The sequence below is a fragment of the Stenotrophomonas sp. WZN-1 genome (assembly GCF_002192255.1).
GTDB lineage: Bacteria > Pseudomonadota > Gammaproteobacteria > Xanthomonadales > Xanthomonadaceae > Stenotrophomonas.
In genome coordinates, this window is record NZ_CP021768.1 from 1,848,555 (window position 1) to 1,905,383 (window position 56,829).

The window sequence follows — 56,829 nt, forward strand, 5'->3', positions numbered from 1 at the left end:
GCCTGCGCCACGATCTGGTCGATGGCGATGGCCACACCGTGGCGCTGGTCGACGAGGAAGGCCGCCTGCGTGCCGACTACAAGGAGATGGCGGCGGACGTGCAGGGCAAGGTGGTGGCGCTGTGGCCGCAGGTCACCAACGAGAACCTGTACGAGATCAGCGACCTGGCCGGCTACAAGGCCGACTTCCTGCGCCTGTTCGGTTTCGGCGTGGAGGGTGTCGACTACGAGGCCGACGTCAATCCCGACGTGAAGATCGACAACCTGGTCGATCTGACCTGATCAAGCAGAAGGCCGGCGAAAGCCGGCCTTCTCTTTTGGTAGTGCCGGCCAGCGGCCGGCACTACCTTCGGTTACCCGAACTCGAAGCCCATCTCCGCCAGCGCGGGGCCGACGAAGTCGCCCTGCACGTAATCCACGCCAGCACTGAACAGCAGCGTCATCGAATTGGCATCGCTGACGAACTCGGCAATGGTGCGGATGCCGGCTTCCTGCGCACGCGCGGTGATCTGGCTGATGCGGTCGATGTTCTCGCGGGTGGCCGCCAGGTCACTGGTGAAGCCGCGGTCCAGCTTGAGGAACTGCGGCTGGAAGTGGGCCAGCAACTGGAACGAATCCAGCCCCGAGCCGAACTGCTCCAGGCCGATCCGGCAACCCAGCGGTGCCACTTCGGCAAGGAACTGCTGGGCGCTGCGCAGGTGGGTGAATACCTTCGATTCCGGCGCATGCAGCCACAGCCGCTCGCCAGGCACACCCTGTGCCTGCAGCTCGCGGCGAAGGGTGGCGATCATCTGCGGGTCGTCGAACGACTCCGGGGTCACCTTCACCAGCATCTGGGTGGCATGCCCTTCGCGGGCGCGCTGGCCAAGCACGGCGATCGCCTGCGAGACCACCCAGCGGTTGATGTCGGCCAGCAGGCCGTGCTCCTCGGCGATGCCCAGGAACGCGGTCGGGCTCAGCAGCTCGCCATTGTTCTCCAGACGCAGATAGGCCTCGTACAGCTCCAGTGGCTCGCCCTGCAGGTTCAGCACCGGCTGGTAGTGCAGCTGGAAGCCGTCGCCTGCAAGCGCTTCGCGGATGCGCGCAACCCAGCGCTGCACACGTTCTTCCTCGACGCGGTCGGCGGCAGCCGGGTCGAAGATGCGGCAGGTGTTGCCCAGTTCGGCGGCGGCCTGGGTGCATTCGCTGGCGCGCGCCAGCACTTGGCCGATGCTGGCGATCTTCTCGCCCACCTGCACGCCACCGATGCTGACGGTCACCGTGGCCGAGCGTGCGCCGATGCTGAAGACGTGTGCGGCGTAGGCTTCGCGGATGCGCTCGGCCAGCGCCACGGTCTGCGCGTAGGGCCCGGCCTGCAGCACGGCGAAATTGTGTTCGCCGAAGCGGGCCAGTTGCGCGTCCTCGCCGACCACCTCGGCCAGCAGGGCGGCGAGGGCGCCGATCAGGGTGTCGGCCGACGCCAGGCCGATGTCCGGCAGCAGGCGCGCGTAGTGGTCCGGTTCGATCAGCAGCAGGCCGAACTGGCCCTCGCTGCGCCCGGCCTGGGCCACCGCGCTTTCCAGCTGCAGCATGAAGGTCGGGCGATTGAGCAGGCCGGTGACCTGGTCGCGCTGGCGCAGGTCCTCGACCTCGCGCGCCAGCTCCGGGTCGAACTCCATGCGGCGACGGAGCACCACCTGCAGGCAGGACTCGCCTTCGTAGGTCGCCACAGCAAACTCCATGGTCGCCGGGAACGCACTGCCGTCCTCGTGGCGCGCGTCGAGCTGGTACTGCGGCGGCGGCGCCTCGCCACGGCTGAGGCCCTTCAGCAGCTGCTTGAAGCCCTCCACGTGCTGGGCCGCCACCATGTCCAGCAGCGAAATGCCTTCGATGTCGTCGAAATGCTCGTAGCCGAACATCTCCAGGTAGGCGTCGTTGGCGCGGATGTGCATGCCTTCATGCACGTAGGCGATGGGGTCGCGCGAGGAGGCGATCAGCGCGTCGCAGCGGCGCTCGGTCTCGCGCATCTGCGCCTCGATCCGGCGCAGGCCGCGACGCGCCTGCAGGTCCACCCACTGGTCGCGGACCACGGCGAGCAGGTGCTCGGGGCGCTGGCGCAGGGCGAGGGCGCGGATGCCATGGCTGCTGGCCTGCACCAGTTCGTCCTCGTCGATGCGCTCGGCCAGCAGCACCAGCGGGATGTCCTTGCCGCTGGCGGCAATGTGCTGGGCCGCCAGCTGCAGCGGGATGCCCTGCGAAGGCGAGGCCAGCACCAGGTCGATGGCCTGGCTGGTCAGCACCTGGGCCAGCTCGGCCGCGTCCTGCGGGCGCCACGGGCGCACCGCGATGCCGCTGTTGCGCAGGGTGCTGACGATGGCTTCGGCATTCTCGCCGCTGTCATCGACGATCAGCAGGCGGATGGTGATGTCGTTCGCGTTCTGCATGCACTGCTCCCCAATCTGCGAATCTAGATACACGATGCGCGACGAACCGTCCATGCGCGCACCCCTTGCGCGCGTCGAACGGCGAAGTGGTTCACACCACGCCGCCCGCTGCGTGGCCGCTGGCCCAGGCCCATTGGAAGTTGTAGCCGCCCAGCCAGCCGGTCACGTCCAGCACCTCGCCAACGAAGTGCAGGCCGGGCACGCGCTTGGACTCCATCGTCGAGGATGACACTTCGGCGGTGTCCACGCCGCCCAGGGTGACCTCGGCGGTGCGGTAGCCTTCGGTGCCGCTGGCCACCAGCGGGAATGCGCCCAGCAGCTGCGCGGCCTGGCGCAGCACCGGCTCGTCCAGCTGGCGCACCGGGCGGTCGGGCAGCCAGTGCTCGCACAGGCGCTGCGCCAGCCGCTTCGGCAGTACCTCGCCCAGCACCGTGCGCAGCTCGGCGGCGGGGCGGTCGCGCTTCATCTGGCGCAGCCACTCGCCCGCATCCTGGCCCGGCAGCAGGTCCAGCTCCAGCGCATCGCCGGGCTGCCAGAACGAAGAGATCTGCAGGATGGCCGGGCCGCTCACGCCACGGTGGGTCAGCAGCATGAAGTTCTGGAAACTCTTTCCGTTGCAGCGCGCCTCGATCGGCAGTGCGACGCCGCTGAGGTCGGCCAGCCGCTCCTGGTGCTTGCCGCTGAGGGTCAGCGGCACCAGGCCGGGGCGGGTCGGCAGCACCTGGTGGCCGAACTGGCGGGCCACTTCATAGCCAAAGCCGCTGGCACCCATGCTGGGAATCGACAGGCCACCGCTGGCAACCACCAGCGAGGCGCAATGGAACAGGCCCTGCGTGGTGTGCACGCGGAAACCATCGCTGCCGTGCTCGATGCGCTGCACGCTGCAGCCGGTACGGATCTGCACGCCCGCCGCCTGGCATTCGTCCACCAGCATCTTCACGATCTGCTTGGACGAGACATCGCAGAACAGCTGCCCCAGTTCCTTTTCGTGATAGGCGATGCCGTGCTTGTGCACCAGCTCGATGAAATGCCAGGGCGTGTAGCGGGCCAGCGCCGACTTGCAGAAGTGCGGGTTGGCCGACAGGAAGTTGGCCGGGGCGGTGCCGGTGTTGGTGAAGTTGCAGCGGCCACCGCCGGACATCAGGATCTTCTTGCCGACCTTGTTGGCATGGTCGATCACCTGCACCTGGCGGCCGCGCTGGCCGGCAGTGATCGCGGTCATCAGCCCGGCTGCGCCGGCACCGATGACCACCACATCGCAACGGATCGTGCTCATGCCTTGGCGCGCTTGCGCCAGTTCGGGATCACATCGAGCTGGATCTGGTCGTTGAGCAGCTGCACTTCGCCGTCCTGGATCAGCACGCTCCAGCGCATGGCACGCTGGACCTGCTGGCCCCAGCGCTCGACGAATTCGCCGTCCAGATCGACCACCGAGAGATTGTCGAACCGTGCCAGGCCCTTGCCCTGCTTGCCCCACCAGATGTCCGAGGCGTTGCCGCCGTAGTTGACCACCTGCACCTGACGGCTGCGGTTGCTGGCCTTGCGGATGCGCGATTCGTCCGGATGGCCCAGGTCGATCCACTGCAGGATGTCGCCGGTGTAGTCGTGCTCCCACAGATCGGGCTCGTCGTCGGTGCTCAGGCCGCGACCGAACTCCAGGCGGTCGCCGGCGTTCAGCGCGAAGGCGAGCAGGCGCACCATCAGGCGCTCGTCGGTCTCGGACGGATGCTGGGCCAGGGTCAGGTTGTGGGTCGCGTAGTAGCCGCGATCCATGTCGCTGATCTGCAGTTCGGCCTTGCGGATGGTGGCGGTAAGAGCCATGGGGGATCCGTGGACTAAAGACGACAATGATAGAGGTTTGCTCCGGGGGTGTCCGTGGCTGGGCTGTCTGCATGCCGTCAACGATGGCACTCTTGCAGTCTTTCCCGTGGCCGGAGTGGACGCCATGAGCTTGCCCAGCCGGTTGCAGCTGCCGCCCGGCCCCTGGGCCACCCTGCTGGACGGCCTGTGTGCACGTTTCCCGCGCATCGCGCGCGCGCAATGGCAGGATCGCTTCGCGCGCGGCCGTGTGCTGGATGCACAGGGCAGGGCGCTCGCACCTGGCATGCCCTGGCAGGTCGGGCGGGAGATCCAGTATTTCCGCGAGGTGGCCGACGAGCCGGTGATTCCCTTCACCGAAACCCTCGTCCATCTGGATGCGCACCTGCTGGTGACCGACAAGCCGCATTTCCTGCCGGTGACACCCGCGGGTGGGCATGTGCGCGAGACGCTGCTGGCGCGGCTGGTCGCCCGCACCGGCAATGCCGATCTGGTGCCGCTGCACCGGCTGGATCGGCTGACGGCCGGGTTGGTGCTGTTCTCGACCCAGCGTGCGTCGCGTGATGCATACCAGCGCCTGTTCCGTGAGCGGCGCATCGAAAAGACCTATGAAGCCCTGGCACCGGCGCTGCCGGGGCGGGAGTTCCCGTTGCAGCGGGACAGCCGTCTGGTGACGGGCGAGCCGTTCTTCCGGATGGCCGAGGTGCCCGGTGAGCCCAATGCGCGCAGCCGGATCGAGCTGATCGAGGCCGAAGGACCGATCTGGCGCTACCGGCTGCTGCCGGAAACCGGCCGCAAGCATCAGTTGCGCGTGCACATGGCCATGCTGGGGGCGCCGATCGTGGGTGACGACCTGTACCCGCAGCTTCGGCAGCGTCCGCCGAACGTGGCCGAGGCGCCGCTGCAGCTGCTGGCGCGGGCCCTGGCCTTCGACGACCCGTTGAGCGGCGCACGACGGATGTTCAGCAGCGGCCGCAGCCTCAGCCCGCCGGCTTAGGGCGGCCAGGTGCTCAGCGGGCCGGGCGTCGCGCCAGCCAGCGGTCCAGCTCGGCGGCGAACAGCTGCCGGTCACGAGGGCCCAACGGCGGCGGTCCGCCGGTCTGGACCCCGGCGCCGCGCAGCTCCTCCATGAAATTGCGCATCGACAGTCGCTCGGCCATGTTGTTCGGCGTGTACAACTGGCCGCGCGGGTTCAGCGCGACGGCTTTCTTCTCCAGCACCAGCGCGGCCAGCGGGATGTCCTGGGTGACCACCAGGTCGCCCGCAGCGACCCGCTCGACGATGGCGCTGTCGGCTACGTCCAGCCCCTGCGGCACCTGGATCGAGCGTAGCCAGCGCGAGGGCGGGGTGCGGATCCACTGGTTGGCGACCAGGGTCAGTTCGATCCCGACCCGTTCAGCTGCGCGGAACAGGATGTCGCGAATGACGGTGGGACAGGCGTCGGCATCCACCCATATGCGGGGGGAGGCGTGTTCAGCGGGGGTTTCAGCTTCAGTCATTTACCCAGTGTAGGGTAGGAAAAACCTGAATGGGGACTCGGAGTTAGCCGCGAAAGGCTGCCAACCCTTGTCACGCCTAGCGGGTGACGTGTTCCCATGAACGTCGGGACTATCGCTTTTTGCAGAAAACACGCGTATCGTGCGACCCACTGTGTTTGCTAGGGTCACCGTGAATCGTGGCCTGGTGCAGTTGATCTCACGATCCGCTCATCGATCCGCTTTACCAACGCCTGCAACTCAGTCTCGGCCCCGATACCCGGTGGCTGCGATTTTTTTCAACATGTGTTTCAGGAGTTAGTAAAATGTCTGAACGTCAGACCGGCACCGTCAAGTGGTTCAACGACGCCAAGGGCTTCGGCTTCATCACCCCGGAAAGCGGCCCGGACCTGTTCGTGCACTTCCGCGCGATCCAGGGCACCGGCTTCAAGACCCTGCAGGAAGGCCAGAAGGTTACCTTCATCGCCGTCCAGGGTCAGAAGGGTATGCAGGCTGACCAGGTGCAGGCGGTCTAATCCGTCTGCTACCGTTGGGTAGCCAGAACGCCGGAAGCGAGAGCTTCCGGCGTTTTTTATTGCCCGCCGTTTTTTTGTAGAGTCGAGCCATGCTCGACTGTTCTCAAAGCCAGTCGAGCATGGCTCGACTCTACAAAGGGCATGCACTGCGCGCGGTACGATGCGCATCTCCCCAAGGGATCACCCCCCATGCGCATCGTCCACCACCTGGAAAACTCCCGTTCGCTGCGCGTGCTGTGGATGCTGGAGGAGCTGGCGTTGGACTACGAACTGCGCCGCTATCCGCGCGATCCGAAGACGCTGCTGGCGCCGCCGGAACTGCGCAACGTGCATCCGCTCGGCAAGTCGCCGGTACTGCAGGATGGTGAGCTGGTACTGGCCGAGTCCGGCGCGATCCTCGACTACCTCGCGGACCGTTACGACACGCAACGCCAGCTGTCGCCGTCACCGATGCCGGCCGACGGGGCCGAGCGCATCGCCTACCGCTACTGGCTGCACTACGCCGAAGGCTCGGCGATGCCGCCGCTGCTGCTGACCCTGGTGATGGGTCGCATCCGCAACGCGCCGATGCCCTTCTTTGCCCGCCCGATCGCGCGCAGCATCGCCGACAAGGCCGAGCGCGGCTTCATCGGTCCACAGCGGCGCCTGCATCTGGACTGGATGGAGCGCCGCTTGTCCGAAAGCCCGTGGTTTGCCGGCGAGCGCTTCAGTGCGGCCGACATCCAGATGAGCTTCCCGATCCAGGCCGCTGCCGCGCGTGGCGGTGGTCTCGACGACAAGCCGGCGCTGCGCGGCTTCCTCAAGCGCATCGGTGAACGCCCGGCCTACCAGCGTGCCGAGGCCCACGGCGGCCACCTGCAGGCGCTCAGCGGCAATTGAGGCGGGCGGTCGTCGCCCCCATCTTCAGCACCATGGATACCGACAGCCCCCGTTTCGACAACCGCCTGCTGCATACCCTGCCGGGCGACCCCGAATCCGGCCCGCGCCGGCGCGACGTGCTGGGCGCAGCCTGGTCGCCAGTGATGCCGACCCCGGTGACGGCGCCTACACTGTTGGCCTGGGCGCCGGACGTCGCCGCGATGCTTGGCTTCGATACCGCTGAGGTCGAGAGCGAAGGCTTCGCGCAGGTGTTTGGCGGCAATGCACTGTACGCCGGCATGCAGCCTTGGGCGGCCAACTACGGTGGTCATCAGTTTGGTCACTGGGCTGGCCAGCTCGGCGATGGCCGTGCGATCTCGCTGGGTGAACTGGTCGCGCCGGATGGCCGCCACTGGGAGCTGCAGCTGAAGGGGGCCGGCCCCACGCCTTATTCGCGCGGCGCCGATGGGCGCGCAGTGCTGCGCTCGTCCATCCGCGAATTCCTGTGCAGCGAAGCGATGCACCAACTGGGCGTGCCGACCACGCGCGCGTTGTCGCTGGTCGGCACCGGCGAGGACGTGGTGCGTGACATGTTCTACGACGGCCATCCGCGCGCCGAGCCTGGCGCCATCGTATGCCGGGTCTCGCCGTCGTTCCTGCGCTTTGGTTCCTTCGAACTGCCGGCCTCGCGTGGCGAGACCGCCCTGCTGCAACAGCTGGTGGACACCTGCATCGCCCGTGATTTCCCCGAACTGGAGGGGCAGGGGGAGGTGCTGTACGGCGACTGGTTCGCGCAGATCGCAGTGCGCACCGCCGAGATGATCGCGCACTGGATGCGCGTCGGCTTCGTGCACGGCGTGATGAACACCGACAACCTGTCCGTGCTCGGCCTGACGCTGGATTACGGTCCCTATGGCTGGGTCGAGGACTTCGATCCGGACTGGACACCGAACACCACCGACGCACAGGGTCGTCGCTACCGCTTCGGCACCCAGCCGCAGGTGGCTTACTGGAACCTGAGCCGATTGGCGCAGGCGTTGTCGCCGTTGTTTGCTGATGTGGCACCGCTGCAGGCGGGCCTGGCGGCCTACCAGTCCACCTTCGTGGCCTGCACGCGCCGTGATGCCGCAGCCAAGCTGGGCCTGGCCGCGGCCGACGATGACGACCTGCAGCTCTACCAGCGCTGGCAGCAGCTGATGCAGGACGGTGCCATGGACATGACCCTGGCCTGGCGCGCGCTGATGCGCCTCGATCAGGCGGCACCGGATGCGGCGCTGCTGGACGCGGTGTACTACGACGAGGCGCGGCGACAGGCAGTGCAGGCACCGTTGCAGCAGTGGCTGCAGGACTACTCGGCGCGCCTGCGCAGCGATCCGTTGTCGGCTGGCGAACGCCTGGCGAAGATGACAGCGGCCAATCCGCTGTACGTGCTGCGCAACTGGCTTGCCCAGGAGGCGATCGACCGCGCAGAGCAGGGCGACCTCGGCGGTGTGCATGCGCTGCAGGACGTGCTGCGCGATCCATACACCGAGCGCCCGGGGCTTGAACACTTCGCCGGCAAGCGCCCGGCGTGGGCCGACAACCGCGCCGGCTGCTCGATGCTGTCCTGCAGTTCCTGAGGGTGGGTGTTGGCAGGGCTGCGCCCTGCACCCGCAGAGGCCAGGTCAACGGCCAGAGCAAAAGCTGGATTCCCTGGCTTGGCGGGGCGGTGTCGGAGTGCGGGGACGCCGCAAGTACGTCCCTGTGGCTTGGCAGCCGCATCCATGCGGCTGACACCCCGCACTCCGACACCGCCCCACCTCCGACAGATTCCCGCTGCTGCGGGTGGGTGTCGACCTTGGTCGACACGGTAGATCCACGCCATGCGTGGATGCTCTTCGTTCAATCTTCGAAATACTCGATTTCGATTGAGATTCATCCACGCATGGCGTGGATTCGCGACAGATCGCAGGAATCTGTCGAAGGCGGGGTGGGTCCGGTTGCGGGAGTGTCCGCGGCATGGATGCCGCGGCCAAGCCCCCATGGACGGGTTTACGGCGTCTCCCGCAACCGGACCCACCTCGCCATCCCACGGAATGCCGCTCTTGCCGTTGCCTTGGCTTGAAGCCTCTGCAGGTGCCGGGCGCAGCCCGGCCGACACCCCCATCAGGCAGGCGGCGCCCGGAACAGGTACCCTATGCCGCCATCAGATAGCCAATGTGACATGACCGACGCCATCGTCGCTCCGCAGTGGGCCTCCCGCCTGCGCGACATCGCCGACTTCCCCAAGCCCGGCATCCTGTTCAAGGACATCATGCCGCTGCTCGCCCACGGCGAGGACTTCCGCGGCGCGATCACCGCGATGGCCGACCGCTGGCGCGACCAGAAGCTGGACGCAGTGGTCGGCATCGAATCGCGTGGGTTCATCCTCGGTGCCGCGATGGCACTGGAGCTGGGCGTCGGCTTCGTACCGGTGCGCAAGCCGGGCAAGCTGCCGGGCCAGGTGCTGCGCGAGGAATACACGCTGGAATACCGCAGCGACTGCATCGAAGTGCACGCCGATGCGCTGCCGGCGGGCGCCCGCGTCGCGATCATCGATGACGTGCTGGCCACCGGCGGCACGCTGGTCGCTGCGATGTCGCTGGTGCGCCGCCTGGGCGTCGACGTGGTCGGTGCCGGCGTGCTGGTCGAGCTCGACGGCCTCGGCGGCCGCGCCCGCTGGGAAGCGGAGCTGCCACTGCACACCGAACTGGTGTTCTGATCGAAGGGCGGGTGCCAACCAAGGTTGGCATCTACCAGAGCGAATGGCCGGGAGCCGGTAGTTGCCAACCTGGGTTGGCATCGCCTTTCGCAACCGACGCCATGGACGGGCCAACCAAGGTTGGTCACTACCAGGTCAGATCGTTGCCAACCGTGGTTGGCAACGCTGCTTCAATCACATCATCCGTACGCGGAAACGACGGCCCTTGATCTTGCCGGCTTCCAGCCTGGCTACGGCCTTGTTGGCCTGCTCACGCGCGATCGCCACATAGGAGCGGGTCGGGAAGATCGCGATCTTGCCGATGTACTTGCTCGACAGCCCGGCGTCGCCGGTCAGTGCGCCGAGGATGTCGCCCGGGCGCAGCTTGTCGGTCTTGCCGCCGTCGATCCGCAGGGTGCGCATCGCCGCCTGCGGCAGCTCGGCCGGGCGCGAGGTCGCCAGCGGCGTCTTCTGCCAGTCCAGTGGCTGCCCCATCTGCGCTTCAATGGCTTCGGCGCGGGTCTTCTCGCGGCCGGCCACCAGGCTGATCGCCAGGCCACTGGCACCGGCACGACCGGTACGGCCGACGCGGTGCTGGTAGCTCTCCACGTCGGTCGGCAGTTCGTAGTTGATCACCGCCGCCAGTTCTTCCACGTCCAGGCCGCGTGCGGCCACGTCGCTGGCCACCAGCACGTTGCAGCTGCGGTTGGCCAGCAGCAACAGCACTTCCTCGCGGTCGCGCTGTTCCATGTCACCGTGCAGGGCCAGTGCGGAGAAGCCGAACTGCTGCAGCGAGTTGGCCACTTCGTCCACGTCCTTGCGGGTGTTGCAGAACACCACCGCCGATTCCGGCGTGTACTTCAGCAGCAGGCCGGCAAGCGCCTTCTGGCGATGCGCCGGCTCCACCTCGCAGAACATGTGGCGGATGGCCGGGGCCTGGTCGGCGCCTTCCACGGTCACTTCCACTGCGTCGCGCAGCAGGTCACGCGCCATGGCGCGGATGCTGTCGGGGAAGGTGGCGGAGAACAGCAGGCTCTGCCGGTCCCTGTGGGTGCGGCCGGCGATCTCGCGGATCGGCTCTTCGAAGCCCATGTCGAGCATGCGGTCGGCCTCATCCAGCACCAGCGCGCGCACCGCGCCCAGGTTCAGCGCACGCTTGCGTGCCAGCTCCTGCACGCGGCCGGGCGTGCCGACCACCACATGCGGATCGTGGCCTTCCAGCGATGCCAGCTGCGGTCCCAGCGGCACGCCGCCAACCAGCAGCAGCAGCTTCAGGTTGGGAATGCCAGTGGCCAGCTTGCGGATCTGCTTGCCGACCTGGTCGGCCAGTTCGCGGGTCGGGCACAGCACCAGCGCCTGCACGCGGATCAGGCTGGGGTCGATGGCCTGCAGCAGGCCCAGGCCGAAGGCGGCGGTCTTGCCGCTGCCGGTCGGTGCCTGTGCGATCACATCGCGGCCATCGAGGATGGCCGGCAGGCTCTGCGCCTGCACGGGGGTAAGGGTGGTGTAGCCGAGGGCATCCAGGCCGGGCTGCAGGGCCGGGCTCAGCGGCAGGGTCGAGAAGTCAGTCATGGCGCATTGTACCCGTCCGCGCGGCCGCTCCTTGCCCCGGGACCGGCATGCTCCTGCTCAGCCCAGCACCGCCAGCACGCCCTGGTGGATCGCCAGCCCACCGAACAGCAGCCAGGCAAACAGGATCAGCGCCAGCAGCAGTGGCTTCAGCCCGGCCTGGCGCAGCGCCGAGACGTGGGTGGTCAGGCCCAGCGCGGCCATCGCCATCGCCAGCAGCACGGTATCCAGCTGCACCAGTCCGGCCTGCAGGCCGGCTGGCAGCAGATGCAGCGAGTTGAACCCGGCCACCGCCACGAAACCGAACGCAAACCAAGGCACCACGATGCGCGCCTTGCTGCCGTCGGCGCTGGCCCTGCCGCCACGCGCCAGCCACAGCGACAGCGCAACCAGGAACGGCGCCAGCAGCATCACCCGCACCATCTTGGTGATCACTGCCGTATCAGCCGCCGCTTCGTTGACCGCGCGGCCGGCCGCCACCACCTGTGCCACTTCATGCACCGTCGCACCGGTGAACAGGCCGTACTGCTGCGCGTCCATCGCCAGCCAGCCGTGCGACTGCACCAGCGCATACAGGGCGGGATACAGGAACATCGCCAACGTGCCGAACACCACCACCGTCGACACCGCCACCGTGACCTGCGCAGCACGGCCGCGCACCACTGGTTCGGCGGCCATCACCGCCGCCGCGCCGCAGATCGCACTGCCCGCGCCGATCAGCATGGCCGCTTCGCGCTCCATCTTGAACACGCGCACGCCCAGCCAGCAGGCCAGCCCGAAGGTGCTGGCGACCACCAGCACGTCCATCAGTACGCCGGTGACGCCGACATGGCCGATGTCCTGGAAGGTCAGGCGCAGGCCATACAGCACGATGCCGGCGCGCAGCAGCCAGTGCTTGGAGAAGCCAACACCGGCCGCGCTGCTTGGTGCCAGCCGTGGGTAGAACGTATTGCCGACCACGATGCCGGCGACGATAGCCACGGTCAGCGCGCTCAGGCCGTGCGCCTGAAGCCAGGGCAGCTCGGCCAGGTACAGCGACGCCGCCGCGATCAGGCCCACCAGGAGAAGGCCGGGCAGGCGCGGCTGCCAGCGTTGGCGCAGGGCGGGCAGGGACCAGGGGGAGAGAGCGGGGGCGTTCATGGCAGGGCAGGACTGGAGTGATTCGGCAAGCGTGCGCCTCTGTCGCTGACCTGTAAAACGAATAATATGGGTGAAACCTACCTATCAAGCGAGTAAATGCCATGCGCCTGACCTTGCGCCAGCTGCAGGTCTTCGTCGCCATCGCCGACCACGGAAGCACCACTGCCGCCGGCCAGGCCATCGCCCTCTCGCAGTCGGCCAGCAGCGCCGCCCTGCAGGAGCTGGAGGCGCACTTCGGCACCCCGCTGTTCGACCGCATCGGCCGTCGCCTGGCCCTGAACGGGCACGGCCGCGCGCTGCTGGAGCCGGCGCGCACGTTGCTGGTCAACGCCGCCGACCTGGAGCGGCAGCTGGCCGCTGGCGGCGACCCGTCGCAGGGTGCACCGCTGCGGCTGGTGCTGGCGGCCAGTACCACCATCGGCAACTACCTGTTGCCACCGCGCATCGCCGATCTGCTGCGGCAGGCGCCGCAGGCCGAAGTCGACCTGCGCATCGACAACAGTGCCGGCGTGGTTGCCGCGGTGCAGCGCCTGGACGTCGACGCCGGCCTGATCGAAGGCCCGTGCCACGAGCGTGGCCTGCAGGTCACCGCCTGGCAGCAGGACCCGCTGGTGATCGTGGCTGCCGCCGATGCGCCCGCGCGCTGGTCGCTGGACGAACTACGCCGCGCTCGCTGGCTGCTGCGCGAACCGGGCTCCGGCACCCGCGAAGCGGTCGAACAGGCGCTGTTGCCGCATCTGCGCGGCTTCGCCCAGACCCTGCAGCTGGGCAATACCGAAGCGATCAAGCAGGCCGCAATCGCCGGTCTCGGCCTGGCCTGTCTTTCGCGCCACGCACTGGAAGAGCCGCTGGCCCTGGGACGCCTGCGCGTGCTGGAGACCCCGCTGCCCGCCCTGCAGCGCACCCTGTGGCTGGTGCGCCACCCCGGCAAGCAATGGCTGCCGGGGTTGCAGGCGTTGTTGGGGGAGGTGGGGTAAGCGATCAGATTCCCCGTCGATTCCATCCATCGACAGTCCTTGCAGCGCTCCTCCACGCATGGCGTGGATCTACTGCGTCGACCAAGGTCGACACCCACCAGAGCAGAATCCCGCCCCGCCATCCCTCAGAAAACCGGCTTTGGTTATTGCTTCGGCCGTTGCCGTTGCCTCCGCGGGTGCCGGGTGCAACCCGGCCGACGCCCCCAACCCGTACAATATCCGGATGCCTCTGATTACTCTGCAGAACGTCGACTTCAGCGTCGGCGGCCCGTTGTTGCTGGAAAAGGCCGAACTGTCGATCGAGCCGGGCGAACGCATCGCCCTGATCGGCCGCAACGGCGCCGGCAAATCCACCCTGCTCAAGCTGTTGTCCGGCGACCACAAGCCCGATGACGGTGAAGTCCGCGTGCAGCAGGGCGTGCGCGTCACCCGCCTGGAGCAGGAAGTGCCGCATGGCGCCGCCGGCTCGGTGTTCGACGTCGTCGCCGATGGCCTTGGCGAGCTGGGCCAGTGGCTGGCCGAGTTCCATCACCTCAGCCATGCCGAGGTCTTCGATGGCGAAGCCCTCGGCAACGTGCAGGCCAAGATCGACGCCGCCAACGGCTGGGGCCTGGACCAGCGCGTCAGCGAAACCCTGACCAAGCTCGACCTCGACGGCGAGGCCGAATTCGGCCGCCTGTCCGGCGGCATGAAGCGCCGTGTGCTGCTGGCCCGTGCGCTGGTGTCCAGTCCCGACGTGCTGCTGCTGGACGAACCGACCAACCACCTGGACATCGAAGCCATCGACTGGCTGGAAGCGTTCCTGAAGGGCTGGAGCGGCAGCGTGGTGTTCGTCACCCATGACCGCCGCTTCCTTCGTGCGCTGGCCACCCGCATCGTCGAGATCGACCGCGGCCAGGTCACCAGCTGGCCGGGCGACTGGGCCAACTACGAGCGCCGCCGCGAGGAACGCCTCAATGCGCAGGCGCAGGAAAATGCCCGCTTCGACAAGCTGCTGGCGCAGGAAGAAGTCTGGATCCGCCAGGGCATCAAGGCGCGCCGTACCCGCGACGAAGGTCGCGTGCGCCGCCTCAAGGCGATGCGCACCGAACGTTCGCAGCGCCGCGACCTCAGCGGCAACGTCAAGATGGAAGCCGCGCAGGGCGTCAGCTCCGGCAAGAAGGTCATCGACGTCAAGGACATTTCGTTCGCCTTCGGCGAGCGCACCATGGTCCGCGATTTCACCACCACCATCCTGCGTGGCGACCGCATCGGCCTGATCGGTCCCAACGGCAGCGGCAAGACCACGCTGCTGAAGCTGCTGCTGGGCGAACTGCAGCCGGCCAAGGGTGAGGTCAATGCGGGCACCAACCTGCAGATCGCGTATTTCGACCAGTACCGTGCGGTACTGCGCGAAGACTGGAGCGCGATCGAGAACGTCGCCGAAGGCCGTGATTTCCTCGAGTTCAACGGCAAGCGCAAGCACGTGCATGCCTATCTGCAGGATTTCATGTTCACCCCCGAGCGCGCGCGTGCGCCGATCACCCGCCTGTCCGGTGGCGAGCGCAACCGCCTGCTGCTGGCGAAGCTGTTCGCGCAGCCGTCCAACCTGCTGGTGATGGACGAACCGACCAACGACCTGGACGTGGAAACCCTGGAGTTGCTGGAAGAGCTGCTGGGCGAGTACACCGGCACGCTGCTGCTGGTCAGCCACGACCGTGACTTCATCGACAACGTGGTGACGTCCACGCTGGTGATGGAAGGCGACGGCGTGATCGGTGAGTACGTCGGTGGCTACAGCGACTGGCAGCGCTATGCGGCCAGCGTGGCTGCGCCTGCCGCGGCCCCGGCAGCCAAGCCGGCGGCCGCTGCACCGGCTGCGGCTGCGACTCCCGCAGCCCCCAAGCGCAAGCTGGCCTACAGGGAAGCGCGCGAGCTGGAGCAGCTGCCGAAAACCATCGAGAAGCTCGAGGGCGACGTCGAAGGGCTGACCGCGGCGATGAACGACCCGTCGTTCTATACCCGCAGCAGTGCCGAAGTGACCGCGCATACCCAGCAGCTGGCCAAAGTGCAGGCCGAGCTGGATGCGGCTTACGCGCGCTGGGAAGAGCTTGAAGGCTGATCATTGATCTGCGCCCGCCGGGCACGGCCCGGCGCTACCGGGGCGCAGGATGCTGGTAGCGCGGGGCCATGCCCCGCGAGCGCGCAGCGCGGCGCTCCTGCATTCCGCCGGGCATGGCCAGGAGCTACCGCAAAGCAGCCGGGCATGGGCCCGGGGCTACTTCACCCCGTGCAGGTCCCGCAGCTGGCTCGGCCGGCTGCCGAAGTACGCCGCCAGATCGGCAATGTCCTGATCACTCAGGTCCTTTGCCTGCGGCGTCATCAGCGCGTGCTGGCGGTCACCGGCGCGGTAGGCCTGCAGCGCATGCGCCAGATAATCGCCGTACTGCCCACCCAGTTTCGGATAGGTCGGGTCGATCGGCGCATTGCCGTCGGCCCCGTGGCAGTCGATGCAGCTCTGGTTGGTGGCCTTGCCCTTCACCTTGGCGCGGGCTTCACCGGCGGCCTCGCGGCCTGCCGGCAGGCCAGCGGAGGACGAAGAACCGTGTTCGCCGCTGGCATGGCCCGGGTCGGCGGCGGATTTCTCGCTGTTTTCCACCTGCGACTGTGAACAGGCCGCCAGCAGCAGGGCAACGGACAGGGCGATGGCGTGACGCATCGGATGCGCGGCTTTCGACATGGGCGGGCCTTACTTGACGGTGGACAGGTAAACAGAGAGATCGGCGATCTCCTGTTCGCTGAAACTCATCGACTGCGCCTGCATCGTCGGATGCCGGCGCTTGCCCTGGCGGTACTCGGTCAGGGCCTGGGCCAGGTATTGCTGGGTCTGGCCGCCGATCTTCGGCACCCGGTAACTGGGGTAGGCGTTCTTGTAGCCGGTGATCCCGTGGCAGCCCTGGCAGGTGTAGGCCAGCACGCGGCCATTGTCGAAGTTGCCGGTGGGTGCGGCGGGCGCCGGCGCAGCGGCGGGAGCCGGGGCCGGGGCGGGTGTGGCAGGAGCAGGAGCGGGCTGTGCGGCGGCCCCAAGGGGCAGGAGGACGGCCAGAGCGAGACAAGCGGCGAGCGGCTGCGGGCGCATGGTGTCGTTTCCGGGGATTCGGGTCTGGTCGTTCCGGCGTGGGGTACGGAACGCCCCGAGTATAGCCCCAGGTTTCATCTAGCTGAAATGGGGGCGGGCCGACCAGCGGCGTGAAGACACCATGACCTTTGGGATATGGTGTTGCCGTGAAGTGGTGCATTACTTTGCTACCACACCTGTCCACGCATCCTCCAGGGACCTGACGATGTCGCACCCAACCTTCCTGTCCGGCCGTCGCAGCGGAATCTGCGCTGCCGCACTGCTGATCTCCACCTCCCTGCTGCTGGGCGGTTGCGCCGCAGGGCCCAATTCCGAAGCGAAGGCTGCCGAGACCAAGGAGGAGAAGAAGGTCGACGCCGTCCCCGTCGAAGTCGCGGTGGCCAGCCATCGCGCTGTCGCGGCGAGCTACACCGGTACCGCCGCGCTGGAGCCACGCGCCGAGTCGCAGGTGGTCGCCAAGACCTCCGGCGTAGCCCTGGCGGTGCTGGTCGAGGAAGGGCAGCGGGTCACCGCCGGCCAACCGCTGGTGCGGCTGGACCCGGATCGCGCACGCCTGGCCGTTGCGCAGAGCGAAGCGCAGATGCGCAAGCTGGAAAACAACTACCAGCGCGCACAGAAGCTGGTCGGCCAGCAGATGGTCAGCGCCGCCGATGTCGACCAGCTGCGCTACGACCTGGAAAACGTCCGCGCGCAGTACCGCCTGGCCACGCTGGAGCTGTCCTACACCACGGTGGTGGCACCGATCTCCGGCGTGATCGCCTCGCGCTCGATCAAGACCGGCAACTTCGTGCAGATCAACACGCCGATCTTCCGCATCGTCGACAACTCGCGGCTGGAAGCCACCCTCAACGTGCCCGAGCGCGAGCTGGCCACCCTGCGCGCCGGCCAGCCGGTGACGCTGGCGGCGGACGCGCTGCCGGGGCAGAGCTTCACCGGCACCGTCGATCGCATCGCGCCGGTGGTGGATTCGGGCAGCGGCACGTTTCGCGTGGTCAGCGCCTTCGACGGCGCCGCACACGCGCTGCAGCCCGGCATGTTCGGTCGCATCCGCATCGACTACGACCAGCGTGCCGATGCGCTGGTCGTACCGCGCCTGGCGTTGCTCGACGACGGTGAGCCGGCGGTGTTCCGCGTGCGCGAAGGCAAGGTCGCACGCGTTCCGGTCAAGCTGGGTTACGCCGAGGGCCCGTGGGTGGAGATCCGTGATGGCCTGGCGGCCGGTGATCAGGTGGTCACCGCCGGCAAGGTCGCCCTGCGCGACGGCACCACGGTGCAGGTGATTGCCGACCCGAAGGCGAAGACGGTCGCAGCGGCCGCCAAGCCGGCAGACAAGGCCGGGAGCAAGCAATGACCGCCCCGGGCCACGACCACGGTGCCTCGCCGGCGAGCGACGGCGCCGCCGCCGGCATGCGCGGCGGCCTGGTGGAATTCGCCACCCGCCGCCGCGTGACCATCGCCATGTGCACGGTCACGCTGCTGCTGTTCGGCCTGATCGCGCTCGGCAACCTCAAGGTCAACCTGCTGCCCGACCTGAGCTACCCGACGCTGACCGTGCGCACCGAATACACCGGTGCGGCGCCGACCGAAATCGAAACCCTGATCACCCAGCCGGTCGAAGAGGCGGTCGGCGTGGTCAAGAACCTGCGCAAGCTGAAGTCGGTCTCGCGCACCGGCCAGAGCGATGTGGTGCTGGAGTTCGCCTGGGGCACCAACATGGACCAGGCCAGCCTGGAAGTACGCGACAAGATGGAAGCGCTGAACCTGCCACTGGAGGCCAAGGCCCCGGTGCTGCTGCGCTTCAATCCATCCACCGAGCCGATCATGCGCCTGGTGCTGTCGAACAAGACAGCGCCGACCAGCGATGCCGATGCGGTCCGCGAGCTGACCGGCCTGCGCCGCTATGCCGATGAAGACCTCAAGAAGAAGCTGGAGCCGGTCACCGGCGTGGCAGCCGTCAAGGTGGGCGGTGGCCTGGAGGACGAGATCCAGGTCGACATCGACCAGCAGAAGCTGGCCCAGCTGAACCTGCCGATCGACACCGTCATCAAGCGCCTGAAGGACGAGAACATCAACATTTCCGGCGGTCGCCTGGAAGAGGGCTCGCAGCGCTTCCTGGTGCGTACCGTCAACCAGTTCGCCGACCTGGAGGAAATCCGCAACCTGCTGGTCACCACCCAGGCGTCGAACGGCAGCGCGGCCGACTCGGCGTTGCAGCAGATGTTCAACATCGCCGCGTCGACCGGTTCGGCGGCCGCCATCGCCGCGGCGTCGGCGGCACAGAGCGCATCGTCCGGTGGTGGCTCCAGCGTGGTTGCCAACGGCGTGCCGGTGCGCCTGAAGGACGTGGCCACCGTGCGCCAGGGCTACAAGGAGCGTGAAGCGATCATCCGCCTGGGCGGCAAGGAATCGGTCGAGCTGGCCATCTACAAGGAAGGCGACGCCAACACCGTGTCCACCGCCGGAGCGCTGCGCAAGCGCCTGGAGCAGATCAAGGGCACGTTCCCGTCCGATGTCGAGCTGACCACCATCGAGGACCAGTCGCGCTTCATCGAGCACGCCATCGCCGACGTCAAGAAGGATGCCGTGATCGGCGGCCTGCTGGCGATCCTGATCATCTTCCTGTTCCTGCGCGATGGCTGGAGCACGTTCGTGATCAGCCTGTCGCTGCCGGTCTCGATCATCGCCACGTTCTTCTTCATGGGCCAGCTCGGCCTGAGCTTGAACGTGATGTCGCTGGGTGGCCTGGCATTGGCCACCGGCCTGGTCGTGGATGACTCGATCGTGGTGCTGGAGAGCATCGCCAAGGCCCGCGAGCGTGGCCTGGGCATCCTGCAGGCGGCCATTGCCGGCACCCGCGAAGTGAGCATGGCCGTGGTCGCCTCGACCCTGACCACCATCGCGGTGTTCCTGCCGCTGGTGTTCGTCGACGGCATTGCCGGGCAGTTGTTCCGCGACCAGGCGCTGACCGTGGCAATCGCCATCGCGATCTCGCTGCTGGTGTCGATGACCCTGATCCCGATGTTGAGCTCGCTGAAGGGGCGGCCGCCGCTGGCGTTCCCGGAAGAGGCGCCGAACGCAGCGTGGCAGCCGCAGAAGCGCTGGCAGAAGCCGGTTGCACTGGGTCGCCGTGGTGTGGTCGCCAGCGTGCGCTGGAGCTTCTACGCGCTGGCCTGGCTGGTGGTGCGCCTATGGCGCGGCGTGGTGGCGCTGGTCGGCCCGGTGATGCGCAAGGCCAGTGACCTGGCGATGAAGCCCTATGCCGGTGCCGAGCGTGGCTACCTGCGGCTGCTGCCGAGTGCACTGGCGCATCCGGGTAAGGTACTGGGCGTTGCGGCGATCATCTTCGTGGCGACCATGGCGCTGGTGCCGATGCTCGGCGCGGACCTGATTCCGCAGCTGGCGCAGGACCGTTTCGAAATGACGGTGAAGCTGCCGGCCGGCACGCCACTCAAGCAGACCGATGCGCTGGTGCGCGAGCTGCAGCTGGCACACGGCAAGGGCGAAGGCGTGGCCTCGCTGTATGGCGTCAGTGGCAGCGGCACCCGCCTGGATGCCAGCCCGACCGAAAGCGGCGAGAACATCGGCAAGCTGACCGTGGTGATGGAAGGCGGTGGCGACGCGCGCACTGAAGCGGCGATCACCGAGCGCCTGCGCGGCACCATGAGCCAGCACCCGGGTGCCCAGGTCGACTTCGCACGGCCGGCGTTGTTCAGCTTCTCCACACCGCTGGAAATCGAACTGCGCGGGCAGGACATGGCGACCCTGGAAGTTGCGGGCCAGCGCCTGGCGGCCCTGCTGCGCGGCAATGCCCACTACGCCGACGTGAAGTCGACGGTGGAAGAAGGCTTCCCGGAAATCCAGATCCGCTTCGACCAGGAGCGCGCCGGTGCGCTGGGCCTGACCACCCGCCAGATCGCTGACGTGGTGGTGAAGAAGGTGCGCGGCGACGTCGCCACCCGCTACAGCTTCCGTGATCGCAAGATCGACGTGCTGGTGCGTGCCCAGGAAGGTGATCGCGCCAGCGTGGAGAGCATCCGCCGGCTGATCGTCAATCCGGGCAGCACCCGCCCGGTCACCCTGGACGCGGTGGCCGACGTGGTCGCCACTACTGGCCCCAGCGAGATCCATCGCGCCGACCAGACCCGCGTCGCCGTCGTGTCAGCCAACCTCCGCGACATCGACCTTGGCGCAGCCATGCGCGAAGTGCAGCAGATGGTGGCCGAGCAGCCGCTGGGTGCGGGCGTCGGCCTGCACATCGGCGGCCAGGGCGAAGAGCTGGCGCAGGCGGCGAAGTCGCTGATCTTCGCCTTCGGGTTGGCGATCTTCCTGGTCTACCTGGTGATGGCCTCGCAGTTCGAGTCGCTGCTGCACCCGTTCGTGATCCTGTTCACCATCCCGCTGGCGCTGGTCGGCGCGATCCTGGCGCTGATGCTGACCGGCAAGCCCATCTCGGTGGTGGTGTTCATCGGCCTGATCCTGCTGGTCGGCCTGGTCACCAAGAACGCGATCATCCTGATCGACAAGGTCAACCAGCTGCGCGAGGCCGGCGTGGCCAAGCATGAGGCGCTGGTGGAAGGCGCGCGCTCGCGCCTGCGGCCGATCATCATGACCACTCTGTGCACGCTGTTCGGCTTCCTGCCGCTTGCGGTGGCGATGGGTGAGGGTGCTGAGGTGCGCGCGCCGATGGCGATCACCGTGATCGGCGGCCTGCTGGTGTCGACCCTGTTGACGCTGCTGGTGATTCCGGTGGTGTACGACCTGATGGATCGTCGCGGCGACGCTTACTACCGTGAGCGCGGCCGCAAGCACGCCGGTGAAATCGAGCCGGGCGCAGCAGGCAGCGCGGTGGGGACGGAGGAGCCGGCATGAGTGTTGCCGAGTTCTCCATCCGCCGCCCGGTCACCACCATCATGTGCTTTGTGTCGCTGGTGGTGATCGGCCTGATCGCTTCGTTCCGGCTGCCGCTGGAGGCGCTGCCGGACATCTCCGCGCCGTTCCTGTTCGTGCAGATTCCGTACACCGGCTCGACCCCGGAAGAAGTGGAACGCACCATCATCCGCCCGGTCGAGGAATCGCTGGCGACGATGACCGGCATCAAGCGCATGCGCTCGTCGGCCACCTCCGAGGCGGCGCTGATCTACATCGAGTTCAGCGACTGGGACCGCGACATTGCGATTGCCGCGTCCGATGCGCGCGAGCGTATCGACGCGATCCGCAGCGACCTGCCCGACGACCTGCAACGCTACAACGTGTTCAAGTGGTCCAGCAGTGACCAGCCCGTGCTGAAGGTTCGCCTGGCCAGCACCACCGACCTGACCACCGCCTATGACATGCTCGACCGTGAGTTCAAGCGGCGCATCGAGCGCATCCCGGGTGTGGCAAGGGTCGACATCACCGGTGCGCCGCCGAACGAGGTCGAGATCGCCATCGATCCGAACCGGCTCAACGCGCATGGGTTGAGCATCAACGAGCTGAGCGAGCGCCTGCGCACGCTGAATTTCTCGATCTCGGCCGGGCAGATCGACGACAACGGCCAGCGCGTGCGCGTGCAGCCGGTGGGCGAGATCACCGACCTGCAGGAGATGCGCGACCTGGTGATCAACGCCAAGGGCCTGCGCCTGGGCGATATCGCCGATGTCCGCCTGAAGCCGGCGCGGATGAACTACGGGCGCCGCCTGGACGGCAACCCGGCGGTGGGCCTGGATATCTTCAAGGAGCGCAGTGCCAATCTGGTGGACGTTTCGCGTGCGGCGCTGGCCGAGGTCGAATCGATCCGCGCGCAGCCATCGATGCGCGACGTGCAGATCAAGGTGATCGACAACCAGGGCAAGGCGGTGACGTCCTCACTTCTGGAGCTGGCCGAGGCCGGTGCGGTTGGCCTGATCCTGTCGGTGACGGTGCTGTTCTTCTTCCTGCGCCATTGGCCGTCGACGCTGATGGTGACGCTGGCCATTCCGATCTGCTTCACCATCACCCTCGGCTTCATGTACTTCGTTGGGGTGACACTGAACATCCTGACCATGATGGGCCTGCTGCTGGCGGTGGGCATGCTGGTCGACAATGCCGTGGTGGTGGTGGAAAGCATCTACCAGGAGCGCGAGCGCATGCCGGGGCAGCCACGGCTGGCCTCGATCATCGGCACCCGCAACGTGGCCATTGCGCTCAGCGCCGGTACGCTGTGCCACTGCATCGTGTTCGTGCCGAACCTGTTTGGCGAGACCAACAACATCAGCATCTTCATGGCGCAGATCGCGATCACCATCTCGGTCTCGCTGCTGGCCTCGTGGCTGGTCGCGGTCAGCCTGATCCCGATGCTGTCCGCACGCATGGCCACGCCCAAGCTGGTGCACTCGCAGACAGGCCTGATTGCGCGCCTGCAGCGCCGCTATGCGCAGCTGCTGGACTGGTCGCTGCATCACCGCGGATGGAGCCTGCTCGGCATCCTGCTGGTGGTGCTGGTCAGCCTGGTACCGATGAAGCTGACCAAGATCGACATGTTCGGTGGTGAGGGCGGCAAGGACATCTTCATCGGCTACATGTGGAAGGGCGCCTACACCTACCGGCAGATGTCCGAGGAAGTGGCGCGGGTGGAGAACTGGATCGACCAGAACCGCGAACGCCTGCACGTGAAGCAGGTGTACTCCTGGTACAGCGAGCAGGAAGGCAGCTCCACGGTGGTCACCCTGGACGAAAAATACGCCAAGGACATCAAGGCGCTGCAGGAAGAGCTGCGCAAGGGCCTGCCGAAGTCGGCCCGCACCGACTACTTCGTCGGCAACCAGGGCGGCGATGGCGGTGGCGGCAGCAACCAGGGTGTGCAGGTGCAGCTGGTGGGAGATTCCAGCTCGATGCTGCAGGAGATCGGCCAGGAAGTGGTGCCGTTGCTGGCGCAGCGTGCCGAACTGCGTGACGTGCGCATCGACAACGGAGAGAAGGGCGGCGAGCTGAAGGTGCGTGTTGACCGCGAGCGTGCCGCAGCGTTCGGTTTCAATGCCGAGCAGGTGGCCAGTTTCGTCGGGCTGGCGCTGCGCGGTGCACCGATGCGCGAGTTCCGCCGCGGTGACAATGAAGTGCCGGTATGGGTGCGCTTCGCTGGCGCCGAGCAGAGCAGCCCGGAAGACCTCGCCGGTTTCAGCGTGCGCACCGGCGATGGCCGCAGCGTACCGCTGCTGAGCCTGGTCAGCGTGGACGTCGGTTCGTCGGCCACCCAGATCGGCCGCACCAACCGCCAGACCACCTTGACCATCAAGGCCAACCTGGCCGAGAAGGTCACCGCACCGGACGGGCGCAAGGCGATTGAAGCCGTGCTCAAGCCGATGAACTTCCCGGCCGGCTATGGTTTCACCTTCGACGGTGGCGACTACGGCAACGATGATGAGGCCATGCAGCAGATGGTGTTCAACCTGCTGATCGCGCTGGTGATGATCTACGTGGTGATGGCGGCGGTGTTCGAGTCGCTGCTGTTCCCGGCGGCGATCATGAGCGGCGTGCTGTTCTCGATCTTCGGCGTGTTCTGGCTGTTCTGGATCACCGGCACCTCGTTCGGGATCATGTCCTTCATTGGCATCCTGGTGCTGATGGGCGTGGTGGTGAACAACGGCATCGTGATGATCGAGCACATCAACAACCTGCGGCGCAGTGGCATGGGCCGCACCCAGGCGCTGGTGGAAGGCTCACGCGAACGCCTGCGCCCGATCATGATGACCATGGGCACGGCGATCCTGGCGATGGTGCCGATCTCGCTGACCGACACGCAGATGTTCGGCAATGGCCCGGAGTATTCGCCGATGGCGCGCGCAATCGCGGGTGGCCTGGCGTTCTCGACGGTGGTCAGCCTGCTGTTCCTGCCGACGATCTACGCGGTGCTCGATGACCTGCGCACCGCCGTAACTCGGCTGATCCGCCGTGCGCGCGGCCTGGAGATGGTAGAGCCGGGCGCTGCCCGGCTGTAATGCGCGACAACGTGTTGTGGTGTGGGGGAGGCCGGTCGTAGTGGGGCGGCCTCCCCCTTTTTTTCGGGCATCGCCCGGCACCACCCATCACCGCATCTCGGTAGCGCCGGGCCATGCCCGGCGGGGTGTTGCAATCAACCGGCCACCTTGCCCCACACCTTGAAGGTGGTCAGCCACAGGCCGAGCATGCTACCGATGTTGGTCAGCATGAAGGTCAGCACCACGCGGGTGACCCGGTTGCGGTACCAGCCCTTCAGGCTCTGCGCATCATCGCGAAGCTTCAGGAAGTCCTCATACGCTGGCTTGCGCAGCCGCGCTTCCACCAGCGCCGAGAATGCGCCGGTCGGGATGCTCAGGCGGAACGGTTTGAACGGGGCCACAGCGATCGCGGTGAGGATGCTCAGCGGGTGGCCGCCGGCCAGCAGGCAGCCCAGGCCCGCCAGGCCGCCGGTGTACATCGCCCAGGTCGCCAGCAGCTCGGTGCCCACGCCCAGGCCGCCGCGGTAGAAGCCCACGCCGATGCCGGTCGCCACGATCGCCAGGATGCCGAGCGTGAACCACGGAATGTTGCGCTTCTTCGGCACCGCCTCCAGCTCGGCACGCAGCGGTGCCGGCGCCTCGGTGTCGGTTTCCAGGTAGCGGGCCAGCCCGGCCAGGTGGCCGGCGCCGACCACCGCCAGCACTTCGCGCTGCTGCAGGTCGTGTTCTTCGCGCAGGCGGGTGGCCATGTAACGGTCACGCTCGCCGATGATGGTCTCGTACAGCGCCGGGCTCTCGCTGGCGAACTCGCCGAAGCTCGATTCCAGCATGTCGCCCTGCTTGAGCTTCTCGATCTCGTTCTCGCCCACTTCCTCGGACGAGAACAGGCCGGCGCCAAGCCCGGCGACCAGCTTCAGCTTGCCGAAGAACCCCAGCCGCTGCGAGGCGCGGCGGAAGGTCAGGCCGACCTCGCGGTCGATCAGGTGCACGGGCAGGTTGCGTTCGCGTGCCAGTTCCACCGCACGCTTCAGTTCGGCACCCGGCTCGATGTCGAGCTGTTCGGCCAGGCGGCGCTGGTAGGCGGACAGAGCGAGGTTGGCAGCGAACAGGGCGACGCGGCCCTTGCGGATCACCTCGACCAGGTCGAGCTTGGCCAGCGTATCCGGGTCGCTCAGTGCCTGCAGGCGCTGCGGGTCCAGTTCGACGGCCACCGCATCGAAGCGGCCGCTGTCGATGGCCTTTTCCACTGCCTCGACGCTCGCGCGTGAGACGTGGGCGGTGCCCAGCAGGGTATAACGCACGCCGTCGCGTTCGACGACGCGCACCGGCTGGCCGGCGAACAGGTCGTCGCCGGTCTCGGGAAGGGTTTCAGTCATGGATTCATTCATTGGAAGGTGCGGTGTCGGCGCCATCGCCGAGCGCGCGCTGCATCTGCACGGTATCCAGCCAGCGGCCGTGCTTGCGGCCAAGGCCACGGAACACGCCCACCAGCTCGAAGCCGAAGCGTTCGTGCAGCTTGATTGACGCGGTGTTGGTCGGTTCACCGATCACCGCCACCATCTGCCGGTAGCCACGCACCACGCAGGCGTCGATGAGAGCCTGCAGCAGGCCGGTGCCGACGCCCTGGCCCTGGAAGCGGGCATCGACGTAGACCGAGTTTTCCACGGTCCACTGGTAGGCGACGCGGGTGCGGTAAGTATTGGCGTAGGCATAGCCGGCGACCTGGCCGTCGATCTCGGCGACCAGGTAGGGGAAGCCGCGATCGATGATGTCGCGCATGCGGCGCAGCATCTCGGTCGCATCCGGGATGTCGTACTCGTAGGTGTTGACGAAGTCGGTCACTTCCACCGCATAGATCGCGGTGATCGCGTCGATGTCGGCCGGGCCGGCATCACGGATGAGGACGGCCATGCGCGGGCTCCGGCTCAGTCGATGTAGCGCTTGAGCAGGTCGCCGTAGGCATCGATGCGGCGATCACGCAGGAACGGCCAGATGCGGCGCACGTGCTCGCTGCGCTGCAGGTCGACGTCGCACAGCAGCACGGTGGCGTCGGTGCCGGCCTCGGCCAGGAATTCGCCCTGCGGGCCCAGCACGTGGCTGTTGCCCCAGAACTGGATGCCCGAAGCACCCAGCGGCGAGGCTTCGTGGCCGACGCGGTTGCAGCTCAGCACCGGCAGGCCATTGGCCACGGCGTGGCCGCGGTGGCTCAGCACCCAGGCGTCGCGCTGGCGGGTCTTCTCGTCCTGCACATCGTCCGGGTCCCAGCCGATCGCGGTCGGGTACAGCAGCAGCTCGGCGCCGGCCAGCGCCATCAGGCGGGCCGCTTCCGGATACCACTGGTCCCAGCACACCAGCACGCCGAGGCGACCCACCGAGGTATCGATCGGCTTGAAGCCGATGTCACCCGGGGTGAAGTAGAACTTCTCGTAGAAGCCCGGGTCGTCCGGGATGTGCATCTTGCGGTACTTGCCGAGCAGCGTGCCGTCTTTCTCGAACACCACCGCGGTGTTGTGGTACAGGCCGGCAGCGCGGCGCTCGAACAGCGAGCCGACCAGCACCACGCCATGCTTCTTCGCCAGCGCGCCCAGGCGCTCGGTGCTCGGGCCTGGAATCGGCTCGGCCAGGTCGAACTCATCGACCGACTCGTGCTGGCAGAAATACGGGCCGTTATGCAGTTCCTGCAGCAGCACCAGCTTGGCACCCTGCGCAGCCGCCTCGGCCACGCGTGCTTCAATCACCGCCAGGTTGGCGGCGGCATCACCGTGGTTGCGCTCCTGGATCAGGGCGACGGTAAGGGGGCTGCGCGAGTTCATGCGGGGCGTTCCTGCGGGGGAAAACCTGCATGTTAGCGCGGATGGACGGCGGCGGCGTGTCGCGCGCTGAATGGGTGCACGCAACCGGTAGCGCCGGGGCCATGCCCGGCGGATTTTCCAGATGCCGCTGCGCTCGCCGGGCATGGCCCGGCGCTACCGCGCGATTTACGCCTTCAACAGCCCTGCCGGCAGCTGCATGGTGATGCAGTGCAGGCTGCCGTTCTGCCAGATCAGCGAGCGGCAGGGCACCTGCACGATCTCGCGGCCTGGGTGCGCCTGGGCCAGTACATCGCGGGCCAGGTCGTCGGCCGGATCGCCATAGGCCGGCATCAGCACGGCGCCATTGACGATCAGGTAGTTGGCGTACGACGCAGCCAGGCGGCGGCCTTCGTCGATCACTGGCTGTGCCCACGGCAGCGGGAACAGGCGGTACGGCTGGCCATCCTTGGTGCGCAGCGCGGCCAGCTCATTGCCCATCGCCTGCAGTTCGGCATAGTGCGAGTCGCTCTCGTCGTCGCAGGCCTGGTAGACGATGCTGTCGGCCGAAGCGAAGCGGGCGAGGGTATCGATGTGGGCGTCGGTGTCGTCGCCTTCCAGGTAGCCGTGGTCCAGCCACAGCACGCGGTCCTGCTGCAGCCAGTCGGCCAGGTCGGCGCTCAGGCTGGCGCGGTCGCGGTCCGGGTGGCGCTCGTGCAGGCACTTCCAGGTGGTCAGCAGGGTGCCTTCGCCATCGGTCTCGATGCCACCGCCTTCCAGCGCGAACGGAATGCTGCGCACCGGTGCGTCGTTGAACACGCCGGCCTGGTCGAGCACGCCCACCAGCTGGTCATCCAGCGTGGCGTCGAACTTGCCACCCCAGCCGGTGAAGCGGAAATCCAGCAGCTGGAAACCGCCGTCGGCACGGCGCAGGGTGATCGGGCCGGAGTCGCGCAGCCAGGTATCGTCGTAGGCCGCCGTGGTGAAGTGGACCTTGTCCATGTCGATGCGGTTGGAGCGCAGCCGCATCTCGGCATAGGTCTCCACATCGTCGTCGGCCACGCAGATCAGCACCGGCTGGAAGCGGGTGATGGCCGCGACCAGGGCGATGTAGGTCTCTTCCACCTGGCCCAGGCGGTCGGCCCAGTCGGTGTCGGCGGTGGGCCAGGCAATCAGGACGCCGCTCTGGGCTTCCCACTCGGCAGGAAAACGAAGGGTCTGGTTCATGGTCTCGCTACACAGGCCCGCCGACGGCGGGTAATGGGATCAACGGATCGGCGGTTTCGGGCCGATTTCGTTCGGGTCCGCCTGGTTGGCCACCACGTTGATCACCTTCTGCTTCTCGAAGTAGACGGTGAACTGCGGGTACACCCAGCGGTTGATGGTCGGCCACTGCCGCTTCTGCCCGCCACGCGGCTGCAGCTGCTCGTTGGGCGCGCCGAACTGCGCCTGCACCTGCTGCATGGTCTGGCCACGCACGGGCACGGCGCCGGCCGGCTTCTCGCGGGCACGATCAACAAGCAGGGTATCGGCCAGCGCCGGTGTGGCGGAGGCCAGGGTGGCCATCACGGCCAGGGCGGACAGGTAACGCTTCATCTCGATCTACTCCCCAGTGGTCAAGAAAGGCGATTACAGCAAAAACGGCAGGAAAAAGCCGCATAAACAAAAAACCGCCCGAAGGCGGTTTCTTGCATCGGGTCGGCCCCGCGTAGGGCCAGCCGCAGCCGGAAGGCTGTGAGGCTTAGCGCTGACGCGCCTTGAAACGCGGGTTCGACTTGCAGATGACGAAGATCTTGCCACGACGACGCACGACCTTGCAGTCACGGTGACGGGCCTTCGCCGACTTCAGGGAGGACAGGACTTTCATGGCATACCTCGGCGTAAACAGTAGTTGTTCGGGTGGAGCGTGGCCGCGATATGCGAAAGACAATCGGCAGTTGACGCTCGTTCAAGCCCGCCATTCTACCGGGCTTTTCCTCGTGGTTTCAAGTGGTTGCACAAAAGATCCCGCTGGGGGCGTCTGGCAGGGGCTAGAATGGCCTCTTCACACGCTCTGGGACCCCCATGAATCCACTCGCTCCCGTCCTGACCATCGACGGCCCATCCGGGGCCGGCAAGGGTACCATCAGCCGCATCATCGCGCGCAGGATGGGCTGGCATTACCTGGATTCGGGCGCGCTGTACCGGGCGGTGGGCGTGGCCGCAAGCTGGGCTGACATCGATACCTCCGACGCCTCGGCGCTGGTCCGTTGCACCTTCGACACCCACGTTCAGTTTGTCGAGCAGGGCGATGCCATGCGGGTCATGGTCAACGGCACCGATGCCACCGACGAGCTGCGCCTGGAGACCACCGGTGCGCTGGCCTCGGCCATTGCCGCCATTCCGGAGGTCCGGGCTGCCCTGAAGGAGCGCCAGCGCGCATTCAGGGAGCTGCCGGGGCTGGTTGCTGATGGCCGCGACATGGGTACGGTGATCTTCCCGAACGCCTCCTACAAGGTCTTCCTGACCGCCAGTGCCGAGGAGCGCGCCGAGCGCCGGCATAAGCAGTTGAAAGACAAGGGGGTTTCTGTTAACTTTGATGACCTCCTGCGCGAGATCATGGCCCGCGACGCCCGTGATGCTCAGCGTACCGTGGCGCCCCTGAAGCCGGCAGACGATGCTGTCCTCATCGACACCACAGGCATCGGCATCGATGATGTCGTTGCCCGAGTGATGGATCTGCTTCCGGTTCCGGCTGCCTGATCCGTTCGCGCAGGAGCACTGCCAGCAGCATCGGCGGTGGTCGCGCATAGCAGTGCTGTACCAGCTCCGTCGCGCAATGATGCGTGGCGGTTTTCCTACTACACACGACCTGCGTTTCCGGGGTCGACCAACAGGCGGGCGGTCGCCATTCCCCTGAAGGGGACGCCACCGACCCATGTGTCCAACAGAGTAAATCTAATGACCGAATCATTTGCCGAACTGTTTGAAGCCAGCCAGGCCAACCTGGCCAAGCTGAAGCCGGGCGCCATCGTCAGCGGTACCGTTGTTGAAGTCCGCGGCGACGTCGTGGTGATCAACGCTGGCCTGAAGTCCGAAGGCATCGTGCCGATCGAACAGTTCCGTAACGACGCTGGCGAAATCGACGTCGCCGAAGGCGACATCGTCAAGGTCGCCCTCGACTCGATCGAGAACGGCTTCGGCGAAACCGTCCTGTCGCGCGAGAAGGCCAAGCGCGCGATGGTGTGGGACGAGCTGGAAGAAGCGTTGGAAAAGAACGAAACCATCACCGGCCGCATCAGCGGCAAGGTCAAGGGTGGTTTCACCGTGGACATCAAGGATGTCCGCGCCTTCCTGCCGGGTTCCCTGGTCGATGTGCGCCCGGTGCGCGATCCGGCCTACCTGGAAGGCAAGGAGCTCGAGTTCAAGCTCATCAAGCTGGACCGCAAGCGTAACAACGTCGTGGTCTCGCGCCGCGCTGTCGTCGAAAGCGAGCACTCGGAAGAGCGCGAGCAGCTGATGGACAAGCTGCAGGAAGGCGCGATCCTGAAGGGTGTCGTCAAGAACCTGACCGATTACGGCGCATTCGTGGACCTGGGCGGTATCGACGGCCTGCTGCACATCACCGACATGGCGTGGAAGCGCGTGCGTCACCCGTCGGAAGTCGTGAACGTCGGCGACGAGCTGGACGTCCGCGTGCTGAAGTTCGACCGCGAGCGCAACCGCGTTTCGCTGGGCCTGAAGCAGCTGGGCGAGGATCCGTGGGACAACATCGGCCGTCGTTACCCGGCCAACAGCCGCGTCTTCGGCAAGGTCTCCAACGTCACCGATTACGGCGCGTTCGTTGAGATCGAGCCGGGCGTCGAAGGCCTGGTGCACGTCTCCGAGATGGATTGGACCAACAAGAACGTCAACCCGTCCAAGGTTGTCCAGGTTGGTGATGAAGTCGAAGTGATGGTGCTGGACGTTGATGAAGAGCGTCGCCGTATCTCGCTGGGCATGAAGCAGGTTGCCGCCAATCCGTGGGAAACCTTCGCTGCCACCCACAAGAAGGGTGACAAGGTGTCGGGCCAGATCAAGTCGATCACCGACTTCGGCATCTTCATCGGCCTGGACGGCGGCATCGACGGCCTGGTCCACCTGTCCGACATCAGCTGGAACACCACCGGCGAAGACGTCGTTCGCAACTTCAAGAAGGGCGATACCCTGGACGCCGTGGTCCTGGCTGTCGATCCGGAGCGCGAGCGCATCTCCCTGGGCGTGAAGCAGCTGGAGCAGGATCCGTTCGGCCAGTACATGGCTGCCAATCCGAAGGGCTCCAAGGTCGAAGGCGTGGTGAAGGAAGTCGACGCCAAGGGCGCGATCATCGAGCTGGCTGACGGCATCGAAGGTTACGTTTCGGCCCGCGACATCGCCAACGAGCGCGTTGACGACGCCACCCAGCACCTGAAGGTCGGCGACAAGGTCGAAGCCAAGTTCGTGGGCATGGACCGCAAGGGCCGTACCCTGCAGCTGTCGATCAAGGCCAAGGATGACGCGGAAATGCGCGAAGTGCTGGAGGAATACCAGTCCTCTTCGGCTTCCAGCGGCACCACCCAGCTGGGCGCGCTGCTGCGTGCACAGCTGAACGGCAACAAGTCCGAGTAATCGGCCTTACGCTGTTCGTTGTTTCCTGGACGGCCCGGGCATTGCCCGGGCCGTTTCAGGCTGAGATGCCCCTGATGTGAGCCGGTAATGACCAAATCCGAACTGATCGAAATCCTTGCGCGCCGCCAGGCGCACCTGAAGGCCGATGATGTCGATCTGGCGGTGAAGTCGTTGCTGGAAATGATGGGCGGATCGCTGTCCGCCGGGGATCGCATCGAAATCCGTGGTTTTGGCAGCTTCTCGCTGCACTATCGTCCGCCGCGCCTGGGCCGCAACCCGAAGACCGGCGAATCGGTTGCCCTGCCGGGCAAGCATGTCCCCCATTTCAAGCCGGGCAAGGAACTGCGCGAGCGGGTCAGCAGTGTGCTGCCGCTGGACGCCGATCCGGCCTGAGCCTGCCGTCGCGCCACCGCGTGCGAATCCAGCCGCGAGTCGGATAAGCTACGGACTCCTGCCACTGGAGCTGTCGCATGAAGGTTTTTCGTCTGCTGGTCCTGCTGGCGGTACTCATTCTTGGGTTGATCATCGGTGCCATGAACATGGACGAGATGACCATCAACCTTGTTTTCACCCAACTGAAGACCTCGGTCGGCGTGGCAATCATTGCCGCATTGCTGATCGGTGTCATCGTCGGTGCTGGCCTGGTGCTGGTGAGCGTGGTCATTCCGCTCTACGGCCAGCTGCGCCGCGCCAACAAGTCCGCTGTCGCTTCACCGGCACCGGTTGCTTCCCCGCAATCTTTTGATGGACGTTGATCGAAGATGGATTTCGTCACCGAGTGGTTCTGGTTCTTCCTGTTCGTTCCGCTGGCCGCCCTGGCCGGGTGGGTGATCGGACGGCGTGGTGGTCAACGCCACGGTGACAGCCAGGTCAGCCGCCTGTCGAGCACCTATTTCCGTGGCCTGAACTACCTGCTCAACGAGCAGCCGGACAAGGCCATCGAGCTGTTCCTGCACATCGCCGAGCTGGACAAGGAAACCTTCGAGACCCAGGTCGCGCTGGGCCACCTGTTCCGCCGCCGTGGCGAAGTCGACCGCGCCATCCGCCTGCATCAGGGGCTGGTCAATCGCCATGACCTGAGTGACGCGCAGCGCGTGCAGGCCTTGCTGGCGCTGGGCGAGGACTACATGAAGTCCGGCCTGCTGGACCGTGCCGAGACCGTGTTCACCGAGCTGGCACAGCTGGATCAGCGTGCACCGCAGGCACTCAAGCACCTGATCGGCATCTACCAGGCCGAGCGCGACTGGGAAAAGGCGATCGACAACGCCACCCGTTTCGAGGACGTCACCGGCGAGCCGATGGGCAAGCTGATCGGGCAGTTCGAGTGCGAACTGGCTGAGCGGTTCCGTGGAGCCGGCAAGCTGGAAGAGGCGAGGGCGGCCATCGCCCGCGCCTATCAGGCCGATGCGATGTCGGTGCGCGCTGGCATCATCGAAGGCCGGCTGGAAACCGATGCGGGCAATCCGGAAGCCGCCGTCCGTGCCTTCGAGCGTGCTGCACGCAACGACCCCGAATACCTGCCCGAACTGCTGCCCGCGTTGATGCAGAACTATCGCAAGGTCGGCGATCTGGCGGGCGCGCGCGCGTTCCTGTCGGAGATGACCGAGCATTACCGTGGCATCGCCCCGGTATTGGCGCTGACCCGGCTGATGGAAGAGCAGGAGGGCGTGGCTCCAGCCCGTGCCTACCTCGGTCGCCAGCTCAAGGATCGCCCGTCGGTACGTGGCGAATCCGCGCTGATCGACCTGACCCTCGCCGAGGGAGCCGATTCCACCGCCACCCTGCATGACCTCAAGCACATCACCGACCAGTTGCTGGTGCGCAACCCGGCTTATCGCTGCACGCGCTGCGGCTTCGGCGCGCGTACCCACCACTGGCAGTGCCCGAGCTGCAAGGAGTGGGGAACGGTCAAGCCGCTGCTGAACTACGCGGTGCTCTGATCCATGCCCTGGCTTGTGATGGGCGCGCTGCTGGGGCTCGCCCTGCTGAGTGCGGTGCTGACCTGGGCTGCACGCGGCTACGCGCTGCGCCAGCAGTTGATGGACCAGCCCGGCGAACGCCGCAGCCATAGCGTCGCTACCCCGCGCGGTGGCGGCATCGCCATCGTCATCAGCCTGCTGGTGACTGCAGCCGTGGCCATCTGGGCCTGGCCCGAAAGCACGCCGACAGTGCTGGTGGCCAGCCTTGGGCTGGTGCTGGTGGCCGGTATCGGCTGGTGGGATGACCACAGGCCCCTGCCGGCGATGCGTCGCCTGCTGGTGCATTTCATTGCCGCGGCGCTGCTGGCCGGCCTGGTCAAGGTGAATGGTGGCAGCTGGCTGTTGGCGGTGCTGGTGCTGCTGTTCACCGCCTCGCTGATCAACATCTGGAACTTCATGGACGGCATCAATGGCATTGCCGCCAGCCAGGCCGTCGTGGCGATGCTGGGCTTGGCGCCGGTACTGCCGTGGCCGTATTCGCTGGCTGCCGTGGCCCTGGGCCTGGCCTGCCTTGGATTCCTGCCGTTCAACTTCCCCCGGGCCCGGATTTTCATGGGCGATGTCGGAAGCGGCGCGCTGGGGTATGCGGTCGCCGCCGTGCTGGCGCTCGCCAGCGTGCGGACCGATATCAACTGGATCCTGCTGCTGGTGCCGGTTTCGCCGTTCCTCGTGGACGCGGGCTTCACACTGCTGGCGCGCATCATTTCCGGACAACGCTGGATGGAACCCCATACCCAGCACGTCTACCAGCGCGCGGTGCAGGCAGGAGCCAGTCACCCCCAGGTGACAGGGATGTACTTTGCTTTGGGCCTGTTCAGTATTACAGTGTTCAATGTCTGCTCCAATTTGCAGCCGAGGTGGGAGGCTGCCGTGGCGATCACGTGGTTCATCGCGTTGAGCGTCCTCTGGCTCCTCCTGCGCAATGGAATGCGCCACCGAAAAGGAACTACCTGACTTATGGCTTCACCCTGGCGGGACAGAATCCTCGGCCTGATGCCGCGTTCGGCCATCGTCTGCCACGACCTCTTCATGGTCTGGGCATGCTGGCAGTTGCTCCATGCAGGGCGTTACTCGATCCTGCCCAACGCCCCGGCGCTGCCGCTGTGGAACGTCGATACCACCCTGGTCCTGCTGCTGCAGGGCCTGGTGTTCTGGCGCGTGGGCCTGTACCGCGGCCTGTGGCGCTTCGCCAGCGTCAGCGACCTGTTGAACATCTTCAAGGCCAGCTTCATCGGCATGGTGGCCATCGTCCTGGTGCTGATGTGGAAGCGCTTCGACGGCGTACCGATGTCGGTGCTGGTGATCTATCCGTTCGCATTGTCGGCATTGCTGGGCGCGCCGCGACTGCTGTACCGCGCCTGGAAGGACTACCAGGCACTGCAGTCCGATTCCAGCGCCCGCCGCGTGCTGATCCTCGGCGCCGGCCAGGCTGCCGAAACCCTGGTGCGCGACCTGCGCCGTTCCGGCAACTTCGAGCCGGTCGGCCTGCTCGACGATGCACCGCACCTGCGTGGTGCCAAGCTGCAGGGCCTGCCGATCCTCGGCACCCTGGATGACGCGCCGACCGTGGTCCGCGAGACCGCTGCCAAGCTGCTGGTCATTGCCATGCCGTCGCTGGATGCCGCAGGCATGCAGCGCGTCGTCGCGATCTGTGAAAGCACCGGCGTGCCGTTCCGTACCGTGCCCAAGCTCAGTGACATCCTGCAGGGCCAGTCGCTGCCGGGCCAGTTGAAGGAAGTGGCGATCGAGGACCTGCTGGGCCGCAAGCCGATCATGCCGGACTGGAACCTGATCCGCGGCTGGCTGGGCGGGCGCACCGTGATGGTCACCGGCGCCGGTGGTTCGATCGGCTCGGAGCTGTGTCGCCAGTGCGCGCGGCATGGCGCCGGTCGCATCATCCTGCTGGAGATCAGTGAACTGCTGTTGCTGACCATCGAAGGCGAGCTGCGCCGCAGCTTCCCCGATGTCGAGATTGAAGCGGTGCTCGGCGATTGTGGTGACCCGGCGGTGATCCGCCACGCGCTGTCGCTGCATCCGGTCGATACCGCTTTCCACGCCGCTGCCTACAAGCATGTACCAGTGCTGGAGCGCCAGCTGCGCGAAGCGGTGCGCAACAACATCCTGGCGACCGAAAACGTGGCCCGCGCCTGCCTGGAGGCGCGCGTGGAGCATTTCGTGTTCATCTCCACCGACAAGGCGGTCGATCCGGTCAATGCGCTGGGCGCCAGCAAGCGCTACGCCGAGATGATCTGCCAGAGCCTGGACCAGAAGTCCACGCATACCCGTTTTGTCACGGTACGCTTCGGCAACGTGCTGGCGTCGGCCGGCAGCGTGGTGCCGCTGTTCCGCGAGCAGATCCTGCGTGGCGGGCCGGTCACTGTCACCGACCCGGAAGTCAGCCGTTACTTCATGACCATCCCCGAGGCCTGCCAGCTGATCCTGCAGGCGGCCGCCTCGGCGTCGCACGGTGCGATCTACACCCTCGACATGGGGGAGCCGGTGCCAATCCGCGTGTTGGCCGAACAGATGATCCGCCTGACCGGCAAGCAGCCGTACAAGGACATCCAGATCATCTATACCGGCCTGCGTCCGGGCGAGAAGCTGCACGAGACGCTGTTCTATTCGGACGAAGACTACAGCTCGACCGCGCACCCGAAGATTCTCGAGGCCGGCGTGCGTGCGTTCTCGCGGGATCTGGTGCTGGGCAACGTCCCACGCCTGCGTGAGGCGATTGCCAGCTACGACACCGCCAGCATCCAGGAAATCCTGTTTGCGACGATGCCGGAATTCTCGCCAATCGAACAGGATGCTTACATTTCATCCGCTAAAGTCGTGCCTTTTCCGGCACGTGAGGCCAACAGGCACCAATGAGCAAGCGAATCCGCAAAGCAGTTTTCCCGGTGGCAGGGCTGGGGACGCGTTTCTTGCCAGCAACCAAGACTGTGCCGAAGGAGATGCTGCCGATCATTGATCGGCCGCTGATCCAGTACGCCGTGGATGAGGCGATCGAGGCCGGCTGCGATACGCTGGTGTTCATTACCAACCGTTACAAGCACGCGGTCGCTGACTATTTCGACAAGGCCTACGAGCTGGAGCAGAAGCTCGAGCGCGCTGGCAAGCAGGAGCAGTTGGAGCTGATCCGCCACGTGCTGCCCAATGGCGTGCGCGCGATCTTCGTGACCCAGGCCGAGGCACTGGGCCTGGGGCATGCCGTGCTGTGTGCCAAGGCAGTGATCGGCGACGAGCCGTTCGCCGTGCTGCTGCCAGACGACCTGATCTGGAATCGGGGTGCGGGCGCGCTGAAGCAGATGGCCGACCTCAACGAAGCCAGTGGCGCAAGCGTGATCGCCGTTGAAGACGTGCCGCACGACAAGACTGCCAGCTACGGCATCGTTGCCACTGATGCGTTCGACGGCCGCAAGGGTCGCATTTCGCAGATCGTCGAGAAGCCGAAGCCGGAGGACGCGCCGAGCGACCTGGCGGTGGTCGGCCGCTATGTGTTGAGCCCGAAGATCTTCGAGCTGCTGGAGCAGACCGGTAGTGGTGCTGGTGGCGAGATCCAGCTGACCGATGCGATCGCGCAGCTGCTGAAGATCGAAGAGGTCGATGCCTACCGCTTCGAGGGCACCCGCTTCGACTGCGGCACGCATCTGGGGCTGGTGGAGGCGACGATCCGCTTCGCGCTGGACAACCCGAAGCTGGCTGGCCCGGCGCGGGAGAAGCTGGCGGCGATGTTGGCGGAATAAGGTTTATCAAGCGCACCGTCAGCGCCTTCCTGCCAAAGTGGGGGAGGCGCGGGCAGTCCGCTGCAGGACACGCCGTAAACCCATCCCTGGGGGCTCGATGGCGCCATCCATGGCGCCAACGGTCCTGCAGCGGCCTGCCCACGCCTCTCGACAGTTTCCTGCGGGCGCGGACGGAAGGGCGGAATCAAGGGCAAGAGCAAAAGCAAAAAAGGCAGCCGATGGCTGCCTTTTTTGTTTCCGCGAACGTCGAGTCGGGGTCGGATCCCTTTGCGTAGCAAAGGGCTCTGACCCCAGCTCTTGATCCTGCCTTTGCTCACCCCTCCGCCGCGGGGAGGCTGGAAGGGCCGGGTCGGCAGGGCTGCCCGGGACCGTTGGCGCCATGGATGGCGCCATCGAGCCCCCAGGGACGGGTTCACGGCGTGTCCCGGGCAGTCTCACCCACCCGGGCTATGCAGTACGCCGACATCCCGACCGGCAGCGCCTTGAACCTTACAGCGCCTCGAAAATACCCGCCGCGCCCATGCCGGTGCCGATGCACATGGTCACCATGCCGTACTTCTGCTGGCGACGACGCAGGCCGTGCAGCAGGGTCGCGGTACGGATCGCGCCGGTCGCACCCAGCGGATGGCCCAGAGCAATGGCGCCGCCCAGCGGGTTGACCTTGCCCGGGTCCAGGCCGCAATCGCGGATCACCGCCAGCGACTGCGCGGCGAAGGCTTCGTTGAGCTCGATCCAGTCCAGCTGGTCCTGGGTCAGGCCGGCCTGCTTCAGTGCCTTCGGGATCGCGGCGATCGGGCCGATGCCCATCACTTCCGGGCGCACGCCGGCCACCGAGAAGCTGACGAAACGAGCGAGCGGGGTCAGGCCGTAGTCCTTGATTGCCTGCTCCGAGGCCAGCAGCACGGCGCCGGCGCCATCGCTCATCTGCGACGAGTTGCCGGCGGTGACGGTGCCGCCGAACTGGCCGTTGCGGAACACCGGGCGCAGCTTGGCCAGGCCTTCGGCCGAGGAATCCGGGCGCGGGCCTTCGTCGGTGTCGGCGATCTTGTTGCGGGTGATGATGCGCTGGCCGTCGGCCAGGTCCGGCAGGTGCGAGACGATCTCGTACGGGCTGATCTCGTCCTTGAATTCACCGTTCTGGATTGCGGCCATGGCCTTCTGGTGCGAGGCCAGGGCGAAGGCGTCCTGGTCTTCGCGCGAGACCTTCCACTCTTCAGCCACCTTCTCGGCGGTGATGCCCATGCCGTAGGCGATGGCGACGTGGTCGTTGTCGAACACGCTAGGCGCCATCGCGATCTTGTTGCCCATCATCGGCACCATCGACATCGACTCGGTGCCGCCGGCCAGCATCAGGTCGGCGTTGCCCAGGCGGATCGCGTCGGCGGCCTGCGCCACGGCCTGCAGGCCGGAAGAGCAGAAGCGGTTGACGGTCTGCGCCGCGATGGTGTTCGGCAGGCCGGCCAGCAGCACGCCGATGCGCGCCACGTTCATGCCCTGCTCGGCTTCCGGCATGGCACAGCCGATGATCGCGTCATCGATGCGGTTGACGTCCACGCCCGGGGCCTGGGCGACGACGCTGCGCAGTACGTGCGCAAGCATGTCGTCGGGGCGGGTATTGCGGAACATGCCCTTGGGCGCCTTGCCAACCGGGGTACGGGTGGCGGCGACGATGTAGGCGTCCTGGATTTGCTTGGTCATTGCGGTGATCTCTCGAATTTTTTAGCCGGAGTGCCGACCAACCGTCGGCACCCACCAGAGGCAGAGGAGTGCCGACCAGGGGTCGGCACCCGCCATCAATCAGTTACGCAGCGGCTTGCCGGTCTTCAGCATGTGCGCGATGCGGGCCTGGGTCTTTTCCTGCTGGGCCAGTTCGACGAAGTGCTTGCGCTCCAGGGTCAGCAGCCACTCTTCGTCGACCAGGGTGCCGCGGTCGACCTTGCCACCGCACAGCACGGTGGCGATGCGCTCGGCGATCTCGTAGTCGTACGGGCTGATGAAGCGGCCTTCCAGCATGTTGACCAGCATCATCTTGAAGGTGGCGATGCCGACGTCACCGGCGACCTGGATGCGGCGTGCCGGCAGCGGCGGGCGGTAACCGGCTTCGGCCAGCGCACGGGCTTCGGCCTTGGCGATGTGCAGGGCCTCGTAACTGTTGAACACCACCTTGTCGGTGCTGCGCAGCAGGCCCAGTTCCTTGGCGTTGACCGCCGAGTTGGACACCTTGGCCATTGCCACGGTTTCGAAGGTCTTCTTCAGTTCGGCGAACACGTCACCGCCCGGGCCCGCGGCCTGCGAGGCGCGCACGGCCAGTTCCTTCAGGCCACCACCGGCCGGCAGCAGGCCGACGCCGGCCTCGACCAGGCCGATATAGCTTTCCAGGAAGGCCACGGTCTTCGCGCTGTGCATCTGGAACTCGCAGCCGCCACCCAGGGCCAGGCCGCGCACGGCAGCCACCACCGGCACCAGCGAGTACTTGATGCGCTGGCTGGTGCGCTGGAAGTTGGCGACCATTTCTTCGAACTGGTCGACCTTGCCGGCCTGCAGCAGGCCCAGTGCACCGGCCAGATCGGCACCGGCGGAGAAGGGTTCCTTCTGCTGCCAGATCACCAGGCCCTGGAAGTCCTTCTCGGCGCGGCTGACGCATTCCTGCAGGCCGTCCAGCACCTGGTCGGACACGGTGTTCATCTTGGTCTTGAAGCTGACCACGGCGATGCCATCACCGTCGTGCCACATGCGCAGGCCGTCGTTCTCGAACACGGTCTCGCCCGGCGCGAACTTCTCGCCCAGCAGCGGATCCGGGAAACGCTGGCGCTGATACACCGGCAGCGACGAGCGCGGCAGCTTGGCGTTGCGCGACGGGCTGTAGCTGCCTTCGGCGGCATGCACGCCGTCGCGGCCATCGAACACCCAGTCCGGCAGCGGGGCGTTGCTCATGCTCTTGCCGGCCACGATGTCATCGGCGATCCACTGCGCGACCTGCTTCCAGCCGGCGGCCTGCCAGGTTTCGAACGGGCCCAACGACCAGCCGTAGCCCCAGCGGATGGCCAGGTCGACGTCGCGCGCGGTCTCGGCGATGTCGGCCAGGTGGTAGGCGCTGTAGTGGAACAGATCGCGGAAGGTCGCCCACAGGAACTGCGCCTGCGGGTGCTGGCTCTCGCGCAGCTTCGCAAACTTCTCGGCCGGGTTTTTGATCTTCAGGATCTCGACCACTTCAGGCGCGGCAGCGCGGTCGGCCGGACGGTAGTCCTGCTTTTCCAGGTCCAGCACCACGATGTCCTTGCCGACCTTGCGGAAGATGCCGGCACCGGTCTTCTGGCCCAGTGCGCCCTTGGAAATCAGCGCGTCCAGCCACTTCGGCGACTTGAAGAACTCGTGCCATGGGTCGTTCGGCAGGGTGTCGCCCATGGTCTTGATGACGTGGGCCATGGTGTCCAGGCCGACCACGTCGGAGGTGCGGTAGGTGGCCGACTTCGGGCGGCCGACCAGCGGGCCGGTCAGGCCGTCCACTTCATCGAAGCCCAGGCCGAACTGCTGGGTGTGGTGGATGGTCGACAGGATCGAGAACACGCCGATGCGGTTGCCGATGAAATTCGGGGTGTCCTTGGCATACACCACGCCCTTGCCCAGGGTCGTGACCAGGAATTCTTCCAGGCCTTCCAGCACGGCGGCGTCGGTGGTGGTGGCCGGGATCAGCTCGGCCAGGTGCATGTAGCGCGGCGGGTTGAAGAAGTGCACGCCGCAGAAGCGGTGGCGCAGCTGCTCGGGCAGCACGTCGGCCAGCTTGTTGATGCCCAGGCCCGAGGTGTTGGAGGCCAGCACGGCGTGGTCGGCCACGAACGGCGCGATCTTCTTGTACAGGTCCTGCTTCCAGTCCATGCGCTCGGCGATGGCCTCGATGATCAGGTCGCAGTCCTTCAGCTGCTCCAGGCCGGACTCGTAGTTGGCCGGGGTGATGGCTTCAGCCAGCAACTTGCTGGCCAGCGGCGCGGGGCTCAGCTTGCCCAGGTTGGCGATCGCCTTCAGCACGATGCCGTCGGCCGGGCCTTCCTTGGCGGGCAGGTCGAACAGCACGGTGTCGACGCCAGCGTTGGTGAGGTGGGCAGCGATCTGGGCACCCATGACGCCGGCACCCAGCACGGCGGCGCGGCGGACTAGCAGGGAATTGGACATGGTGTAGGGCCTTTGTTGGTCAGCAGTTACTGGGTGGAATCAAAGGGAAGCGGGCAGGGCGCTGGCGCGAGCGGCGGCGCGGAACCCGGCTTCGGCGAAATGGATCAGTTCGTGGGCGGCATGGGCACGATGCGCCGCTTCGGTGACACCGGCGGGACGCTTGATCAGCCCGAAGTCGGCCATGGCGTAGGTGAGCGAGCCGGCCAGGAAGTCCAGGCGCCAGTACAGCTCTTCCTTGCTCAGGTCGGGCACGCACTCGCCGATGGCCTTGCCGAACGCGCGCAGCACGTGGCCGTAGTGGTCGGACAGGAACTTGCGCAGGTTGTCGTTCTTCTCGGCGTAGGCGCGGGCGATCACGCGCACGAAGGCGCCGCCGTTCTGGCGGTCCTGGGCCAGCGCCAGTGCCGGCTCGACGAAGGCGGCCAGCACCGGGCGCAACTGCCCGGGGTGTTCGCTGCGGGCGCGTTCGAGCTGCGACAGGCGGGCGCCGGTCATCTCGTCCATGCGGCGGCGGAACACCTCGTTGACCAGGTTTTCCTTGGAGCCGAAGTGGTAGTTGACCGCAGCGATGTTGACGTCGGCCTGGCTGGTCACCTGGCGCAGCGAGGTGCCGGCGAAGCCGTGCTGTGCGAACAGCTCCTCGGCCGCGCCGAGGATGCGGTCCTTGGTCGAGAAGTGGGCGGGTTTGGCCATCGGCGGGCGGACCTTAATCAAACGATTGTTTGATACTAGGACCAGACGGTACCGTATGGCATTTTGCAGTGCAGCAAAAATGGACCGGACGGTCAGAATCCGCTCAGGTGGGTGAATGGGGCAGGCCTGAACCTGTAGAGCCGAGCCCACGCTCGGCTGCTCTTCGGCCAAAAGGCCAGCCGAGCATGGGCTCGGCTCTACAGGAGAGGCGGTGACCCTCTACCACCACGCCGCGATATCTTTTACAATCCGCGCACGTTTATCAGGCTAAGCCCGCGTTTCGACGCGGCTTTTTTTTTGTTACCCTTCGGGCCATCAGCGGCCCGATTCCATTGGAGACATCCCATGGCGCTGGAGCGCACCCTTTCGATCATCAAGCCGGACGCCGTTGCCAAGAACGTCATCGGCGAAATCTACGCCCGCTTCGAGAAGGCCGGCCTGAAGGTCGTGGCCGCCAAGTACAAGCAGCTGTCGCGCCGTGAAGCCGAAGGCTTCTACGCCGTGCACCGCGAGCGTCCGTTCTTCAACGCGCTGGTCGAGTTCATGATCTCCGGCCCGGTGATGATCCAGGCCCTGGAAGGCGAGAACGCCGTCCTGGCCCACCGCGACCTGCTGGGCGCCACCAACCCGAAGGAAGCCGCGCCGGGCACCATCCGCGCCGACTTCGCCGAATCCATCGATGCCAACGCCGCCCACGGCTCGGACTCGGTCGAGAATGCCGCGATTGAAATCGCCTACTTCTTCGCCGCCACCGAAGTCGTTTCGCGCTGAGAGTAATGCCGTGAACGAGGTCGTACAGTCCCCCGCCATCCAGCCGCTGCCGAAGTCGGCACCCACGGCTGGCAAGCAGAACCTGCTCGACCTCGATCGCGCGGGCCTGGAGAAGTTCTTCGTCGAGGTTCTTGGCGAGAAGAAGTTCCGTGCCCATCAGGTGATGAAGTGGATCCACCATCGCTACGTCACCGACTTCGATGAAATGACCGACCTCGGCAAGGTCCTGCGCGCCAAGCTGCAGGCCCATGCCGAGGTGCTGGTTCCCAACATCGTGTTCGACAAGCCCTCCGCCGACGGCACCCACAAGTGGCTGCTGGCGATGGGCGTGGATGGCAAGAACGCCATCGAGACCGTGTACATCCCCGACAAGACCCGCGGCACGCTGTGCGTGTCCTCGCAGGTCGGTTGCGGCCTGAACTGCACGTTCTGCTCCACCGCCACGCAGGGCTTCAACCGCAACCTGACCACCGCCGAGATCATCGGCCAGGTGTGGGTTGCCGCACGCCATCTGGGCAACGTGCCGCACCAGATGCGCCGCCTCACCAACGTGGTGATGATGGGCATGGGCGAGCCGCTGATGAATTTCGACAACGTCGTGCGCGCCATGAGCGTGATGCGCGACGACCTGGGCTACGGCCTGGCCAACAAGCGCGTGACCCTGTCGACCTCCGGCCTGGTGCCGCAGATCGACCGCCTGTCCGCCGAAAGCGACGTGTCGCTGGCGGTGTCGCTGCACGCGCCGAACGATGCGCTGCGCGAAACCCTGGTGCCGCTCAACAAGAAGTATCCGATCGCCGAGCTGATGGCCTCGTGCGCACGCTACCTGCGCGCCAACAAGCGCCGCGAATCGGTCACCTTCGAATACACCCTGATGAAGGGCATCAACGACAAGCCCGAGCATGCACGTGAGCTGGCCCGCCTGATGCGCCAGTTCGACAACGCGGTGCAGGCCAAGGACTCGGGCAAGGTCAACCTGATCCCGTTCAACCCGTTCCCGGGTACCCGCTACGAGCGTTCGGAAGAAGCGCACATCCGTGCCTTCCAGAAGATCCTGCTCGACAGCAACGTGCTGACCATGGTCCGCCGCACCCGTGGCGACGACATCGACGCCGCCTGTGGCCAGCTCAAGGGCCAGGTGATGGACCGGACCCGCCGCCAGGCGGAGTTCAACAAGACGCTGCAGGCGGGGAAGGGGAGCGATGCCGCGGCCTGACCGCCTCTGGCTGGTGCTTCTCGCAGGCGTGCTGGCCGTTGTGGTCGGCGGCTGCAAATCCCACCCCAAGGCCAAGCTCGGGCCGAGCCAGGCGCCGGTCTATTCGGTGGGTGACCCGGAAAGCGTGCGGCGCGAAGTGCGCTGGCGCGACCTGTTGACCCTGGCGACCCGCGACATGCAGGTCGGCAATCTCGACGCCGCCGAGCGCAAGGTGCGCGAAGCATTGAAGCTGGCGCCCGAGGCCCCCGATGCGCTGGTGCTGCAGGCCGGCATCGATGACCGTCGTGGCCGCACCCGCCAGGCGGGCGAGAATTTCCGCAAGGCCGCCGAGCTGGCGCCGCAGCGCGGCGACGTGCTCAACAACTACGGGGCCTGGCTGTGCCAGCAGGGCCAGCCGGCCGAATCGCTGGTCTGGTTCGACCGGGCGCTGCAGGCGCCGGGCTATGCCACTCCGGGCGAGGCGCAGGCCAATGCCGGCAGCTGCGCACTGGACGCGGGCCAGCTCGAACGTGCCGAACGCGACCTGCGTGCGGCCCTCGTCGCGGCGCCGGCCAACCCGGTCGCGCTGGAGTCGATGGCCCAGCTGAGCTTCCGCCAGGGCCGCTACATGGAGGCCCGGGCCTTCGCCGAACGTAGGATTGCGGCTGCACCCGCAACGCGTTCCGTGTTACAACTTGCGTCTCAAATCGAAGCGAGGCTGGGCGATCGGGCGGCATCTGATCGCTATCTGCAGCGGATTCGACAGGAATTTCCGCAGGAAGCGGGCTCCTAACTCCAGGGTTGATGCATTGTGATTGATGACCAGACTGTGAGCGCTCTCGAGACTGCGGCCGGCTGCGGCACCCGCCTGCGCCAGGCCCGCGAAGCGGCCGGACTGACCCTCGAAGATGTCGGCTCGCGCCTGCGCATGCCGGTCCAGGTGGTCAAGTCGCTGGAAGAGGAACAATGGCAGAAGCTGGGGGCGCCGGTGTTCGTGCGCGGCCAGCTGCGCAGCTACGCGCGCCTGCTGGACGTGGACGTGGGCCAGCTGCTGGAACAGGCCCAGGTCGGCCCGGTGGTTCCGCCCACGCTGGTCAGCCATACCCATACCCCGCGTGCGCGCCGCATCGCCGAGAACCTCGGCCGGCGCGTGCTGTACGTCGGCATCACCGCCGTGCTGGCCGTGCCGGTGTGGTTCGCCACCCGTGGCCACTTCGACGGCAGTGCCACCCCGTCGCCGAGCACCGCCTCGCTGGACGTGATCCCGGCCGCCGTGCCGGTCACCCCGTCCGCGGCCGGTGCCGAGGCTGTCGCGCCGGCCGAAGCGGCCACTGCCCCGGCCAGCAAGCCGGCGGCGACCCCGTACGTGGCCTCGTTGGCCCCGGTGCCGCGCCCGGCGCCGGCACCGGCGGCTGCCGGCAACGCGCTGGAAATGCAGTTCAGCGGCGACAGCTGGGTCGACATCGGGGGGCCGGACGGCAGTACTGTCGAGAAGGCGCTGATCAAGTCCGGCGAGACCCGCAGCTTCACGCCGGGCCAGGTGACCCGGGTGACCCTGGGCAACGCCTCGGCGGTCCAGGTTCAGCAGAACGGCGCTATCGTCGATCTGACCCCCTACCAGCGAGCCAACGTGGCACGCTTTCAGGTATCCTCTGAAGGCTCCGTAGTCCCGGTTTCGCACTGAGGCGCGGTTTCACCACCTTCGATAATCCCAATGGTCCCTCCCGACGGGCGGGGCGAGAGTACGCATGGCGATCGACGATCTGCTCGACGAGCACGAACAAAGTGAACGCGTCCGCAGCTGGCTGCGGAAGAATGGCGCCAGCATCCTCGGTGGCGTAGTCATCGCCATCGGTGCCATTGCCGGTTGGCAGTGGTACCAGAAGGATCAGGGCGGCAAGCTGGCCTCGGCCAATGTCGAGTACCAGAAGGCCCTGCAGGGCCTGCAGCAGAACAAGCTTGACGACGCCGCCAAGGCGGTCAAGGCGCTCGAAGCCGGCCCGTCCAGCATCTACGGCGACCTCGCGGCGCTGCAGCTGGCCAAGGCCCAGGTCGACGCCGGCAAGAACGAAGAGGCACTGGCCACCCTGCGCAATGTGAAGGTCGAAGGTGACCTGCAGCGCGTGGTCGACCAGCGTGTGGCCCGCCTGCTGGTGGCCACCGGCAAGAGCGACGAGGCGATCAAGCTGCTGGGCAGCGCCACCGACAGCAGCAGCCTGGAAATCCATGGCGATGCGCTGATGGCGCAGGGCAAGCGTGACGACGCCCGTGCACAGTACGAGAAGGCGCTGAAGACGCTGGACGTGGCAGCGCCGCAGCGGCGCCTGCTGGAAACCAAGGTTATGGACGCCGGCGGCACCGTCGCCGCCCCTGCGGAGTCGGTTTGATGAGTCAGAAGGTCATGATCACCCGCGTCGCCACCGTGCTCCTGATGGGCATGGCCCTGACCGGCTGCAGCACCATGAAGGGCTGGTTCGCCGGCAAGGATGCGGCCGCGAAGAAGGCACAGGAACCGGCTGAGCTGGTCAAGTTCGAGCCGACCCTGAAGGTCAGCAAGGCCTGGTCGGTCAACCTCGGCAAGGGCGAGCGCCGCATCGGCGTGCGCCAGGGCCCGGCGGTGGCCAACGGCCACGTGTTCGCTGCGGCGATCACCGGTGGCGTGCACGCCATCGACCTGCAGACCGGCAAGAAGGTCTGGACCTGGGAGCCGAAGAAGGAAAAGAAGAAGGCCAAGCTGCGCCTGTCCGGCGGCCCGGGTGTCGGTGAGAACCTGGTCGTGATCGGCACGCTGGATGGCCAGGTCATCGCGCTGGACATCAACGATGGCAGCGAAAAGTGGCGGGCCCGTGTTCCGGGTGAAGTCATCGCCGCGCCGGCCGTTGCCCAGGGCATGGTCTACGTGCGCAGCAACGACGGCCGCGTCACTGGCTTCGATGCCGGCAACGGCACCCAGAAGTGGTTCAACCCGAGCGAACTGCCGGCGCTGACCGTGCGCGGCAACGCGCCGGTGGTGACCGGCCCGGGCGTGCTGTTCATCGGCAAGGACGAGGGCGCGGTTGCGGCCCTGGCCCAGCAGGATGGCCGCACCCTGTGGGAACAGAACCTCGGCAACGGCGAAGGCCGCACCGAACTGGAGCGCATGGCGGACGTTGACGGTGCTCCGGTGCTGGAGGGCAACACCCTCTACGTGAGCAGCTTCAAGAACCAGACCATGGCCATCGAAGGCCCGACTGGTCGCCCGCTGTGGGCGCGCGACCATGGCGGTGCCGGTGGCGTGGCGGTGTCGTCGGGCAATGTGTTCGTCACTGACAACAAGGGCGGCGTGTTCGGCCTGGACAAAGCCAGCGGCGCTGCCATGTGGTCGCAGACCGCGCTGGCCCGTCGTTCGCTGACCGGCCCGGCGCTGCATGGCGACTACGTGGTGGTCGGCGACTACAAGGGATACGTGCACTGGCTGCAGGCGTCCGATGGTGCGATGGCGGCACGGGCAAAAAGTGGCGGCGACGCCCTGCTGGCCCAGCCGGTCGTCGCAGACGGGGTGCTGCTGGTGCAGAACGTTGATGGCAAGCTGACCGCCTTCCGGTTGGCAAATTAAAAATTGGAGTAATCGCGATGCTGCCTTTGGTCGCCCTGGTTGGACGGCCGAATGTCGGCAAGTCGACTATTTTCAATGCGCTTACGCGCACCCGTGACGCGCTGGTCCATGACCAGCCCGGCGTCACCCGCGACCGCAACTACGGTGTCTGCCGTCTGGACGAGGACAATCATTTCCTCGTCGTCGACACCGGCGGTATCGCGGAAGAGGAAGAGGGACTGGCGGGGGCTACCACCCGCCAGGCCCGCGCCGCTGCGGCGGAAGCCGACCTGATCCTGTTCGTGGTCGATGCCCGTGAGGGTACCTCGGCGATGGACGACGAGATCCTGGCCTGGCTGCGCAAGTTGTCGCGCCCGACGCTGCTGCTGATCAACAAGATCGACGGCACCGACGAGGACACCGTGCGTTCGGAGTTCGCCCGCTACGGCTTCGGCGAGATGCTGACTGTGTCGGCCGCGCATCGCCAGGGCCTGGACGACCTGCTGGACGAAGTGATCCAGCGCCTGCCGGAAGAAGGCAGCGGCGAAGAGCTGGACAACGATCCGAACCGCATCCGCATCGCCTTCGTCGGCCGCCCGAACGTGGGCAAGTCAACACTGGTCAACCGCATCCTCGGCGAGGAGCGCATGATCGCCTCCGACGTGCCGGGCACCACCCGCGATTCGATCGCGGTGGACCTGGAGCGTGACGGCCGCGAATACCGCCTGATCGATACCGCCGGCCTGCGCCGTCGTTCGCGCGTGGACGAGGTCGTCGAGAAGTTCTCGGTGGTCAAGACCATGCAGTCGATCGAGCAGTGCCAGGTGGCCGTGCTGATGCTCGACGCCACCGAAGGCGTGACCGACCAGGACGCCACCGTGCTCGGTGCCGTGCTTGACGCCGGTCGCGCGCTGGTGATCGCCATCAACAAGTGGGATGGCCTGACCGAGTACCAGCGCGAGCAGGCCGAAACCATGCTGTCGCTGAAGCTGGGCTTCGTGCCGTGGGCCGAGTCCGTGCGCATCTCGGCCAAGCATGGCTCGGGCCTGCGTGAGCTGTTCCGTGCGGTGCACCGCGCGCACGAATCGGCGAACAAGACGTTCACCACCAGCGAAGTGAACAAGGCGCTGGAAGTGGCGTACGAGACCAACCCGCCGCCGACCATCCGCGGCCACGTCTCCAAGCTGCGTTACGTGCACCCGGCTGGGGCAAACCCGCCGACCTTCATCGTGCATGGCACCCGCCTGAAGGAACTACAGGAATCGTACAAGCGCTACCTGGAGAACTTCTTCCGCAAGCGCTTCAAGCTGATCGGCACCCCGGTGAGCTTCATCTTCCGCGAGGGGACCAACCCGTACGAGGGCAAGAAGAACGTCCTCACCGAGCGGCAGGTCAAGGCCAAGCGGCGCTTGATGAAGCACGTCAAGGGCAAGTGATGCAGGAAAAGGCGGCCTGAGGGCCGCCTTTTTCGTTTGTGGTAGTGCCGGCCGCTGGCCGGCAACCCGATGATGCCTGGCGTGTTCACGAGGTTGCCGGCCAGCGGCCGGCACTACCCCCACGTCTACAGATCTCGATCAGGGCGGACTGCTGCGACGAGCGCGGCAATGCGGCAACGCGCATGGGATGCCTCGGCCGCGCCGCGATGTTGAAGCCGGTTGCACCTGGCGTGTGGCAGGGATCGATTCCGGCAGCTGCACCTGCCCCGTGATGCTTGCCCAGACCAGGGTCGTACCCAGTGCGCCTGCCAGGTACGCCACCGACACCGCCCCGATCAGCAGGCCCGCGGCATGCTCCAGCCATGGAAGCAATCGGCAACACCCCTGTGCCCAGCGCGGATGGCTGCCGAGCCACGCCATCAGCAGGCCGAGCGACAGCGCGACGCCACTCAGGCCGGCCACGTAAGCGGCCTGGGTGCCAGTGTCGGCAACGAGGCCGGTAACCAGGGCTGCAATCGCGAACTGCAGCATCCAGTTGCTGCTGCTGGCGAGCGCCAGCAGACATCCTGCTTCGGCGTGCGGCCAACGGGAACGAGCGCGCAGGCCCCAGGGCATCTGCAGGGAAAGCGGAGAGAAAGGGGTCAAGCCGGCGTCGCGCAGGCACATGCCCGCCAGGCGCAGCAGCAGGAGGCAGCCCGCGCACTGCATCGCCAGCGTCCACAGGCCGCGGTTTCCCAGCATGCCCGCTGCAACGAAAGCCGTCGCACAGATGACGCCCGTACCGATGGCGATACCGAACGACGCGGCCATGGCGGCGTGCCCGCCCGTGCCCATCGCGGTGCGCAGGATCTTCGCGTGATGCGAAGCAGGCAGGAGCATGGCGAAGCCGTACAGCACCGCGACGATGAAGAACTGCTGCAACGTAAACCTGCCACTGACCTACAGAAAGTGCAGAGTGTGGGCGGGTGTGAACGCGCGGTATTGAACGCCATTGCGACAGGCGCGAATCGCCGGCATCAGCCGGCCCACAGCGACACGACGATCCATAGCGCCAGCGCAATCATCAGGAGCCCTGCGGCGCGCTCCAGCCAGGGCAGGGCGCGTGCGAATCGGCCCAGCACCCACGGGTGGCCGACCAGCGCGGCTACCAGCAGATCCCATAGCAGGACGATGCCGAACATCCACGCGCCATAGAAGAACTTCGTTGCGGCGCTGGCCTGCGGGCCGTTGAGCATTGCCGCCAACGTTGCGTAGAACAGCGCATTCTTCGGGTTCAGCAGCGCAGACAGGGCGCCCAGCCCTGCCGCCTTCCACCATCCGTGGGCACCGTCCGCTCGCGATCCGGCGGCAGCGTCAGATGCCTGCAGCGTCGTCGAACCCGCATGGCGCAGGAACAGCGTGCCGAGGTACATCAGGAACCCGCAGCCCGCCAACTGCACCGCAATGAACCCTGTGCTGCCCGCGCGCAGCAGGGCGATTCCGGTGAAAGCCGCCACTATGAATACCCCGTTGCCAACGGCGATGCCTGCGCAGGCGCCACTGGCGGTGCGCCAGCCAGAGGTGATCGCGGTGCGTGCAACGAGGAAGAAATCGGGACCGGGTGAGAGCAGGGCGAGAAAATGCAAGGTGGCGATGATCAGGAACTGTTCCATCGGGTCCGGCGGCGACTGGCTGGGGCGCCAGTCTGGGGATGTGCCGCGCGGTGGTATTGAACGTTATTGCAGGCTCAGCGCCGGTACTGGCCTGGGGTCGCACCGGCGTGGGCCTTGAAGACCCGCTGGAAATGACTCTGGTCGGCAAAGCCCAGTGCATGCGCGACCACGGCCAGTGACTGGCCTTCGCACAACCGTCGGCGGGCCTCCTGGATTCGCTGGTCGATCTGCCAGGCGTGTGGCGTCAGGCCCGTGGCACGTCGGAAGGCGCGGATCAGCTGGTAGCGGCTCATGCCTGCCAGCGATGCGAGCTCCTGCAGGGCCGGGGTGTGTTCGAGCCGCTGGCGCAGAACGTCCATCACCGGCTGCACCCGCTGCTGTAGTGCGGCATCTTCAGGCGGGCCGGCGACGGCTACACCATCGTGTTCATCCAGATCGCCGACGAACGCGATCAGGGCCGCTTCCTTGACGCTGACCGGATCGTCGGAGAACAACGTCTCGTTGAGCTGGCAGTACTGCTGGTAGCGCGGGCGATGGTGGGAGATCCGGATCGGTTCCTGCTGCCAGTCGGGTCCGGGCAGGCCGTCATACTCGGCGCGGACCTCGGCCATCCAGCGCGCATCCAGATGCAGCATCTGGTAGCTCCAGACCTGGCCGGGCAGGGGGTTGCAGGCATGCACGCGGCCTGCGGGTACGCCGACCAGGCTGCCGGGCTGCAGCAGGCGCGGTCCTTCCGCGGCGCCGGTGAACACGCTGCTGCCGGCGTCCACGGCGCCGATCGAGAAGGTGTCATGGCTGTGCGGGCGATGGCAGGCGCGGCTGTCGCAGGCCCGTCGGCTTTCGACGAAGGGCATGCGCGGGTCACGCCAGAATTCGGTGGCAGAGCGCATGCAGCGGTTCCGGGATGCAGGGGGCAACGCCCGCATGGTGCCATGTTCGGGGCAAGGCGCGTCGAGGGTGTCTGCGCGATAATGCGGCCATGAGCATCCAAGAGCTTTCCCCCGCGCAGGCGCGCGAGCGCCTGGCCCACGGCGCCGTGCTGATCGATGTGCGCGAGGCGCACGAACGGGCCGGCGGCATGGCCGAGGGCGCGCGCGGCGTGGCCAAGGGCGAGCTGCAGGCCGACCCGGTTGCGCATCTGCCGCGACTCGACCAAGAGATTCTGCTGATCTGCCAGAGCGGCAAACGCTCGGCCGATGCCGCGCAGTTCCTGCTGGAGGCCGGCTACACCCACGTCGCTTCCGTGACGGGCGGTACCGTGGCCTGGCGCGAGCAGTCGCTGCCGCTGGTGCAGCCGCTGGCCAGCGCCGCCGACCGTGACTTCTTTGATCGCTATTCGCGGCATTTGCTGCTGCCGCAGGTGGGTGAGGCGGGCCAGCGCACGCTGCAGCAGTCGCGCGTGCTGGTGCTGGGGGCGGGCGGGCTGGGTGCGCCGGCTGGCTTCTATCTGGCCGCCGCCGGGGTAGGGCACCTGCGCTTCGCCGACCACGACCGCGTGGAGCGCAGCAACCTGCACCGGCAGATCGTGCATACCGAAGCCAGCGTCGGCCAGCTCAAGGTCGATTCCGCCCGCGAGCGGCTGTTGGCGCTGAACCCGTCGATCGAGGTGGAGGCCGTGCCTGAGCGGGTCACGTCCGAGAACGTGGATGCTCTGATCGAGGGCGTGGACGTGGTGCTGGATGGCTCGGACAACTTCCCGCTGCGCTACCTGCTCAACGACGCCTGCATCAAGCACGCCAAGCCGCTGGTGTATGCCGCCATCGAGCGCTTCGACGGTCAGGTAAGCGTGTTTGACGCCGGCCGCCAGCGCGGCGTGGCGCCCTGCTACCGCTGCCTGTTCCCGGAGCCACCGCCGCCGGAGTTCGCGCCGAACTGCTCCGAGGCCGGCGTGCTGGGTGTGCTGCCGGGCCTGGCTGGGGTGCTGCAGGCCACCGAGGTGCTGAAGCTGCTGCTGGGCATCGGCGAGCCACTGGTGGGGCGCCTGCTGCGCTTCGATGCGCTGGGCATGCGCTTCCGCGAGACCGGCATCCGACCGGACCCGCATTGCCCGGTGTGTGCGCCCGGCGTGTCGTTCCCGGGGTATATCGATTACGCCGCGTTTTGTCGCGGTGGGTGAACCCGGCCGGGGAATGCCTTGGTGGATGCCGACCTTGGTCGGCGTTTTTGTGCCAACCAAGGTTGGCACCCACCGAAGCGGGTGCAAGGTTGGCACCCACCGAAGCGGGTGCAAGGTTGGCACCCACCGAAGTGGGTGCAAGGTTGGCACCTACCGAAGCGGGTGCAAGGTTGGCACCTACCGAAGCGGGTGCATGGTTGGCGCCAAGCGAAGCATGTGCCTGATTTCGGGATGATGCTGGGAGTCGCTCCCGGCATCGTTCCATCTCCAAGACAATCCGGCGCAACATGCGTGCTATTGCCATCATCGGCATTGCTCTATTGTTGAACCCGATTCTGGATCTTGGGGAAAACACCGCATGGCGGTAGAAGCAGCGACCAGCGAGCTGGTCAAGGTCGTGGCCCTGCTGGGCGCGGCGGTGGTGATGGTGCCTTTGTTCCGCCGGGCCGGCCTGGGCTCGGTGCTGGGTTACTTCGCCGCCGGCCTGGCGATCGGACCGTTCGGGCTGGGCTGGTTCTCCGACCCGCAGGCGATCCTGCATACCGCCGAGCTCGGCGTGGTGATGTTCCTGTTCGTGATCGGCCTGGAGATGCGGCCCTCGCACCTGTGGAGCCTGCGCAAGGAAATCTTCGGGCTGGGCACGCTGCAGATCGTCACCTGTGCGGTGGTGCTGACCAGCATCGCCAAGCTGTTCGGGTTGCCGTGGCAGGTGGCCTTCATCGGCGCCACCGGCTTCGTGCTGACCTCCACCGCAGTGGTGATGCAGCTGCTGGCCGAGCGCGGTGACATCGCGCTGCCGTCGGGGCAGAAGATCGTCTCCATCCTGCTGTTTGAAGACCTGCTGATCGTGCCGTTGCTGGCACTGGTGGCCTGGATGGGGCCGAGTGCGGGCAGTGCCGACGGCGAGGGTTCGCGTTGGTTGTCGGTGGCGATCGGTGTCGGTGCCATCGTCGGCCTGGTGCTGGTCGGCCGCTTCCTGCTCAACCCGCTGTTCCGCGTGCTGGCCGAATCGAAGGCGCGCGAGGTGATGACCGCCGCCGCGCTGCTGGTGGTGCTGGGCGCCGCGCTGCTGATGCAGCTGTCCGGCCTGTCGATGGCGATGGGCGCGTTCCTCGCGGGTGTACTGCTGAGCGAGTCGACCTTCCGCCACCAGATCGAGGCGGACATCGAGCCGTTCCGCGGCATCCTGCTCGGCCTGTTCTTCCTCAGCGTGGGCATGGCGCTGGACCTGAGCGTGGTGGCTGCGCACTGGCAGCTGATCCTCGGGCTGGTGCTGGCGTTGATGGCGGCCAAGGCGCTGTGCATCTACGTGGTGGCGCGCGTGATGGGCAGCGACCACGCGCAGGCGCTGGACCGTGGCGTGCTGATGGCGCAGGGCGGCGAGTTCGCCTTCGTGCTGTTCTCTGCCGCCGCATCGGCCGGCGTGATCGACCTGGAGATCAATGCCAACTTCACCGCCGTGGTGGTGCTGTCGATGGCACTGACCCCGCTGGTGGTGCTGGTCTACAAGCGCATCGCGCCGAAGCCGACGGTGAACATGGACGGCGTGGACGAGGCCGATGGGCTGTCCGGCAGCGTGCTGCTGATCGGCTTCGGCCGCTTCGGCCAGGTCGCCAGCCAATCGTTGCTGGCGCGCGACGTGGACGTGACCATCATCGACAACGATGTGGAGATGATCCAGAGCGCCGCGCGGTTCGGTTTCAAGATCTATTACGGCGATGGCACGCGCCTGGACGTGCTGCATGCTTCGGGCGCGGCCACCGCGCGTGCGATTGCGGTGTGCGTGGACAAGGCCGAGGCCGCCGACCGCATTGTTGAACTGGTGGCGCATGAGTTCCCGCAGGCCAAGCTGATGGTGCGCTCGTTCGATCGCGAGCATTCGCTGCGGCTGATCCATGCCGGTGTCGATTTCCAGATCCGCGAGACCTTTGAATCGGCGGTGTTGTTTGGCCAGGCCGCGCTGGTGGAACTGGGGGCGGACGAGGACGACGCGATCGAGATTGCCGAGCAGATCCGCCGTCGCGACGCCGAGCGTTTCGAGCTGGAAATTGCCGGCGGTGGCTTGAATGCCGGCGCGCGGATGATCTACGGCAACAGCCCGCAGGGCGTACCGACGCCGACGCCGTTCACCGCGCCGAAGCGGGAGAGCAAGACGTTGAACCCGCAGGATGTGCCGGAAGAGGAAGAATGAGGTGCCGCGCATCGCGCTCGCCGGGCGTGGCCCGGCGCTACCGTGGTGCACGCGGAGAGGGTAGCGCCGGGCCATGCCCGGCGAGCGCAGCGGCCACTCGGATGGGCGGTGGGCGAGGGGGCCTGAATCAGGGACAATAGCGTCCCCGCCGCCCCACGCCCGCTCCCGATGACCGATTCCGCCCCCCAGCTTCCTGCCCGCATCCTTGATGGCCGCCGCATCGCCGAGGACCTGCTCGACAGCCTGAAGGTGCGCGTCGACGCCCGCGTGGCCGCCGGCGGCAGCCGCCCGGGCCTGGCCGTGGTGCTGGTCGGTGGCGACCCGGCTTCGACCGTGTACGTGCGCAACAAGCGCCGTGCCGCCGAGAAGGTCGGCATCGAAGCACATGACTACGATCTGCCGGCCGGTACCACCGAGGCCGAGCTGCTCGACCTGATCGACCAGCTCAACGCCGACCCGAAGATCAACGGCATCCTGATCCAGCTGCCGCTGCCGGGCATCCCGGACGCACGCCGGCTGATCCAGCGCATCGACCCCCGCAAGGACGTGGACGGTTTCCACCCGGAAAATGTCGGCCACCTGGCCCTGCGCGAGTTCGGCCTGCGCCCGTGCACCCCGCGCGGCATCACCACGCTGCTGGGCCACACCGACCAGCCAGTGCGTGGCCGCAACGCCACCATCGTGGGCGTGAGCAACCATGTGGGCCGGCCGATGGGCCTGGAGCTGCTGATTGCCGGCTGCACCGTGACCAGCTGCCACAAGTTCACCCCCAAGGACGTGCTGGAACAGGCCGTGCGCAACGCCGACATCCTGGTGGTGGCGGTGGGCCGCCCGGGCATCGTGCCGGGTGAGTGGGTGAAGCCGGGCGCGGTGGTGATCGACGTGGGTATCAACCGGTTGGATGACGGCCGGTTGGTGGGTGATGTCGGGTTTGAAGCGGCTGCCCAGCGGGCGAGCTGGATCACCCCGGTGCCGGGTGGCGTGGGCCCGATGACCGTGGCCACGTTGATGCAGAACACCCTGGAAGCGGCGGAAGCGCTGAGCTGACCCTTTGGGGTGGGTGCCGACCGTTGGTCGGCACAATGCCGGGGCAGGCCGATGACCCGCTCCTGGTAGGTGCCAACCTTGGTTGGCACGATCCGTCCGGCGCCTGGGCCCCAGATGGGGTGAGGGCCGCTCCCTGTTTGTGCCAACCAAGGTTGGCACCTACCAAAGGCGGTTCCAGGGCGGTGCGGCTGGCGGCGTTGCCCGCTGTTGGTGGGTGCCAACCTTGGTTGGCACGATCTGTCCGGCGCCTGGGCCCCAGATGGGGTGAGGGCCGCTCCCTG

48 protein-coding genes and 1 pseudogene (1 of these 49 cut by a window edge) are annotated in these 56,829 nt (G+C 66.7%); 29 read left to right on the forward strand and 20 right to left on the reverse strand.

The window, feature by feature from the left end; translation table 11 throughout:
- A protein-coding gene (fabV, locus tag CCR98_RS08805; RefSeq protein WP_087922288.1) for an enoyl-ACP reductase FabV crosses the window boundary here: on the forward strand, window positions 1-281 show its end. 979 nt of this gene lie to the left of the window's left edge; only the last 281 of its 1,260 coding nucleotides appear in the window; its start codon lies off the left edge, out of view; the stop codon is at window positions 279-281.
- 71 nt (window positions 282-352) lie between these two features.
- Here the strand turns inward: fabV and CCR98_RS08810 are convergent, their stop codons facing one another.
- The 3 genes from CCR98_RS08810 to CCR98_RS08820 all read right to left on the reverse strand — a co-directional run bounded on the left by CCR98_RS08810 (window position 353) and on the right by CCR98_RS08820 (window position 4,243).
- Complete coding sequence (locus CCR98_RS08810) at window positions 353-2,422, reverse strand: EAL domain-containing protein (protein WP_087924162.1); 2,070 nt, start codon at window positions 2,420-2,422, stop codon at window positions 353-355.
- Between the two features lie 91 nt (window positions 2,423-2,513).
- Window positions 2,514-3,698: an NAD(P)/FAD-dependent oxidoreductase gene (locus tag CCR98_RS08815; RefSeq protein ID WP_087922289.1), complete on the reverse strand. Its 1,185-nt coding sequence runs from the start codon at window positions 3,696-3,698 to the stop codon at window positions 2,514-2,516.
- Window positions 3,695-4,243 (reverse strand): YaeQ family protein, encoded by a 549-nt coding sequence (locus CCR98_RS08820; RefSeq protein ID WP_087922290.1) that lies wholly within the window; start codon window positions 4,241-4,243, stop codon window positions 3,695-3,697. The genes CCR98_RS08815 and CCR98_RS08820 overlap by 4 nt, the downstream gene beginning before the upstream one ends.
- Window positions 4,244-4,367: 124 nt before the next feature.
- On the opposite strand from CCR98_RS08820, the gene CCR98_RS08825 reads away from it, so the two are divergent.
- Window positions 4,368-5,237 carry a pseudouridine synthase gene (locus CCR98_RS08825; protein WP_087922291.1) on the forward strand — a complete coding sequence of 290 codons (870 nt, stop codon included), beginning with the start codon at window positions 4,368-4,370 and terminating at the stop codon, window positions 5,235-5,237.
- A 13-nt stretch (window positions 5,238-5,250) separates the two neighbouring features.
- Here the strand turns inward: CCR98_RS08825 and CCR98_RS08830 are convergent, their stop codons facing one another.
- Window positions 5,251-5,739, reverse strand: coding sequence for a YaiI/YqxD family protein (locus CCR98_RS08830; protein WP_014036875.1), 489 nt, complete (start codon window positions 5,737-5,739; stop codon window positions 5,251-5,253).
- 302 nt (window positions 5,740-6,041) lie between these two features.
- On the opposite strand from CCR98_RS08830, the gene CCR98_RS08835 reads away from it, so the two are divergent.
- From CCR98_RS08835 to CCR98_RS08855, 4 genes are all read left to right on the forward strand, one after another.
- Window positions 6,042-6,251 carry a cold-shock protein gene (locus tag CCR98_RS08835; RefSeq protein ID WP_005416210.1) on the forward strand — a complete coding sequence of 70 codons (210 nt, stop codon included), beginning with the start codon at window positions 6,042-6,044 and terminating at the stop codon, window positions 6,249-6,251.
- A gap of 189 nt (window positions 6,252-6,440) precedes the next feature.
- The gene (locus CCR98_RS08840) at window positions 6,441-7,130 is read left to right on the forward strand and encodes a glutathione S-transferase (protein WP_087922292.1); all 690 of its coding nucleotides are present in this window, start codon (window positions 6,441-6,443) and stop codon (window positions 7,128-7,130) included.
- Between the two features lie 32 nt (window positions 7,131-7,162).
- A complete protein-coding gene (locus CCR98_RS08845; protein WP_087922293.1) occupies window positions 7,163-8,728 on the forward strand; it encodes a YdiU family protein in 1,566 nt (521 codons plus the stop codon).
- A 584-nt stretch (window positions 8,729-9,312) separates the two neighbouring features.
- Window positions 9,313-9,849 carry an adenine phosphoribosyltransferase gene (locus CCR98_RS08855; protein WP_087922295.1) on the forward strand — a complete coding sequence of 179 codons (537 nt, stop codon included), beginning with the start codon at window positions 9,313-9,315 and terminating at the stop codon, window positions 9,847-9,849.
- 174 nt (window positions 9,850-10,023) lie between these two features.
- Here the strand turns inward: CCR98_RS08855 and dbpA are convergent, their stop codons facing one another.
- On the reverse strand, window positions 10,024-11,400 hold the full coding sequence (gene dbpA / locus CCR98_RS08860; protein WP_087922296.1) for an ATP-dependent RNA helicase DbpA: 1,377 nt from the start codon (window positions 11,398-11,400) through the stop codon (window positions 10,024-10,026).
- 57 nt (window positions 11,401-11,457) lie between these two features.
- Complete coding sequence (locus CCR98_RS08865; RefSeq protein ID WP_087922297.1) at window positions 11,458-12,537, reverse strand: YeiH family protein; 1,080 nt, start codon at window positions 12,535-12,537, stop codon at window positions 11,458-11,460.
- 101 nt (window positions 12,538-12,638) lie between these two features.
- On the opposite strand from CCR98_RS08865, the gene CCR98_RS08870 reads away from it, so the two are divergent.
- Window positions 12,639-13,514, forward strand: coding sequence for a LysR family transcriptional regulator (locus tag CCR98_RS08870; RefSeq protein ID WP_087922298.1), 876 nt, complete (start codon window positions 12,639-12,641; stop codon window positions 13,512-13,514).
- A 223-nt stretch (window positions 13,515-13,737) separates the two neighbouring features.
- Window positions 13,738-15,615 (forward strand): ATP-binding cassette domain-containing protein, encoded by a 1,878-nt coding sequence (locus tag CCR98_RS08875; protein WP_087922299.1) that lies wholly within the window; start codon window positions 13,738-13,740, stop codon window positions 15,613-15,615.
- 156 nt (window positions 15,616-15,771) lie between these two features.
- Here CCR98_RS08875 and CCR98_RS08880 read toward each other — a convergent pair whose 3' ends face one another.
- Together CCR98_RS08880 and CCR98_RS08885 are read right to left on the reverse strand one after the other, a co-directional pair.
- Window positions 15,772-16,233 carry a cytochrome c gene (locus tag CCR98_RS08880; protein WP_005416218.1) on the reverse strand — a complete coding sequence of 154 codons (462 nt, stop codon included), beginning with the start codon at window positions 16,231-16,233 and terminating at the stop codon, window positions 15,772-15,774.
- Window positions 16,234-16,242: 9 nt separating this feature from the next.
- Window positions 16,243-16,632 (reverse strand): c-type cytochrome, encoded by a 390-nt coding sequence (locus CCR98_RS08885; RefSeq protein WP_005413034.1) that lies wholly within the window; start codon window positions 16,630-16,632, stop codon window positions 16,243-16,245.
- A gap of 205 nt (window positions 16,633-16,837) precedes the next feature.
- On the opposite strand from CCR98_RS08885, the gene CCR98_RS08890 reads away from it, so the two are divergent.
- The 3 genes and pseudogenes from CCR98_RS08890 to CCR98_RS08900 all read left to right on the forward strand — a co-directional run bounded on the left by CCR98_RS08890 (window position 16,838) and on the right by CCR98_RS08900 (window position 24,584).
- Window positions 16,838-17,983, forward strand: a complete 1,146-nt coding sequence (locus CCR98_RS08890; protein ID WP_014036886.1) for a MexH family multidrug efflux RND transporter periplasmic adaptor subunit — start codon at window positions 16,838-16,840, stop codon at window positions 17,981-17,983.
- A gap of 62 nt (window positions 17,984-18,045) precedes the next feature.
- A pseudogene (locus CCR98_RS08895) lies at window positions 18,046-21,501 on the forward strand (efflux RND transporter permease subunit); the annotation flags it as partial.
- Entirely contained in the window at window positions 21,498-24,584 is a 3,087-nt protein-coding gene (locus CCR98_RS08900; protein WP_087922301.1) for an efflux RND transporter permease subunit, read from the forward strand. The pseudogene CCR98_RS08895 and the gene CCR98_RS08900, both read left to right, overlap by 4 nt.
- A 134-nt stretch (window positions 24,585-24,718) precedes the next feature.
- Here CCR98_RS08900 and CCR98_RS08905 read toward each other — a convergent pair whose 3' ends face one another.
- The 6 genes from CCR98_RS08905 to ykgO all read right to left on the reverse strand — a co-directional run bounded on the left by CCR98_RS08905 (window position 24,719) and on the right by ykgO (window position 29,219).
- On the reverse strand, window positions 24,719-25,951 hold the full coding sequence (locus tag CCR98_RS08905) for a TraB/GumN family protein (protein ID WP_162292083.1): 1,233 nt from the start codon (window positions 25,949-25,951) through the stop codon (window positions 24,719-24,721).
- The gene (locus tag CCR98_RS08910) at window positions 25,944-26,474 is read right to left on the reverse strand and encodes a GNAT family N-acetyltransferase (protein ID WP_087922303.1); all 531 of its coding nucleotides are present in this window, start codon (window positions 26,472-26,474) and stop codon (window positions 25,944-25,946) included. The genes CCR98_RS08905 and CCR98_RS08910 overlap by 8 nt, the downstream gene beginning before the upstream one ends.
- Window positions 26,475-26,488: 14 nt before the next feature.
- A complete protein-coding gene (locus CCR98_RS08915) occupies window positions 26,489-27,376 on the reverse strand; it encodes a carbon-nitrogen hydrolase (protein WP_005409280.1) in 888 nt (295 codons plus the stop codon).
- A 165-nt stretch (window positions 27,377-27,541) separates the two neighbouring features.
- Window positions 27,542-28,579, reverse strand: a complete 1,038-nt coding sequence (locus CCR98_RS08920) for an agmatine deiminase family protein (RefSeq protein ID WP_032130076.1) — start codon at window positions 28,577-28,579, stop codon at window positions 27,542-27,544.
- Between the two features lie 39 nt (window positions 28,580-28,618).
- Window positions 28,619-28,918, reverse strand: a complete 300-nt coding sequence (locus CCR98_RS08925; protein ID WP_232463118.1) for a hypothetical protein — start codon at window positions 28,916-28,918, stop codon at window positions 28,619-28,621.
- Window positions 28,919-29,093: 175 nt separating this feature from the next.
- Entirely contained in the window at window positions 29,094-29,219 is a 126-nt protein-coding gene (gene ykgO / locus CCR98_RS08930) for a type B 50S ribosomal protein L36 (RefSeq protein WP_005409283.1), read from the reverse strand.
- Window positions 29,220-29,416: 197 nt separating this feature from the next.
- Here ykgO and cmk point away from each other — a divergent pair, with 197 nt between their 5' ends.
- The 8 genes from cmk to galU all read left to right on the forward strand — a co-directional run bounded on the left by cmk (window position 29,417) and on the right by galU (window position 37,703).
- The gene (gene cmk / locus CCR98_RS08935; RefSeq protein ID WP_087922305.1) at window positions 29,417-30,094 is read left to right on the forward strand and encodes a (d)CMP kinase; all 678 of its coding nucleotides are present in this window, start codon (window positions 29,417-29,419) and stop codon (window positions 30,092-30,094) included.
- A gap of 198 nt (window positions 30,095-30,292) precedes the next feature.
- Window positions 30,293-31,978 carry a 30S ribosomal protein S1 gene (gene rpsA, locus CCR98_RS08940; RefSeq protein ID WP_005416230.1) on the forward strand — a complete coding sequence of 562 codons (1,686 nt, stop codon included), beginning with the start codon at window positions 30,293-30,295 and terminating at the stop codon, window positions 31,976-31,978.
- A gap of 87 nt (window positions 31,979-32,065) precedes the next feature.
- Window positions 32,066-32,371: an integration host factor subunit beta gene (locus CCR98_RS08945; RefSeq protein WP_005409286.1), complete on the forward strand. Its 306-nt coding sequence runs from the start codon at window positions 32,066-32,068 to the stop codon at window positions 32,369-32,371.
- Between the two features lie 77 nt (window positions 32,372-32,448).
- The gene (locus CCR98_RS08950) at window positions 32,449-32,733 is read left to right on the forward strand and encodes a LapA family protein (protein ID WP_049411484.1); all 285 of its coding nucleotides are present in this window, start codon (window positions 32,449-32,451) and stop codon (window positions 32,731-32,733) included.
- Window positions 32,734-32,739: 6 nt separating this feature from the next.
- Window positions 32,740-33,918 carry a lipopolysaccharide assembly protein LapB gene (gene lapB, locus CCR98_RS08955; protein ID WP_005416232.1) on the forward strand — a complete coding sequence of 393 codons (1,179 nt, stop codon included), beginning with the start codon at window positions 32,740-32,742 and terminating at the stop codon, window positions 33,916-33,918.
- 3 nt (window positions 33,919-33,921) lie between these two features.
- Complete coding sequence (locus tag CCR98_RS08960; RefSeq protein WP_087922306.1) at window positions 33,922-34,911, forward strand: glycosyltransferase family 4 protein; 990 nt, start codon at window positions 33,922-33,924, stop codon at window positions 34,909-34,911.
- Window positions 34,912-34,914: 3 nt separating this feature from the next.
- Window positions 34,915-36,828, forward strand: a complete 1,914-nt coding sequence (locus tag CCR98_RS08965; RefSeq protein WP_087922307.1) for a nucleoside-diphosphate sugar epimerase/dehydratase — start codon at window positions 34,915-34,917, stop codon at window positions 36,826-36,828.
- A complete protein-coding gene (gene galU, locus CCR98_RS08970) occupies window positions 36,825-37,703 on the forward strand; it encodes a UTP--glucose-1-phosphate uridylyltransferase GalU (protein WP_087922308.1) in 879 nt (292 codons plus the stop codon). The genes CCR98_RS08965 and galU overlap by 4 nt, the downstream gene beginning before the upstream one ends.
- 489 nt (window positions 37,704-38,192) lie before the next feature.
- Here the strand turns inward: galU and CCR98_RS08975 are convergent, their stop codons facing one another.
- The 3 genes from CCR98_RS08975 to CCR98_RS08985 all read right to left on the reverse strand — a co-directional run bounded on the left by CCR98_RS08975 (window position 38,193) and on the right by CCR98_RS08985 (window position 42,566).
- On the reverse strand, window positions 38,193-39,401 hold the full coding sequence (locus tag CCR98_RS08975) for an acetyl-CoA C-acyltransferase (RefSeq protein WP_049436339.1): 1,209 nt from the start codon (window positions 39,399-39,401) through the stop codon (window positions 38,193-38,195).
- A 99-nt stretch (window positions 39,402-39,500) separates the two neighbouring features.
- Entirely contained in the window at window positions 39,501-41,873 is a 2,373-nt protein-coding gene (locus tag CCR98_RS08980) for a 3-hydroxyacyl-CoA dehydrogenase/enoyl-CoA hydratase family protein (RefSeq protein ID WP_087922309.1), read from the reverse strand.
- 39 nt (window positions 41,874-41,912) lie between these two features.
- Window positions 41,913-42,566 (reverse strand): TetR family transcriptional regulator, encoded by a 654-nt coding sequence (locus CCR98_RS08985; RefSeq protein ID WP_014646856.1) that lies wholly within the window; start codon window positions 42,564-42,566, stop codon window positions 41,913-41,915.
- Window positions 42,567-42,911: 345 nt separating this feature from the next.
- Between CCR98_RS08985 and ndk the strand changes: the two genes are divergently transcribed.
- From ndk to der, 7 genes are all read left to right on the forward strand, one after another.
- Window positions 42,912-43,337: a nucleoside-diphosphate kinase gene (ndk, locus tag CCR98_RS08990; RefSeq protein ID WP_005409295.1), complete on the forward strand. Its 426-nt coding sequence runs from the start codon at window positions 42,912-42,914 to the stop codon at window positions 43,335-43,337.
- 10 nt (window positions 43,338-43,347) lie between these two features.
- On the forward strand, window positions 43,348-44,553 hold the full coding sequence (rlmN, locus tag CCR98_RS08995) for a 23S rRNA (adenine(2503)-C(2))-methyltransferase RlmN (protein WP_005409296.1): 1,206 nt from the start codon (window positions 43,348-43,350) through the stop codon (window positions 44,551-44,553).
- Window positions 44,540-45,325: a type IV pilus biogenesis/stability protein PilW gene (gene pilW / locus CCR98_RS09000; RefSeq protein ID WP_087922310.1), complete on the forward strand. Its 786-nt coding sequence runs from the start codon at window positions 44,540-44,542 to the stop codon at window positions 45,323-45,325. The genes rlmN and pilW overlap by 14 nt, the downstream gene beginning before the upstream one ends.
- A gap of 18 nt (window positions 45,326-45,343) precedes the next feature.
- Window positions 45,344-46,216, forward strand: a complete 873-nt coding sequence (locus CCR98_RS09005) for a RodZ domain-containing protein (protein WP_087922311.1) — start codon at window positions 45,344-45,346, stop codon at window positions 46,214-46,216.
- 64 nt (window positions 46,217-46,280) lie between these two features.
- Entirely contained in the window at window positions 46,281-46,919 is a 639-nt protein-coding gene (locus tag CCR98_RS09010; protein ID WP_032960761.1) for a tetratricopeptide repeat protein, read from the forward strand.
- A complete protein-coding gene (gene bamB / locus CCR98_RS09015; protein ID WP_014036904.1) occupies window positions 46,919-48,127 on the forward strand; it encodes an outer membrane protein assembly factor BamB in 1,209 nt (402 codons plus the stop codon). Before CCR98_RS09010 ends, bamB begins: the two co-directional genes overlap by 1 nt.
- A gap of 17 nt (window positions 48,128-48,144) precedes the next feature.
- Window positions 48,145-49,542 (forward strand): ribosome biogenesis GTPase Der, encoded by a 1,398-nt coding sequence (gene der, locus CCR98_RS09020; protein WP_014036905.1) that lies wholly within the window; start codon window positions 48,145-48,147, stop codon window positions 49,540-49,542.
- A 138-nt stretch (window positions 49,543-49,680) separates the two neighbouring features.
- Here der and CCR98_RS09025 read toward each other — a convergent pair whose 3' ends face one another.
- The 3 genes from CCR98_RS09025 to CCR98_RS09035 all read right to left on the reverse strand — a co-directional run bounded on the left by CCR98_RS09025 (window position 49,681) and on the right by CCR98_RS09035 (window position 52,084).
- Window positions 49,681-50,463 carry a lysine transporter LysE gene (locus CCR98_RS09025; RefSeq protein ID WP_087922312.1) on the reverse strand — a complete coding sequence of 261 codons (783 nt, stop codon included), beginning with the start codon at window positions 50,461-50,463 and terminating at the stop codon, window positions 49,681-49,683.
- Window positions 50,464-50,558: 95 nt separating this feature from the next.
- Window positions 50,559-51,194 (reverse strand): LysE family translocator, encoded by a 636-nt coding sequence (locus CCR98_RS09030; protein ID WP_087922313.1) that lies wholly within the window; start codon window positions 51,192-51,194, stop codon window positions 50,559-50,561.
- 74 nt (window positions 51,195-51,268) lie between these two features.
- The gene (locus tag CCR98_RS09035) at window positions 51,269-52,084 is read right to left on the reverse strand and encodes an AraC family transcriptional regulator (protein ID WP_087922314.1); all 816 of its coding nucleotides are present in this window, start codon (window positions 52,082-52,084) and stop codon (window positions 51,269-51,271) included.
- Between the two features lie 89 nt (window positions 52,085-52,173).
- Here CCR98_RS09035 and moeB point away from each other — a divergent pair, with 89 nt between their 5' ends.
- From moeB to folD, 3 genes are all read left to right on the forward strand, one after another.
- Entirely contained in the window at window positions 52,174-53,310 is a 1,137-nt protein-coding gene (moeB, locus tag CCR98_RS09040; RefSeq protein WP_087922315.1) for a molybdopterin-synthase adenylyltransferase MoeB, read from the forward strand.
- 358 nt (window positions 53,311-53,668) lie between these two features.
- Window positions 53,669-55,501, forward strand: a complete 1,833-nt coding sequence (locus tag CCR98_RS09045) for a monovalent cation:proton antiporter-2 (CPA2) family protein (RefSeq protein ID WP_087922316.1) — start codon at window positions 53,669-53,671, stop codon at window positions 55,499-55,501.
- 168 nt (window positions 55,502-55,669) lie between these two features.
- Window positions 55,670-56,548: a bifunctional methylenetetrahydrofolate dehydrogenase/methenyltetrahydrofolate cyclohydrolase FolD gene (gene folD, locus CCR98_RS09050; RefSeq protein ID WP_014036908.1), complete on the forward strand. Its 879-nt coding sequence runs from the start codon at window positions 55,670-55,672 to the stop codon at window positions 56,546-56,548.
- Window positions 56,549-56,829: the final 281 nt, after the last annotated feature.

Bases quoted from the DNA above. Each gene is read 5' to 3' on its own strand.
- CCR98_RS08810 (WP_087924162.1), bottom strand. From the start codon at position 2,422: ATGCAGAACGCGAACGACATCACCATCCGCCTGCTGATCGTCGATGAC.
- CCR98_RS08815 (WP_087922289.1), bottom strand. From the start codon at position 3,698: ATGAGCACGATCCGTTGCGATGTGGTGGTCATCGGTGCCGGCGCAGCC.
- CCR98_RS08820 (WP_087922290.1), bottom strand. From the start codon at position 4,243: ATGGCTCTTACCGCCACCATCCGCAAGGCCGAACTGCAGATCAGCGAC.
- CCR98_RS08825 (WP_087922291.1), top strand. From the start codon at position 4,368: ATGAGCTTGCCCAGCCGGTTGCAGCTGCCGCCCGGCCCCTGGGCCACC.
- CCR98_RS08830 (WP_014036875.1), bottom strand. From the start codon at position 5,739: ATGACTGAAGCTGAAACCCCCGCTGAACACGCCTCCCCCCGCATATGG.
- CCR98_RS08835 (WP_005416210.1), top strand. From the start codon at position 6,042: ATGTCTGAACGTCAGACCGGCACCGTCAAGTGGTTCAACGACGCCAAG.
- CCR98_RS08840 (WP_087922292.1), top strand. From the start codon at position 6,441: ATGCGCATCGTCCACCACCTGGAAAACTCCCGTTCGCTGCGCGTGCTG.
- CCR98_RS08845 (WP_087922293.1), top strand. From the start codon at position 7,163: ATGGATACCGACAGCCCCCGTTTCGACAACCGCCTGCTGCATACCCTG.
- CCR98_RS08855 (WP_087922295.1), top strand. From the start codon at position 9,313: ATGACCGACGCCATCGTCGCTCCGCAGTGGGCCTCCCGCCTGCGCGAC.
- dbpA (WP_087922296.1), bottom strand. From the start codon at position 11,400: ATGACTGACTTCTCGACCCTGCCGCTGAGCCCGGCCCTGCAGCCCGGC.
- CCR98_RS08865 (WP_087922297.1), bottom strand. From the start codon at position 12,537: ATGAACGCCCCCGCTCTCTCCCCCTGGTCCCTGCCCGCCCTGCGCCAA.
- CCR98_RS08870 (WP_087922298.1), top strand. From the start codon at position 12,639: ATGCGCCTGACCTTGCGCCAGCTGCAGGTCTTCGTCGCCATCGCCGAC.
- CCR98_RS08875 (WP_087922299.1), top strand. From the start codon at position 13,738: ATGCCTCTGATTACTCTGCAGAACGTCGACTTCAGCGTCGGCGGCCCG.
- CCR98_RS08880 (WP_005416218.1), bottom strand. From the start codon at position 16,233: ATGTCGAAAGCCGCGCATCCGATGCGTCACGCCATCGCCCTGTCCGTT.
- CCR98_RS08885 (WP_005413034.1), bottom strand. From the start codon at position 16,632: ATGCGCCCGCAGCCGCTCGCCGCTTGTCTCGCTCTGGCCGTCCTCCTG.
- CCR98_RS08890 (WP_014036886.1), top strand. From the start codon at position 16,838: ATGTCGCACCCAACCTTCCTGTCCGGCCGTCGCAGCGGAATCTGCGCT.
- CCR98_RS08900 (WP_087922301.1), top strand. From the start codon at position 21,498: ATGAGTGTTGCCGAGTTCTCCATCCGCCGCCCGGTCACCACCATCATG.
- CCR98_RS08905 (WP_162292083.1), bottom strand. From the start codon at position 25,951: ATGAATGAATCCATGACTGAAACCCTTCCCGAGACCGGCGACGACCTG.
- CCR98_RS08910 (WP_087922303.1), bottom strand. From the start codon at position 26,474: ATGGCCGTCCTCATCCGTGATGCCGGCCCGGCCGACATCGACGCGATC.
- CCR98_RS08915 (WP_005409280.1), bottom strand. From the start codon at position 27,376: ATGAACTCGCGCAGCCCCCTTACCGTCGCCCTGATCCAGGAGCGCAAC.
- CCR98_RS08920 (WP_032130076.1), bottom strand. From the start codon at position 28,579: ATGAACCAGACCCTTCGTTTTCCTGCCGAGTGGGAAGCCCAGAGCGGC.
- CCR98_RS08925 (WP_232463118.1), bottom strand. From the start codon at position 28,918: ATGGCCACCCTGGCCTCCGCCACACCGGCGCTGGCCGATACCCTGCTT.
- ykgO (WP_005409283.1), bottom strand. From the start codon at position 29,219: ATGAAAGTCCTGTCCTCCCTGAAGTCGGCGAAGGCCCGTCACCGTGAC.
- cmk (WP_087922305.1), top strand. From the start codon at position 29,417: ATGAATCCACTCGCTCCCGTCCTGACCATCGACGGCCCATCCGGGGCC.
- rpsA (WP_005416230.1), top strand. From the start codon at position 30,293: ATGACCGAATCATTTGCCGAACTGTTTGAAGCCAGCCAGGCCAACCTG.
- CCR98_RS08945 (WP_005409286.1), top strand. From the start codon at position 32,066: ATGACCAAATCCGAACTGATCGAAATCCTTGCGCGCCGCCAGGCGCAC.
- CCR98_RS08950 (WP_049411484.1), top strand. From the start codon at position 32,449: ATGAAGGTTTTTCGTCTGCTGGTCCTGCTGGCGGTACTCATTCTTGGG.
- lapB (WP_005416232.1), top strand. From the start codon at position 32,740: ATGGATTTCGTCACCGAGTGGTTCTGGTTCTTCCTGTTCGTTCCGCTG.
- CCR98_RS08960 (WP_087922306.1), top strand. From the start codon at position 33,922: ATGCCCTGGCTTGTGATGGGCGCGCTGCTGGGGCTCGCCCTGCTGAGT.
- CCR98_RS08965 (WP_087922307.1), top strand. From the start codon at position 34,915: ATGGCTTCACCCTGGCGGGACAGAATCCTCGGCCTGATGCCGCGTTCG.
- galU (WP_087922308.1), top strand. From the start codon at position 36,825: ATGAGCAAGCGAATCCGCAAAGCAGTTTTCCCGGTGGCAGGGCTGGGG.
- CCR98_RS08975 (WP_049436339.1), bottom strand. From the start codon at position 39,401: ATGACCAAGCAAATCCAGGACGCCTACATCGTCGCCGCCACCCGTACC.
- CCR98_RS08980 (WP_087922309.1), bottom strand. From the start codon at position 41,873: ATGTCCAATTCCCTGCTAGTCCGCCGCGCCGCCGTGCTGGGTGCCGGC.
- CCR98_RS08985 (WP_014646856.1), bottom strand. From the start codon at position 42,566: ATGGCCAAACCCGCCCACTTCTCGACCAAGGACCGCATCCTCGGCGCG.
- ndk (WP_005409295.1), top strand. From the start codon at position 42,912: ATGGCGCTGGAGCGCACCCTTTCGATCATCAAGCCGGACGCCGTTGCC.
- pilW (WP_087922310.1), top strand. From the start codon at position 44,540: ATGCCGCGGCCTGACCGCCTCTGGCTGGTGCTTCTCGCAGGCGTGCTG.
- CCR98_RS09010 (WP_032960761.1), top strand. From the start codon at position 46,281: ATGGCGATCGACGATCTGCTCGACGAGCACGAACAAAGTGAACGCGTC.
- bamB (WP_014036904.1), top strand. From the start codon at position 46,919: ATGAGTCAGAAGGTCATGATCACCCGCGTCGCCACCGTGCTCCTGATG.
- der (WP_014036905.1), top strand. From the start codon at position 48,145: ATGCTGCCTTTGGTCGCCCTGGTTGGACGGCCGAATGTCGGCAAGTCG.
- CCR98_RS09030 (WP_087922313.1), bottom strand. From the start codon at position 51,194: ATGGAACAGTTCCTGATCATCGCCACCTTGCATTTTCTCGCCCTGCTC.
- CCR98_RS09035 (WP_087922314.1), bottom strand. From the start codon at position 52,084: ATGCGCTCTGCCACCGAATTCTGGCGTGACCCGCGCATGCCCTTCGTC.
- moeB (WP_087922315.1), top strand. From the start codon at position 52,174: ATGAGCATCCAAGAGCTTTCCCCCGCGCAGGCGCGCGAGCGCCTGGCC.
- CCR98_RS09045 (WP_087922316.1), top strand. From the start codon at position 53,669: ATGGCGGTAGAAGCAGCGACCAGCGAGCTGGTCAAGGTCGTGGCCCTG.
- folD (WP_014036908.1), top strand. From the start codon at position 55,670: ATGACCGATTCCGCCCCCCAGCTTCCTGCCCGCATCCTTGATGGCCGC.